This is a genomic window from Nostoc sp. (assembly GCF_036917935.1).
Lineage (GTDB): Bacteria > Cyanobacteriota > Cyanobacteriia > Cyanobacteriales > Nostocaceae > Nostoc.
Map to the genome: position 1 here is coordinate 1 of NZ_JBALEL010000024.1, position 52,742 is coordinate 52,742.

Sequence of the window (52,742 nt, forward strand, 5' to 3'; positions counted from 1 at the left end):
GTGGAGTCATTTCTGGCTACATCTTCAGAGTCGAACAAATCATCTGGCTGTGCTTGGGCTAATACGGAATCTGAAGTTTCTCCAAAACTGAAATCTAAAGAAGTTTCTGATAGTTCATCCACAGTATTATCTGTGGTTTCCATCTGAATATAGGTGGAGTCATTTCTGGCTACATCTTCAGAGTCGAACAAATCATCTGGCTGTGCTTGGGCTAATACGGAATCTGAAGTTTCTCCAAAACTGAAATCTAAAGAAGTTTCTGATAGTTCATCCACAGTATTATCTGTGGTTTCCATCTGAATATAGGTGGAGTCATTTCTGGCTACATCTTCAGAGTCGAACAAATCATCTGGCTGTGCTTGGGCTAATACGGAATCTGAAGTTTCTCCAAAACTGAAATCTAAAGAAGTTTCTGATAGTTCATCCACAGTATTATCTGTGGTTTCCATCTGGATATAGGTGGAGTCATTTCTGGCTACATCTTCAAACAGTTGTTGTAGATTTTCATCGCTGTTTTCATCCAAAGAACCGAATGAATTAAGTTCCAGATCAACAGCAGATATCTCTGGGGGCTGATTAGTAAATTCTGGAACAAAATCTAAAGCTTCTGGTTGTTGCGGCTTGAGAATTTCCTCCCCTGGATGCTGTGCGAACAACAGTGTTTCAGTCGTGGGGGTATCGTTGATTGCAGGGGAAATAGTTGAGCTACTTGGTGCTAACTCATCAAATAAATCATCTCCATAATCTGATGAGAATATCAAATCTAGCTGCTCTTGGTGCTGGAAATTGAGATCAAAATCTTCTTCTATGTCAAAACTGGCTATAGGAGAAGGTAGGGGCTGCTGACCATCGGCAAAAATGTCATCAGCTGGCGCAGTAAATAAACTCTCATCTAACGCCCTTTCCAGATTCTGCTCAATTAAGGAATCGAATTCGTCCCTTTCCAGTGTGGTTTCCTGGCTCCAGAAGTTGCTCAGATCATTTTCTGATTGAGAAAACTCAGGTGCTGTTGGTGGAGATGTATCAAATAAATCACCTATTTCTGGTTCACTTGGCAATAGTTGTGATTGTTCATCGATTTCAGCAAACAAGCTGTCCAAAGACAAGTCTGTTGGCTGGGATAATTCTATATAGTCACTAGGGGTAATTTCTTCTACCCAATTTGCATTTTTAGCTTCTGAGAATAAGTTATCAAAACTGTTTTGTTGGTTGGTAGATAGTTCCACATTAGCGATCGCCTCAGTTTCTGGTTGAGTCACTTCGCCTGTAGGTAATAGTTCATGATGATCATCTACTGTCAGTGTCAATAAATCTTCAACCAAATCATTTTTGTTGACACTATTTTGGACAATCTCCCCCGAAGCCTGGTTTGGATCACTAGGAATATCAATAAATTCTTGTAAAATTTCGGAAGAAGATGAGTCTAAATTTATATCAAGTTCGTTAATATCGCTCAACTCTGGAGTCTTAGCAGATGTTTGTTGATTTTGCGGTTCTGAATTCTCTTTTTCTAGGAAATGGTCGCCAAACAACAGAGATAAATCTTCTGTCGTGGCTGTGGTTGTTGGGTGCTGCGCGTTGCTGATATCTTCATTAAAGGAGAGTAAATCAGATAAATCGTTATGAGCGTCCTCAGCGTCAGTGCTGGTGAAATCAATTCCAAAGTCATCAGTGGCAACAATATCTAAGGTTTCTTCTTGATGCCAGCTTTCATCTAGTTCGGGAGTCTCACCTTCAAATAAATCGGCAAGGGTATTTAACTCAGCTATTCCTACCTCTGGCCCATTGGGGTCAAGATTGTTACTGATTGGATGTGCTTCGTCATGTGTGGTGAAAGTAAGACTGGTATGAGTCGCAGCGGTTAGTGGTGTCCCTTGTAACTGTAGATAGGGGCGAGACGCTTGTGGACTCGCTAACGCTGTGCTATCGCTAGTATCCTTGTCTAGATTCAGTTCTTTAGTTGGCTGGGCTAATGGCTCGGTGTTACCAGACAGAATTGGCTTTGATTCTGTCAATACCGCAGACTGTTCATCAAACAAATCAGGGGTAATTTCTAATAACTCAATTTCTGCAAAGCTCAAAAGTGCTTCTAGTTGCTGACTAATTGCAATTTCGGCTTCTCTACCTTGCAGGACTAATTCTTGAGCTTGTTTGATTTCGGTAATGACAATTTTAGCTAAAGTCAGATAAGTATTTTCGGGATTGCCGATCGCACTGGCTGCTGCTTGACATAAACCACACCACTTAGGCAAATTCCAAGTCTCACCAAGTTTGACTAACTGGTAACAGCATTGCTGGAGGTTTTGCCGAGTTGAAGGTGTTGTGGTTTGCTTAAATAGTTGCAACATTTCCCGCAGTGTTTGCAGCACTTGGGCTTGAAACTCGCCCCAATTATTATTGTCTTTAGCGGTAACTGGCGATAGCGCAGCGTTGGCGAGTTCGCCTCCCTTGCGCGTATCGTAGAGAGCATCTCGCACTGACTGGGGGGGTGCTACCAAGTCTGGAGATTCCTGATGGGTGTCTTCTGCCAAACTGGGAATATCTCGCCGCAGGAACATTTCTGTAAGTGTGGAGACATTCTCTACAGAGGTTGTAAGTTCTGTGGCGTCAGGACTGCTGGCTACTCCACTCTTTGCTTGTCCTACAAGTAGTTCCAGATGCTGATACAGCCATTGAAAGACTGGCTCAGTTTCTGACATCAAAGTATTAGCTGCATCTTCAGAAAGGCCATAAGGCCCACTCAAATTTTCTAACAGCGCTTTGAGGGTATCAGATACACCAAGAAATAAAGACTCTAACTTTTGGTCAATCTGAACCGGATTATCTTTGAGAATTTTGAAACAATCTTCCAGACGGTGGGAGGTATGCTGGATGCTAGTCAATCCAAGCATCGCCGCTCCTCCCTTGATGGAGTGAGCCGCCCGGAAGACCTCACTGATCATTTCCGGGTCGTTCAGGGTACCCTCTAAATTCAGCAAGCCTTGCTCAATGGTATTCAGGTGATCCCTGGCTTCTTCAATAAAGTAACCCAAAATCCGCTGTTGTTGTTCCGGCAGCATAGTTTTTTAGTCAAGAGTCATTAGTCATTAGTTATTAGTCATTGGTCATTAGTCATTGGTCATTAGCAAATAACAACAGACAAAGGACAAATGACAATTTATCTGGTTTCCATAGTTTCCACTCGGAAACGTTCAACGGAGGCGATCAAGTCACGGGATACACCTACTAAGTGTTGTAGGGCACCTGAAACTCGCTGTGCTTCCTGGGAGGTTTCTTGGGCGGTCAGTTCTACTGATTGCATTACATGAGCGACGGCGCGGGAAGTTTCAGTTTGTTCCACAGTATCGCTGGTAATGGAGCGCACAAGAATATCGATCCGATTCGCCACTTGAATAATGTTTTCGAGCGATCGCTTGGCTTCTTCTGCCAATTTTGTCCCTTTAATTACTTGTTGTGTGCCTTCTTCCATTGCGGTCATTACAGAGCCTGTTTCGCTTTGGATTTGCATCACAATTTGTTCAATTTCCTTGAGCGATTTAGCAGATTTATCTGCTAGCTGGCGCACTTCATCTGCGACGATCGCAAACCCGCGTCCCGCTTCTCCCGCCCTTGCGGCTTCAATACTAGCATTCAGTGCCAGCAAGTTTGTTCTCGAAGCAATCTGAGAAATCAACGCCACAATTTTAGAAATTTCTTGGGAAGATTCCGCCAACCGCTTTACTTTTCGGGTGGTTTCGGCAACGGTTTCCCGAATTTCTAAAATCCCCGCCACGGTATTTTCTACTGCTTCTCCTCCCTTGATGGCGATCATGCTAGCATCGCGGGCAACGGTTTCAGCTTCCCGCGCCGCTTCTGCTACCCGCTGAATCGAGTCGGTCATTACTTGTACAGAATTCAGCGTTACTGCCAACTCTTCTGCTTGGCGCAAAGCATCACCAGATAAGGCTCTAGCAAAAGTTTCCGAGTTGGTTGCACCTTTTGTCACATCCTTCGCTGCCACTTTTACCTGTTGAACGATATCCCGCAGGTTTTGAATTGTTAGGTTAAAGGCGTCAGCTACGGCTCCCAGTACGTCGGCTGTGACTTCCGCTTGGACTGTTAAATCGCCTCTAGCAGCTCCTTCCACATCATCCAAGAGACGAATCACCTGACGTTGCAGGTTTTCTTTGGCTTCCTCTTGCTCATCGGCTTTGCGTTGGGCTTCACTTGTGGTTGTGAAAATTACTCGCGCCATTTCATTAAAGCCAGTGGATAAATGCCCCAATTCATCTTCGGAATACACTGTGGCTTGAGCATTGAGATTTCCTTGACGTACAGCCTCAAACTGAGCTTGGAGGTCATCAGTTGTGCGCCGAATTTGTTTAAGCGCCAGATTTCCCATGAAGCCTGCGGTAGCAAAACCTGCAATCCCAGCGGCTAGTGACATTGCCCAACCTGTGTTTCGTACTGATTCTCGTTGTTGGGGTGGCGAAAATGTGGTGGCCACAAAGCTAACTGTGGCTACAACCAGCGCTGAGACAATGCCTACACTTCCAGCAATTAACCATTGTTTCCGTTCGATGGAGGCATTCTCTAATGGTGCTAACCATCCTTGCTCGATGCTGACGTTGGGTTCTAGTTTCGAGATATCTGTTTGGCTAAAGACTGGAACGGCTTCATGAGAACCAGTCATCGAGAATAATTCCTCGTCGCGATCGCTAGCTGCACTACCTAAAAAAGCCTCCGCGCTTTGAAGGCGTCCAGTGTCACTAGTTTCTGCTGGAGCAGAATGCATTCCTGCATTACCGAAGTTAGAATCTCCTTCGATCAGGTCAAACCCTGGAATATTGCCTAAATCGTCAAATTCCTCAAAGTCATCTAAAAACTCGATATTGCTTTTAGAATTTTCTCCATTCAGTATATTGTTTGAGTCTTCATAAGAGTTTAAACCCTCTGAGCCAAAGGCAGACTCAAATGCTTCCATATCAAAATTTTCATCGTCATCAAAGCTATTTTGACCGATGAATTCATCTGATTTAAGCTGCTTTTCTTTCCGAGGTAAATTGCTATTTAAAGATGAGGAATCATCAGATAAATTTGGCTGAAAAGCTGACTCTCCTTCTAAGTCTGTTGGTGTTAACCAATTATGTGCTTCGGTTTCAGGCAAATTATCTCGACTGCCGTATTCCAATTTATTATTTGTTCTTGGCGAATCATTTCTAAGTTCTTCTGCAACAATCAGTAAAGTTTCGTCTCCAAAACGAGATTTTTTATATTCTAAATTTCCCATACTCTGCTCTGGAGGCTTTGGCTCACTCAACAAATCAGGGAAATTATTCTCGCTATTACCAGTTTGTGAATTAGAAGATGAAGAGTTATTATTGTCAATAGTTAAATTTCCGCGATCAGAATTTATCTGATTATCTGAGAATTGACTATTTCCTAATGATTCTTCCTGAATCTCTTCTGAAATACCTTCCTGCCAAAAAGCAGGCAACTCTAATTCTGTGTTCTCCTTCCAGTTGTTATTTGAGTCTTCTTCCTGTGATTCTTCATTCATTGCAAAAGGGTCGTCACCAAAAGCTGTAGAAGAATCTGATATTTTTTCTGTTCCAATACTATCTTCTGTGGGCAGATCAAATGGACTTTTTGAAGGTATATCTTCAACGCCATTCACACTTTCTTGATGCTCTCCAAAAAAGTTCAAATCAAGGTTATCGCTGTCAAAGTCCTCACTAGCGTCCAAATTTTCTAATTCTGGTTCGCTATATGCCAGTACATCAGACATCTCTGAGGAATTTATTTGCTCTTGACTTCCTGATGTATCAACCTCCCCACCGAATGACTGTAAATATTGATTGATATTCTCAATTCCATTATTGGCAAAAGCAATAATTTCTTGATCGTCAGTCAAGCCTAATACCTGTTGATATTCTTCTTTTGCTACATCGTACTGCTGTAAAACATAGTAGATGTGACCCCTTAACAAATGGGAGTTGGGGTCATCTGGTAAATTTTGCACCACTTGGTCAACTAAAGTGGCGGCAACCTCATAATTCCTTTGAACGTAGGCGGTCATCGCCTGTTGATATGTTGGCTCGAAATTATCAATACTTGCTGCCATTTCCTCCTCCAATTTCATCCTGCCCACCTAGCACTCCGTAAAATTGCCATTTGATCGAGCAGTAGTAGACACTGATTGTTTTTAGCACCTAATGACCACTCTCCACGTAAAAAGGGAGCCATAGTGTCTGGAACATTAGCTGGTGGCATCAGATTCTGGACATCCAACCAGTCCATACCACCGATTTCCTCTACTGCTAAACCCACTATTGTGTCTTGCTCTTCAATGGCAATCACCGAAATTTCAGCTCTATCCGTGTTTAATGCACTTGCTTCCCCTAGAAATTGACCCAAATCAGCCACCCAAATAACTCGACCTCGTAAATTTAGAGTACCCAAAAGTAAAGGAGAAGCATTAGGAATCGGGGTGATTCTATCAGGACTTAGTTCAATTACCTCCCGGATGCCAGTTGCTTGTAGTGCAAACTCCTGATGCGAGGGAATGTAAAACCTCAAATGTAACTCACCTTCAGGACTTTCTACTTGTAATTCTGGTCGAAAGTGGTCTTGACCGCTGCCACTTAAAAAGTCCGGTTTGCTGACCATGTTGTTTTTATCCTTATCCTCGCAGCAGTTGTTTGACTGTTCCTACCAACTCGGTTGGTTGAAAGGGTTTGGCTATGTAGGCGTCTGCACCCTGTTTCATCCCCCAATAGCGATCAAATTCTTCGCCTTTGGAAGAACACATCACCACCGGGACATTTTGGGTTTTTGGATCGGATTTCAACCGCCGACAAACTTCGTAGCCGTTCATTCGGGGCATGACAATATCCAATACCACTAAATCGGGAGGTGCTATTTGAATTGCCTCCAATGCTTCTAATCCGTCACTGGCATGGGTAACTGTTAGGCCAGTTGCTTTCAGGAGGTCTGTAATCATCTCCCTTTGGGCAATACTGTCTTCCACAATCAGAACTGTGCTCATAAGTGTCTATTTACCTCCTGATTTAGACGTTCCTAATTGGAACATTCCCTGACTCCTCCGCAAGTATTAACTGTATAAATTAATTCTATGTTCTCACTATTTTCCTGGGTCTTGACGTTTCACTCAGTTAGCTGACTCTGTGATAACATCTTTTAACTCATCTTTTAGTAGATCAACAAATCTTCGATCTCTTTATATGCCCCATAGATGAGAGAGATGACGGAAAAATAATCAATGCCCCATACCCAATGCCTCATACCCAATGCCCTATTTTCATTGGTTGTTGATATATTTCTCCACGAGCATGAGTAACTCAGTGTCTGTAAATGGTTTTGTTAAATAATCTGTTGCCCCAACCATCCTAGCTTTGACTCGATCAATAAACCCATCTTTGGCAGTAAGCATGATAATCGGTGTGAGCCGAAATGCTGTTGAATGTCGCAGCATGGCGCAAACCTCGTACCCCTCTAATTCCGACATAGCAATGTCGCATAAAATTAAATCCGGTTTGAGTTGAAAAACCAGACTGAGTGCCTCTAAAGGATTGGTGAGAGCGATCGCTTCATAACCTTGTGGTTGTAAGATGGAATTTATAGTCTCACCGATGGCGATCGCATCGTCAATACATACTATCCGCCCCCTCTGTTTTCCCTTCAATTCCCAGCTATCTATGTGGGTATCTGGTTTATTTGTCTCTGAATATACTAGCTGTAGCCAACTTTTTTGCACATAAGGATATATTGCCTTAGCGACTGTCAAAATGTCTCGGTTGAGATAGCGAGCCAGTTGACGCAAGGATGTTTTACCATCGGCCCAATGTTGTAGCTTATTCACGGTTGCTTCTGGCAGGGAAGATTGTAGCTGAACTTTGTCAGATAGCACTGGCAATTGTTCTGGAGACTGAATGTGTGGATAGAATTGCTTCCATTCTTGCACCTGCTTTGTAATTTTTGTCACAAATGGAGCAATCTCGAAAGTATTCAATTGCGGGGCAAGTGCCACACCATGATGGAAAATGAAGTTACCTTGGTGTAAACTCAGCAGGTCAAAAAGAGTTTCATGCACCAAGCCCTTAATGATACTACCAGCTATCTTTGGGTTGATGATATTCCGCTCCAAGAGCGCCCAAAGATAGGCATACTCTAGCGCGTCGGTTGGTGGTAGGGAGGCAATTTGTTTGTCGGTGAGTTGCGTCTCAACTCCGTAATGACGTAAATAATCGCTAATTCTGGATAAATTACTCTCGCCTTCTTGGCAATAGATAATTTGACCATTCAAGAAAAAGACGAACCAAGACTGTTGTTTAGGGCGATAAATGCTTGCTCCCTCTCCACCCAGTTTGTTGTTATGGTGAGAGCTATGAGCTTCCACCCATAATTGCCCAGTTCGTTGTCCCAACTCAATTAATTGCAGGATACTGCAAATATCAATTTCATTTAAATTTCCCTGCATTTAGCTAAAAAGTACTCCTTAAGTATTGCTGAATTCTGAATCGTGAATTATGACTTATTCTTTAAGTATTGATTATGGAGTATTGAAAAGATTTTTACTCTGTTCTAATTGTCATTAGGGAATACATTAAGCTATAAACCTTCATCTTTCGTAATACACTTTGACAAAGCTAGTGTTAACACGGAAGTCATCATCACTGTCATCAGTACAAAATATAAAGGCGCGACCTGGTAGCTTCTATTAAGTATCAAGACGAAATCTCGCGTCTATAGTTTTGTCTGTCTTGTTCTCTTAGACCTCGGTTGAGTGAGACAAGTTAACAGAATTATTTAAGGTATATCTCAAAACACGAACTTTGAAGTGCATCAATAAAGGACAAACGGTGTGCTGTATTTAGCAGAAGTACAAAAACAGAAAGGTGGTTTACTTGGTGGTGGTGCGAAAACCGAACTGAAACTGCTAGCTTGTCAGCGAACTGACCAGAATTGGAGTACTGTGTCGGAAGAAGTGATTGCCGCTGAGGACGCAAGCAAATTAAATGATGGTGCTTTGGTACTAGTTGAAGTGAATCCGAATCGTCAAGTGCAGCGGGTTCAAGAAGCAGGGCGTCCACTCGTCAACATTTTGCAGAATTTTTCTCGCCAGTTGGAAAAATTCAAGCTCAAGGAAGATGAGATTGATCAGTGGAAACAGTCACTAACGTTTCAGGCGCAAGAGTTGAATCGCCGTGAAATGGATATGGAAGTACGGTCGGAACAGTTGCAAGAATTGGAGGATGAGGTGCAACACCTGGAGGAGCAAAAACAGGAAGTTGACACCTCGCGCCAGGAAATTGAACGATTGCAAGCAGAAATTGAGCGCAACCGCCAAGAGTTGGAAGGGGCTTGGGAGCATTTACGGGGTGAGCAGCGTCGCCTAGAAGAACGTCAAGCGGATTTTAAGCAAGGGACGGTTTTGGATGAGGAGCAAAGTCGAGTCATGAGTGAGTTACTCGATCGCTTGTCTAATCGGGTTGCTCCCACAGAAAAAGTCAGAGAACACCTGCATCTAGCCTTTGAATTGGTCGAAAAGCAGCAAGCTACTCTTACCCCGCACTGGCAAAAACTGGAGGAGGAAAAAATTGCGATCGCTCAACAGCAAGAAGAAGTTGAGCTATTGTCACAAACCTTTAGCGATCGCCAAAATGCGTGTGAAGAAGCACAAAATTCTCTAGTTCAGCAAACAGCCCAATTGCAGATAAATACAGCAGACTTTACGAGCAAGCAAGAGTATGCTCGGATCATCAAAGAGCAGTTACGAAACGCCGAAGAGTTATATCAACAGATTCACTCTTTAGCTGTAACATCTGGTGATGTAGTTCTCGGTCAGCAAGTTGATGTGGAAGCTTTGGAGAAAAAGCCTTTAGAAGAACTACAAAAAATAGTGCAAGACTTGCAATATAAGGTGGAAATAGACGCTAGCTTTGTTCACGATCAAGAACAAGAACTAAAATATAAACAAGAAGCTATAGAAGAACTCCAAACTAAAATAAATGCTGCATCTGACCATGACCACATTAATCTGGAACTGGAACTAACGGATGAGAAAGACCTCTATCAGATGCTGAATTCCAGTTTGGTGGGACAACGCCGCAATATGCTACAGCATCAGAAGTTTCTTAAGCAACACCAAGCTGTATTGCTACGGCGACAAGGACATACTGTTGTTGATCAACAAGAGGGTAATAAAGTTAATTTAGAACCAATTCTGTTACAAATTGAAACCCAGCGACAACAATATTCACAGGAAATCCAAAAGCTGGAACGTGAGATTGAGCAGATTCGTTCTGGTATTGAGCTAAATCAGGGAATGATTGACAATCAAACTCACGACCTAGATGAAAAGCGCCAAGAACTGAAAGCGATCGAGGAAAACTTGCTATCCTTACGAAGAACAACTGCTGAATGCTGTGGTCGGGTAAATCTTTATCAAGAAGCACTACAACCAATTCAGGATTCTTTAGATGGATTACGGCAAAAGCTGCAAGGAATTGGAGAATCTTTGGATCAATTCCAGGAAACTGGTGATGATCAAGTCCAAGCGATCGCTCAGTTGCGTCATACTCTCCAGAGTTTAATGCCTCAGCCAGAATTACTAGCGTCATGAAGAGTGCTGAGTTAGGAGGGGCGCAAATACGTCCCTCCTAACTATTTCAAACAGATCCAGTCGCCTTCTACTTGAGCGATCGCACTACCAAGAAATGGATCAGTTTGCGATCAGGCTTCAGCCCTAACTTATTTTTTTGGACTAAAGCCCAACTACAGACTTAGTTATTATTCCATAAATAAACTAGATTCTACATGAAAAAACTCTCCCAGCTTACGCGCTTGTTCTGTATTTATCTTCTCTTGTCCATTTAAAATATTATCAACCAAATCTTCTGTTCCTAAAACCGCTACTAAATCATCTCTACTTCTCTCAGATTCTTCTAAAATAAATAACAACATAGATACAGGATTCTTCTGCTGGCTTGGCTGATAATATTCTTGTTCAAACTTTTCAATTAAAGTAATTAATAAGTGATAAAGTTCATCTTCTTCTGGGGTGCGTTCCCGGTGCATTAAATCTTCCACTATCCCTAAAGCTTGCTCATTCTCAGCTTCACTTTTTATCAGCTTGGGAAGATAAGCTGTTAATAATTCCTTGTATTTATCTGGATTAAAAGTAAGGGTCATTCTTCCAGTTCTCCTTATCGTATTCCGCATGGGTGAGGATATACTTAATATAAATTAACTGCCCTTGATAATCTATACTAACAATCAAGCGATATTTATTTCCTTTAATATTGAAAACTGTAAAATTACCAACAGCTTCAGCTTTCGGAAAAACCTGTTGTACTTCAACTAAATTTGACCATTTCGGTTTAGTGGCAACTTTATACCAATTGTTTAATGCTTCCTGACAATCTGCATGGTTTTCTGCATATTCTCTTAATATTCTAAAACTAATAATGTGCATCGTTCCTGATCGCAAAAAGACTTTAAGAGGTTGTTTGAAAAGTGGTCGGCTGTGATATCAGGCACTTATTGATCCCCCCTAGCCCCCCTTAAAAAGGGGGGAAACGGAATCAAAGTCCCCCAATTTATCGGGGGATTTAGGGGGATCTAAGAGTATTTGATACATCACTAAGGACTTTTCAAACATCCTCTAAACAACTATTTCAAACAGATCCAGTCGCCTTCTACTTGAGCGATCGCACCACCAGGAAATGGATCAGTTTGCGATCGGTTAGGCGCTATAATTAAAGCCGTTAATTTTTCGATGTGTTCAAAACTCGCTGCGTCAGTCAGTATTTGCTGCAATACCTGACGCATCACCCGACGTTGCAGTGCCAATGGCGCTTTCTGCAATACCCGACGATTTAACCTCAAGGGAAGAAGAGTAAAGGAATCTTCTTCATCCCCAATGCCCAATGCCCCATGCCCCATGCCCATTTCCATAGCCTTTTCCCGTAACTGCTGGGCAGCTGTTTCTAAATATTCCACTTCTGCTTGTAAAAGTTCTGCTGTTTGGGCTAAGGCTGATTCTACTTGGGGGTTGAAATTATCTCGCAAATATGGTAATAATTCTTGGCGAATGCGGTTGCGGGCATATTGCAAATCTTGATTGGTGGAATCTTCCCAAATTGGTAATTTAAATTCTTGACAAAATTGCTCTGTTTGTATTCGAGTGATTTCTAAAAGTGGACGCACTAACACAATGCCTGTAGTTAGGGGGCGTTGCCAAGTTAGGGCTTGTAAGCCGTCAGCACCAGTACCGCGAATTAAATTGTAGAGGAGAGTTTCGGCGCGATCGCTGGCGGTGTGCCCTGTAACTATATATTGATAATTATTTGCCTGAGCGATCGCACTTAAAGCTTGATAGCGCCAATCGCGTGCAGCAGCTTCACTATTTATCGGTTTGTTCGCTGTTTCTAAATAAAAGGATATACCCCAAGTTTTAGCTAAGTTTTCGACGTGGTGAGCATTAGCTTGGGAATCAGAACGCCAGCGATGATCGCAGTGAGCAATACCTAAATCCCATCCCCATTTGGGTTGTAAATCTAAAAGTAATTTTATTAAACACAGAGAATCTTGTCCGCCGGAAACAGCGATTAATAGTCGCTGGTTGCGCTCAAATAAGTGGCGCGATCGGATGGTGCGATGTATTTTTGCGTGTAGGGGAGTCCATACCATTTTGTTTTTTCGCGCACACAGACAAAGATAATTTTCTATTATATCGGTGTCTACCAACGTGCATCGAAGGTTACAATTTTGCGATTAATTTTCACTTTCCTTGAGTTGCTGCCGAAGGTCGTCGAGCGGAGAGTTTTGCTGCTTGATGTCTAATCCATTACCTTCGATTTCAGTTTCATCAGGGCAAAATTCTAGACGTACTCTAATTTTACCTGTTCGCCATTGTTGACCAGGTATTAAAACACAACATTCAAATCCTTCCCCAAATATTCTTGACCCTGAAGATGTACAGTGTTTTGCCCAAATTTTCTTGACTTCCTTTAATAACTGAAACACTATTTGAGTTTGGGGTAAATTTTCAAACGCTTCTTGGTGAAAATGCACAACATCATCATCAGGATTTAGAGGTTCCCATTCATCATTCATAATCAATTTCCTGTAACTAAATTTATAGTTCCCAATAGATCGGAATTAATTGTTTAGATTTATAGCAGGGAACAGGGAATAGGGAACTCTTAACAGGCTTGAAAGTCTCTTGGTGTCAGTGTTTTCTGATTAGCTGATGTCAACCGCTACCTGGCAACTGCTATAACTTGCAGCCACAACTTGTTTAACTGTCACCACTGAGTTAGGGGAAAGTCATGAAAAGTTCTAAGTATTTAGTGCTGAGTAGTGATAATCAGGCTGAAGATGAGGCGATGAAGATAATTTACTCATAACTGAATCTGTGCTAATTAAAACTTAGTATATGTCTCCCACCCAAGGGTGAAGGACATTATACATCATAAATTTTTGTTGTAATTAGTGCAGGGTAGAGCTAGCGTAAAGTGGGTAATTTGACAATCTTTAATACTCAAACTACTTAGCGTATAGTCATAATCTGTCCGCACGCAAGAAGAACGCAAGACACTTAATATATGGTTCAGAATCTCGAAAGAACACGCCAGAGTGCAAGGTTTCCAGAAACTGCACCGGCTGCTAATCCCGTATTTTTTAGAACTTATAGCCGCCGATCAAAGGCGGGACTAAGGGAAACATGGGATGAGGTATGCGATCGCACTCTACTCGGCTTAGTCGAGTTGGGAAAGTTAACTCAAGAAGAAGCTGCCACACTGGATAAGATGCAGCGCAACTTGAAAGCTATGCCCAGTGGACGCTGGCTATGGGTTGGTGGTACAGACTGGATAACCAAGCCAAAGAACTTTTCCGGGGCTTATAATTGCACCTCTACCAATCTCGAAGACTGGAGTGCCTTCGGATTAATGATGGATTTAGCAATGATGGGATGTGTGCGATTCGTTGGCTAGAAACCAATCTCTATAAGGGTTGGGAGGATTAGCCCCAAGGTAAATCTACCCTAACAGGTAAGAACCTTGAGAACTTGATAGTCATGTTGGTGACATCGAAGTGAACAAATGTCAAAACACTCACAACCATAGAAATATCTAATGGTAAAGTCTGTAAGATATAAGATAAACCGATGAAGTCCAACCCCCTAAGTGCAAGGGTGAAAGCACTTTCCCCACGGTAGCGACTAGCCATCAATCTGTGAAGCGGGAATGAACGGTGGTAAGAAGCCAGCCCAGGCTTCAACTCCAACTAGCAGGAGAGTATGGTTAGCGAAAGCGAATCTATGTCTGAATCATCGTGATCATCTAAAACAGCCTAGTGGACTAACAGGCTGTGCCAAAAGGCAAGGGTAGAGTGACCGGATTTACACCCGTCTGGTCTGCACCACTCCTAACCCCGGTGAACAGTAGGAACCTAAACTCTCAATCAATGACTATCAGGAACGAAGTAACCACATAGTTTCTCTCAGGAAGGTCGATCCCTGAGTAGGTGCTAACCGGATGAAGTATGTGGCGAGATTGAGTCAGAAGCTAACGCCTACGGTAATGCGTAGGATACGCTGACGGACTCACGGGAAACAGATATATGTAAGTACAATTAGCAATGAAGACGACTAAAACGAGTTTCAAGACTACGGCGGTATGGAACAACATCAACTGGAAGAAAATCCAGAGGATGGTGTTTAAGTTGCAAAAGCGCATACATAAAGCTGCTCAACGTGGTGATGTCAAAGCAATGCGACGACTCCAGAAAACCTTGATGAAGTCCTGGTACGCCAAGCTTTTAGCAACGCGACAAGTAACCCAAGACAACCAAGGCAAGAACACGGCAGGGGTGGACGGAGTAAAATCTCTTGGATATGCTCAACGCCTAATACTAGCCAACAATCTAGGAACTACTGGGAAAATAAAACCAACCCGTAGAATCTGGATTCCCAAGCGAGGAACAGACGAAAAGCGACCTCTGGGAATTCCCACAATGGCAGACAGAGCAAATCAGGGACTGACCAAACTAGCCCTAGAACCAGAATGGGAAGCCAAGTTCGAGCCAAATAGTTATGGGTTCAGACCGGGACGGGCAGTACATGATGCCATCGAAGCCATTTACTTAGCAATACATTGTAAAGCTAAGTATGTCCTAGATGCCAACATCTCCAAGTGTTTTGACAACATTGACCATCAGAAGCTACTGAGCAAATTAAACACATACCCATCCATGAGACGGTTAATCCGTAACTGGTTAAAAGCTAGTTTTATGGATGGACGGAACATATTCCCAACAGAAATGGGAACGCCACAAGGTGGAGTTATTTCCCCACTGCTGGCGAATATCGCCCTCCACGGTATGGAAGAGGTCATTAAGGAATATGCTAACTCCCTACCTACTTGCAGGAATCATGGGAGAAAACAAAACCGCAGCGCCCTCAGTTTAATTCGCTACGCAGACGACTTTGTAATTATTCACGAAGATATCAATGTTGTGTTAGGAGCAAAAGCTGTAATTGAAGGCTTCTTAAAAGACATCGGCTTGGAGCTAAAACCAAGTAAGACCAAAATTTGTCACACCTTTGAAGAATATAAAGGGGAAAAACCTGGATTTGACTTTTTAGGTTTTAATATTCGACAATTTCCAGTCAATGATGGGATGAGTGCAAAAGCGCCAAGGTCAGGAAAAATCCTTGGATTCCAAACAATCATCCAACCAAACAAGAAAGCAGTACAGCGCCACTATAAGGTTATATCTGAAATCATAGACTCCCATAAAGCAGCACCGCAAAAAGTGCTTATCCAGAGACTCAATCCCACTATTCAAGGATGGGCGAACTACTACTCATCCACTTGCTCAACTGATACTTTCAGTGATTTAAATCACATGATGTATACCAAACTGACATCATGGGCAAGATACAGGCACCCGAATAAAGGTGCTAAGTGGTTAGTTGAGAAATACTGGACAACAGTAGGTGGGGATAACTGGGTGTTTGGTGACATTAGCCCAGACACAGATGAAAGATATATTCTGTCAAAGCACACATGGATTAAGATTGTCCGCCACACCAAGGTTAAAGGCGATGCTTCACCCTTTAACGGTGATTTCGTCTATTGGGGAGCAAGAACTGGAAAGAGTAAAGAGATTCCCTCTCTACTTGCAAAAATTCTTCACAAGCAGAAAGGTAAATGTGCTTATTGCGGTCTAACGTTTACAACAGAAGACCAAATTGAACTTGACCACATTCTACCAAGCAGCTTGGGCGGAAAAAGAAAGTTCGATAATATTCAAGCATTGCATAGACATTGCCATGACAAAAAGACAGCCACAGGTGGCAGTCTCAGCAGTTCCCATGACAAGGGTATGTTTTCTGAGGAGCCGGATGAGGTGAAAGTCTCATGTCCGGTTCTGGAGACGAGTAGCATTCGTGAGGATGTTGCTTAGTTTAATGGTACTGGAGCCGTCCTAGAACCACAATTTATTAACAAGTTGCCTCCGATTCGTAATCAACTGAATGTGACTGTACAAGGTGAAATTGGCAGCACTCCTGTCGAACAACGACGTGAATATACTGAAACTCATATAGAAGGCAATAACGTCACTATTCACGTTGGAGATAGCCGTGAAGGTTGGGTTGAATCATATCAAATCCTATTAGAACTCTCCACTGATGAACAATTTTCAGCAGAAGTTGAAGTATTAGTTAATATCAGTGATGTCCGAAAAGCAGGAGAAACTCTCAACGGTTTTGGAGGAGTTGCTAATCCTGTAAAATTGCCCGGACTTTATCAGCGTTGTGCATCTATTCTGAATAAAGCTGTAGGACGGCAATTAAATTCAGTTGAATGCTGTCTGTTAATCGATCAAGGTGCTGTAACAATTGTTGCAGGTAATATCCGAAGAAGTGCGGGGATGCGTCAGTTTGATTTTGGCGATGGTCTAGCAGCTACCGCCAAAGATAATTTATGGCAGCAAGATGAAAGTGGCAACTGGCGAATCGATCCAGAGCGCGATGCTCTAAGAATGGCAAATCATACCAGAGTTTTTCACCGCAAGCCGACCTTAGAAGAATGTATTGGTGCTGTCCGCAAACAATATTACAGCGGCGAGGGAGCGATTCAATGGGCTGGTGAAGCCGTAGCGCGATCGAATATTGATTTGCTGTCAACTCCTAACTTAAAAATTGAGTTCTTAAAAGCTTACGAACAAGGAATAGCAAAACAGTGGTTCAAAGAACGTTATCCAAATCTTGATGCTAATGAGCTAGAACATCGTTTGCAGCGATATGCTTTAAATCCATGCGGAGAAATAGTAGGCGCTAACTTCCACTGTGTAAGTGGTGATACTTTACTCATCACTAGAGATGGAATACATAAAATCAAAGATGTTGTCAGAGATGAAATTGAGATTTGGAATAGTCAAAAATGGAGCCAAGTAACACCATTTAAAACTGGTAGCGATCGCAAACTGTATCGAGTTAAATTTGCAGATGGTACTTACTTGGATGCAACCGAATATCATCGCTTCTTTGTGAAAGATAGATTTGATCAAGAATACAAAGAAGTACAAACGAAGGATTTGATGGATGTTAGTAGATATGCCATTCATACTGAGCCTTTTACTATTCAGTATGAAGATGGATTAAACATCGATCCAAGTTATGCCTATACTTTGGGAATAGCTGTAGGAGATGGAACTACAGACCAAAATGGTAATGCCAAAGTTAGACTTTATGAACAGAAAGCAGCTTTATCTTTAATCGGAAGTAAGTCTCCTGAAAGAAACTATGACTACTTCCCGACTTTTACAGATGTAACAGACTTAGGTTTTTCTGGAGAATTTTTAAAGAGTTTAAAAATCAATCCAGACTCACTGAATGTAATTGCTAGTTGGAATCGCCAAGCGATTTTGCACTTTATCGCTGGTTTAGCGGATACAGATGGCACAAATACACATAGCAATGGCATTAGGATTTACATCTCTGATTATGAACGTGCGTATCGAGTGCAGTTATTACTAACTAAATGCGGTATCCGTTCTTCTTTAAATCTTTTAGCTCATAAAGGATCAGTAACTAACTATGGTGTTCGCAGTCAAGATTTGTACTACCTGCAAATCACTGACTGTAGGCAAATCCCTTGCCAGCGTTTGGATGTAAGCAAAGGGTGTGACGCCAAATACAAAGGTAAATGGCAAATAGTTAGAGGTGTGGAAGAATTGCCAGGTTTACACGATACTTATTGCTTCAATGAACCGGAACATCATAAAGGAGTATTTGGTAATACCCTAACTGGCAACTGCAATTTGTCAGAGGTTCACCTGAATCAAATCGATCCACATAACTACAAAGAACAAGAGGAGGCTTTCACTGCTGGGGCGCTATCTGTAGCAGCACTTTTAAATCACAAATTCCTGGAACCACGCTATCAATACAGCCGTGAATTAGACCCGATTGTCGGAGTTTCTTTTACAGGTTTATTTGATTTCTTTGTCCATGCTTTTGGTGTTGATTGGCTGCGCTGGTGGGAAGCAGGAAGACCCGCTACTGCACAAGGATTAGCTTTCAAGCGTCAGGAAGAGAAATATTTAAGTTCTTGGAGAGATATTGTACATCGGGTGGTTTGGGATTATTGCGATCGCCATAATCTCAAGCGTCCAAATCGCTGCACCACAGTCCAACCCAGTGGCACTAAGGCTTTATTAACTAATGCTAGTTCAGGATGGCATCCCCCGAAAGCGCAAAGATTTATTCGCCGGATCACCTTCGGCAAAAATGACCCAGTAGCCTTAGCTTGTATTGACTATGGTTACAACGTCATTCCCTCTCAATCAGACAAAGATGAACAGGGCAATTTGCTTAACGATCCCTTTGATTCACGGGTGAGTGAATGGCTAGTAGAAATCCCTGTTTCTGTAACTTGGGCTGATTTATCAGGGGCTGATGAAATTGATATTTCTAAGTTTTCAGTTTTAGCCCAATTTGATTTTGTCCTCCAGGTTCAGCGTTGGTACGTGACTCACAACACATCAGCTACTTTAGAACTTCGCTCTGATGAAATCGAGACTTTGGGGCAGCGCATCTACGAAACCATCCAGAATGATGAAGGATATATTTCAGCAGCTCTTTTAGCCCGTTTTGACGATTTGCAATCATTCCCACGTTTGCCATTTGAACCAATAGATAAATCAACCTACGATCGCTTGACTCAAGAGGTGAAAGCGCGGCGCAAAACAGATGACTTTTGTGCAGTACTAAGCCGCTACGATTCCGGCGAAATGACAGAGGCTGGCCCTAGTGGTTGTGATTCTGACAAGTGTATGTTTCCCGATCTGCAACCAAGTTCATAAGGCGGAATGACTGGGGATTGGGGACTGTAAAGCAGAGGAGAATAATCAATCCCCAATCCTCAATCCTCAATCCCCCTAACACGTTACGATCAATTAAGAAGTAATAATTTTTTACGGCAGTGCCAGGAGTCTCTTAATGTTCATTAATGAATTGTCACCTATATTCAGAGAATTTACTCAGCATCCAGTCTCATTTGTGGGTGGGTTATTCTCTGGTGTGCTTCGGCTCAATCTTGCAGATGATCCCGTTAAAGGCTGGTTAGATAAACAGATCCGCTCAAATAGTTACACCAGCAGCACAACAGACGGACATAACGGCAAAGCCACTGGCCCTCAGCAGATTTCGATTGACTAAAGACTCCAACCACAGATGGTTGAATTTACTACAAAACAGGGAATCAGTGCTGCCGTCGGCAGCGCTGATTCCTACTTTCTACAATAATTATTTTACTTTTTGGAAGTTACTTAAACGCAATACTAGACTTTTAATCTTATTACAAAGATACTAAAGCCAGGTCTATATAGCGGTTCTCAGTTGAGTAGGTACAAGAACCCCACCCCCAACCCCCTCCCCGCTCTTCGAGAGGGGACTATGATGTATCTCATCTGATTAGGAAACGCTATAAGCATCGAAACATGGAATCCCTAACCTCTCGTATGCACGCGGTACAGTCGCCAATTATTCCTGTGGTTGGGGAACTGATTAAAAACTCTCCTGGAACAATCTCTCTAGGACAAGGTGTTGTTTCTTACAACCCACCACCTGAATCCAGAGAATTTTTAGCCAAATTCCTGGCCGAACCCGCCAATAATTTATACAAATCAGTTGAAGGAATTCCCCCCTTACTGACAGCACTTGCTGAAAAATTGCAAGCTTTCAACGGCATTGAAATCAACCGGGAAAACTGCATCGTTGTGACAGCAGGGAGCAATATGGGATTTATGAATGCCATTCTTGCGATCACTAACCCAGGCGACGAAATTATTCTGAATACGCCCTACTATTTCAACCACGAAATGGCGATGCCTGCGGCGGTAAACTACGCAATGGCTGGCTGTCATGCAGTATTAGTGGCGACAGATGAAAATTACCAACTGCGCCCAGAAGCGATCGCTCAAGCAATTACTCCCAAAACACGGGCTGTGGTGACAATTTCACCAAATAATCCGACTGGAGTCGTGTATTCTGAAGTAGCATTGCGCCAAGTAAATCAAATTTGTGGCGTTCAGCGAAGCTGTGCCGAAGGCACTCGCAATATTTACCACATCAGCGATGAAGCTTATGAATACTTTAGCTATAACGGGGTAAAACACATTTCACCTGGTGCATTTACTAATAGTAGCGAGTACACCATTTCTCTCTTTAGCCTTTCCAAAGCATACGGTTTTGCCAGTTGGCGTATTGGCTACATGGTAATTCCCAAACACTTACTTGTCGCCGTTAAAAAAGTCCAGGATACAATTTTGATTTGTCCGCCAGTCATTTCTCAATATGCAGCTTTAGGGGCATTGCAGGCGAAAGAGGAGTATCTGAAGAGTCATATAGGAGCGATTGCTCAAGTACGCCAACTAGTATTAGACTCCCTTAATCGACTACAAGGCTTATGTAGCATTATCCCCGCCAATGGCGCTTTCTATTTTTTCCTCAAAGTTCATACCCAGATAGATGCTTTTGAATTAGTTAAAAGACTGATTATGGAACATAAAGTAGCAGTTATTCCAGGTACAACCTTTGGCATGGATGACGGATGCTATCTCCGTGTTGCTTATGGGGCGCTGCAAAAAGAGACGGCAAAAGAAGGTATAGAGAGATTAGTGCAAGGTTTGGAAACTATAGTTAGAAATTAGGAGTCATCCAATTCCTGCCTCCTTCAAGAAGGCGTTAAGCTGTGTTAGCGTACCTCGTCCGCAATCCCAAATATAAAATTCAACAGATGTCAATTATTAATAAGTTAATTGAAATTGCAACTGAGCCAAAAATTAATATTCATAATATCACCCCACAAATTCAAGATTTTATTGCCTCAACATCCATTAAAAATGGACAAGTTTTAGTATTTTCTCGACACACTACAACAGCGTTAGCTATCAACGAAAATGAAGTCAGATTATTAGAAGATATAAAAGTGTTCTTGCAAAAATTAGCACCTGAATCAGACAGCTATTTGCATAATGATTTGCATTTAAGGGATGTCCCGGAAGATGAGCCGATTAATGCTCACTCTCATTTAATGGCAATGATGCTGGCCACTAGTGAGATAATTCCCATTGTTGATGGTAAATTAGCTTTGGGAACCTGGCAATCTGTGTTGTTTTTTGAGTTGGATGGCCCGCCCAAAAGAACGGTATTTGTACAAATTTCTGGCGAATAATGCAATTTAAAACCCGCAATCCTCCCAGGAAAACCTAAATCTGAGAGAATTACGAACACGATCAACAAGTGTATCAGTTGAATTTCCCTACAGCAATTAAAAACCTGAAAGAATGTTTTCCAGCATCACCTTCCTTTCCACAAACCAGGACTTTCGTTGTGTCAAAGACAGACGCAGTTATACCAATTTTGGATTTTAGATTTTGGATTTTAGATTAAACATCTTTACCAAAAGTCTGTTCCAGGAATGTCCAACATACTATCTATCTCAATTTGGTATTAGTTATGAAAAATAACGATAATTTTGTATTACGTAATACTTGGTACTATGCTTTGCCTAGCGGTCAAATCAAGCCAGGTATGATGATCAGCCGCATTTTCTTGGGAGAACCAGTCCTGTTAATTCGCGATCGGGATGGCAAAGTGTCTGCGATGACAGACATTTGTCCGCATCGTGGTGTCCCCTTAAGTTGTGGTAAATTCGATGGGCAAGAAGTGGAATGCTGTTACCACGGTTGGCGCTTTAACTCTGGTGGGCGCTGTACTGCGATACCTTCTCTTGTAGAGGAGCAGCAAATGGATTTGAGTCGCTTTGACGTGCAGTCATATAGTGTTCGTGAAGCCCAAGGGAATATCTGGATATATATGACTGATCCCGATAACCCTCAACCGGCTTCTGAGATGGAGATTCCGGTAATTCCAGGGTTTGATGAGCGTTCACACCAGTTCGTAAAGGTCGTGAAATTCCCCTGTTTTATAGATCATGCAGTAGTAGGTTTGATGGACCCGGCTCATTCACCTTATGTTCATCGCGCCTGGTGGTGGCGAAATGAGCAACTGCATGAGGAAGTAAAGCAGTTTGATGCTTCGCCATACGGCTTTACGATGCGACGACACCGATTACCAGCGAATGGGGGTCGATTATACTGGCTGATTGGCGGTGGTGTGCCAGAAACGGAGATTTCCTTTCGCTTACCTGGAGTCAGAATCGAAGAAACCACCATTGGCAATCATCGAGTCGTTAATTTGACAGCAGTTACACCGATTTCAGAGACAGAAACTGAGGTAACTTTTGCTCTTTACTGGACACTTTCTTGGGTGGGCTTTTTCAAGCCACTGTTACATCTGCTGGCACGGACTTTCATTGGCCAAGACCGAACGGTTGTGGAAAAACAGCAGCTTGGTCTGAAATATAATCCTGTGCTGCGGCTGATTAAGGACTCAGATATGCAGGCGCAGTGGTATTACCAGTTAAAGCGAGAGTATGCTCGATCTGTCGCTGAAAGACGAGAATTTGTGAATCCTGTCAAGGGTCAAATACTCCGCTGGCGTGCTTAAATTACCTAAATCGGAGAGAAGGCTCCCGCCATAATCTTCTCTACGAGACGCTGCGCGAATGATTTGGCGGCGAGATGAATCGAGGGGGAAAAACGAAACGTTCTCCGACCATAGCTGGCTACAAGCCAGCGAGGGAGAGGGAACAGTTGAGTTTTTCGCAAATCTATGTTCTGCTTTGCGTTAATGTATGTGACGTAAATATGCTGGTATTCGAGGCCAAACTTGAGGGAGAAGACGGACAGTATCAAGCGCTTGATGAAGCCATTCGTACTGCTCGCTTTGTTCGCAATGCAAGCCTTAGATACTGGATGGACAATAAGGGTGTTGGGCGATACGACCTTAGTAAGTTCTGCGCTGTCCTTGCCGCCAACACAGAGTTTCCTTGGGTGTCCAAGCTTAATTCGATGGCAAGACAAGCTAGTGCTGAAAGGGCGTGGTCTGCCATTGCTCGGTTTTTTGATAACTGCAAAAAAGCTAAACCAGGAAAAAAAGGATTTCCAAAGTTTAAGAAAGAACAGACTCACGGATCTGTAGAATACAAAACCTGTGGGTGGCGACTTTCACCGGAACGCAGGCATATCACTTTCTCGGATGGATTTAAAGCGGGAACCTTCAAGCTCTGGGGAACTCGTGACCTGCATTTCTACCAACTTAAACAGTTTAAAAGAGTGCGGGTTGTGCGTCGTGCAGATGGTTATTATTGCCAATTTTGCATTGACCACGAACGAGTTGAGAAGCGAGAAGCAACGGGTAAAACTATTGGTATCGACGTGGGATTGAACCACTTTTATACAGATAGTAACGGGGAGACGGTTGCTAATCCTAGATATAATCGGCAAAGTGAAAAGTCTTTGAGACGACTGCAACGCCGGATGTCTAAGACTAAAAAGGGTTCTCAAAACAGAATTAAGTTTAGAAATAAACTTGCGCGTAAACACCTCAAAGTAAGTCGCCAGCGTAAAGACTTTGCTGTAAAAACAGCAAGGTGCGTGGTGAGGTCTAACGACCTTGTGGCGTATGAAGATTTGATGGTGCGGAATATGGTCAAGAATCATCGCTTGGCTAAATCTATTAGTGATGTTTCCTGGTCATTGTTCCGTGAATGGGTTGAGTATTTTGGTAAAGTGTTTGGCGTGGTGACAGTTGCAGTGTCACCCCACTTCACCTCACAGAACTGCTCTAATTGTGGGCAAGTTGTGAAGAAATCTCTTAGTACTAGAACCCATTCTTGTCCTCACTGTGGACATATCCAAGACCGTGATTGGAACGCAGCGCGGAACATATTAGAAAAAGGATTGAGTACGGCGGGTCACGTCGGAACTAACGCCTCTGGAGACATCGACCTCTGCATGGGTGGGGAAACTCCTCTAAGTAAGTCGGGTCGTGGAAAGAGGAAACCCAAAGAGCGATCTTTGGAATCCCCCGCTATATCAGGTACGAGGGTTTAGCGGTGGGAGGATGTCAATCCAAAGTAAATTCGGCAAATTCTCTTTGTCCAAACAGCATATTTCGGTCTAAGGCTGACAAGATTTTATTATTGGTGTGTTGGCTATTTAAACTGCGACCAACTAACTGCGCGACATCTGCACGATTGATGCTACCAATAATGTGCGGATCTTCGGTTAAAACGCCATTACCCGTTGCTGGCTCTGACTTTAGTCCACCAGGACGGATGATTGTATAGGTAAGTCCACTGGCAATTAAGTGTTGTTCAGCTTTGTCTTTCTCAGCTAAAACTTTTCCCAGTACCTCTAAAACTTGGGGTGAGGCAGCAACAACACTATTGCCAGCACCAATGGAAGATACAAGAATAAACTTTTGCACTCCAGCTTTAACTGCTGCATCGATCAGATTTCTATTACCAGGGTAATCCGGTCTTTCTACATCTGATGGTAAACCGCCAATTGTACTGATAACGGTGTGAATAGGTTCATCTGTCAGCATTGCACGTTCTACATCGCCAACATTCAAGGCATCTCCCAGAACTACCTCAATACCGATTCCTTCTAGTTCAGTAGCAACTGCTGCTGTTCTCAGGAGGGCTTTTACCTTTAGCTGTTGCGCTGTGAGATATTGAGCAATTTCTCGACCAACACCGCGACTTGCTCCAGCGAGAAAAATATAAGATGCACTTGTCATAATCAGCTTAACTATTTACGCTCAAAGGATTTTATCAGAGGATTGGCAGTATTTAATAATTGCTCAAGCCCCTGAGATGCTTCTGGTTGGTGGCGAACATGAGCGTCAATAAACAAACTAATGATTTCACCCATCAGCAAACGAAAGGTTTCTTGGGGTTGGGTGGCGGGAAAGTCCAACAAGGGTGTATCTAGGGTGGAGTCTAGCTGATCAACTATCGAAAAGTGATTTGCCCCATCCAAAAGTACTAGATAGCTATCATTTCGTCCGCCAGTAATTGCTTCTTGGAATGTACGGATGACTGGGGTGGTAGTATTTCCAGGACTTACACCATAGCGATCGCTGTTGTTCGCAATTACTCCATCGCAGGTTCCTCCCATCAGTAGAAGTGGTAGGGAGTCTGATAAGGGTAAAATAGTACCTGCTTCGTACCCCAATAATAACGTTGCCATAGTGTGTACACCATAGCCGAAAGATGCTGCAATTTGAGGGAAAAAGTGGGGATCAGCATTTTCGATTGCTGCTCTACCACCTGCGGAGTGTCCACCTAAAATTATTCGTTGCAGATCAAGCATTCCAGCTAAAATACCCTCAGACTGTAACTGTTCCACTTTCGCTAGCAGTGTTGGCAAAGCTGAAGCAGTGGGAACAGTACGATAAATTGTTGGTTTCATTTTTTCAAAATCAACTCCTGGAGTCAGACTGATTATTCCTGGTATATTTTCCGCAATCCAGTTAAAGAGAATCACCACTAGTCCACGTTCAGCGAGTTTAACCGCCAACCATTGATATTGTTGAGCATCACAGTTAAAGCCGTTGAAGAAAATCACTACTGGAAAAGGTGCTTTTTCTAAATCAACTGGTAAAGTTTCTCTATTTGTTTGTACTTTACGCCTCGACATCTGTGCTGGATAGAAAATTTTCAGGTGAATGGTATCGTAAGGAGACTGGAAACCCTCGACTTTAGCAGCTTGGAAAAAAGCACGAACTGTCATCTGGTTCTTCCTGATATCATTGAAAATTTTTCTACTGCCCAGGTACAGCTGCTCCTAGCAATCCCAATCTAGCGATCGCAAATAACGGCGTAACTATAATTACAAAAATATTACAATAGCAATTATACCTAACCCAAACGCAGGAAGTATTTTAATAAACAATTGTGCAACTCTAGCAAATAACTTTATCAATGGATTTAATTATGGCTAAAAAATCTCAATCCAATCTAGAACACTACCCAGATGTCAGATTATCTGCCACTACAAGAATTTGGGTAATTACAGTCGCTATTCTCGGAGTTTGCGTCCCACTGTCAGCCATTACTAGAAGCGGTGCTATTCTTCCTTTAGTTGCTATTGGTGGCGCAGCTGTTGGTACAGTTGCTGTTTGGCGTTCTGATCAGCAAAAATCACAAACTAACTATTTGCAACAGCAGCAAATAGAACTGCTAGAGCAGAGATTAGCGAATTTAGAAACAATTGTTAGCAGTGATGACTTGAACTTGCAAATGAAAATTAAACAGATTGAGGCAAGAGATACTTTTGGCGACTCCTCTGATATAAGTACTACACCCAGACAACCAAAACGCAAAGGTTAAAATAATTCGTCATTCCTAATGGGCTACCCCCCGGCGACGCTAACGTAATTCGGAATAATTATACCGCAAGGGTTTCATTGATTTGGAATCGGTGCTTTACTTTCGCCGTGCTGTACTAGGTTAGTTTTGTGTAAGTATTTGTTGACTTAACGTGACGGCAACCTTTGAAATCCGTCTCACATTAAACTTTCCTTTGCGGCTATAACTGTTTCTAGAGAAACAGTTTCTCGTTCTCCATCTCCGTTAGAATTGACTGACATCATCTAATTCTATATACTTCAACTGCATTAGTTGATGAAATGTCTAAGTGCTATCCATCTATCTCTTTCCCGGAAACGTCTGCTAATGGCTGTGTTTTATTAGACTGTTAACATTACTGAATTTTTAATTAATTAAGGTTATAAACTTGAGTAATTGTATTGGTATAGCTTACCGTAGGTATGCAATAGTTTGCCGCAGGAATGCAGATGGATTGGATTAGCTTACTCAAAGCTCAACAAACTGACTTTCTTCAACGTGTGAAAAAACCTAAAACTTATGACTTATCTTTGCTGGAAAGTCAAGTTAAAGGTTGTCACACTGAAGTTATGGCTTTTTGGGGCGAGCCATTGGCTAGACTCCAAGAACTTTCTCGCCAACAAGCAGAAGTTCTGGCGAAAAATCCGCCGCCGACTCCGCCTGAATATCCTGAGCCTCCTGAGTGGACGACACCTTTTCCTAAATACTTCCAACAACAAGCCCAAGATTATCTTTTACGGGAGCATATTGTTGATCGGGTAATGACTGAACGGTTGGGAAAATTAGTAAAAAAGGTGTCACAAGATACCTTACAAAACATGAATTTAGATGATGAGGGAAATTTGGGTGGCGAAAGTAAATTTTCTTATATACTCAAAGATCATCCTCAGCTAAGTGTTCAAGTTTACGTTGCTGATGGAGAAAGTTTTAATGGTATTAAGAAAGACAAAATTAAATGGTCGGTTACTCAAGAAGATTTGAAAAATCACCAAATATTAATTTTTCTGTGTTTATTTTATCCATCTACAGGTAATTTAGGTGACGAAAAGCAAAGTATAATAACAGGGTTTTTACCTACAAATCAACTTGAATTTACTGAACCAAAACTGTATGTAACTCCGAGTAATTTGTTGTACGCAGGGGGGTTGAGTTGGTATTTAGAATCACTTATTGGCAAAAAAGACGCGTCGCCAGTAATTAATGAGAGAGCGATCGCAGATACAATACAGACTCTACCATCAGAACATTGCCTCAAGGATATAGTCGGTGACTGGGAATGCTGGCAGACTTTGCAAGGACACACCAGAGGCATTAATTGCCTAGCTTTCAGTTCCGGGTGTAAGAATGGCAAAGCCTTACCCATATTGGCAAGTGGTAGTCGGGGAGAGACGAAACTCTGGGATTTAAGCAAGGGTGAATTAATAGATACATTATCAGAGTATCCTTGGGTGATATCTGGGCTAGTGGATGAAGTGAATTCTCTAGCTTTTAGTTCAGATGGACAGACTTTAGTGAGTTGCGGTGCAGATTCGACAATTAAGCTTTGGCATGTAGGCGCTTTAGACTTGATAGATATTTTGCACAAACATAATGGGGTAGTGCGGTGTGCTGCCTTCACCCCAGATGGCAGAATGTTAGCTACAGGCGGAGATGACAGAAAAATTCTGTTTTGGGATTTGATGCAACGTCAGGTAGCGATCGCACTTTCTTTAGATGATACAGCTGCTCATTCCCTGGTTTTGAGTCGAGACGGCGAAACTCTGGTGACAGGTAGCTACCGCAAAATTAAAGTTTGGCGCACCTTACCCCCGACGGAGATCAAAAGTTTAAAAGATGCACAACCGCTACATACCCTCATGGGTCATTCTCACATCGTTTGTTCCTTAGCAATCAGTGCAGATGGTAAACTGCTGGTGAGTGGTAGCTGGGATCAAACGATTAAAGTTTGGCAATTGGAGACTGGGGAATTACTTCATACTCTTAAAGGACATAGAGATAGAGTATATGCGATCGCCTTAAGTCCTGATGGACAAATTATTGCTAGCGGTAGTGCTGATAAAACCATCAAGTTGTGGCATTTACAAACTGGGGAATTGCTGGGTACGTTTACAGGTCATGGGAATATAGTCACAGCATTAGCCTTCACAGCTTCCGGTGAAATGTTGGTTAGCGGAAGTTTGGATAAGACAATTAAAATCTGGCAACGCAGTTAATGGTAGCAAATATACCTGGCGATTAGAAATCGCGGCTACGCGGACTCAAGGAATTTTCAACCCACGGAGGTGGGTTTTGTCTGTATAGCCAAGCCAGTGCGTTGGGCGGCTCTGCCGACTTGTTCGCGCAGCGTCTCCCCTTCTCCCAAAGGGAGAGGCTAGCGCCAAGGGAGAAGCAACTGGCGCGCGAATTCCATTCGCCAGGGCTAGGAGTATTTTTACTCTAAACATAATCCCCTTAAAAAGGGTGACTTTGATTCTGGTTCCCCCTTTTTAAGAAGGGTGGATCAATAAATGTCTTAAATCACAGTTAACTACTTTTCAAACAACCTCTTAAAGGCAACCAACTAGGTCTATTTAAATATGTGAAAAAATTTACACCATACTATACGGAACGCTTTACATATACTTCACATAGAAGTATCTCAGTAGATTTCCTTGTATGTGTAAGTTATTATAATCCAAGTAGAAGACCAAAGTTCGGATACTGTTAATTAAGGAAAAAACAATGGTTATTTCACAACGTGGTATTATCACTTATGCTTATGGAGCATCTTACTATCTGGAAATGGCAAAGTCATTGGCGCGTTCTCTGCGTCTTCATTCACCAAATGTTCCGCGTGCTATTGTTACTGACCATCAAAATGATCAAGAGTTACTCGAACTTTATGATTACGTTATAAATCTTAGAAATGAATACGGTTCTAACGTAAAACAAAAGCTTCATGTCTATGATTATTCTCCATTTGAATATACACTTTGTATTGATAGTGATTGCATAGCAGTGAGGGATATTAACTTTATTTTTGATGATTTTAAAGGTAGAAGTTTTAGTGTGGCAGGTAATGTATATCTTCAAGCAGGTGATAAAGATACGTTCATTGATGTAGATGACACACTCAAACGATTTAATCTGACAAAATTACCTAGATTTAATGGAGGTCTCTATTATTTTGAGAAAAACGATACTACTAAGGCCTTTTTTGAAACAGCACTAGAATTTTCAAGGGACTGGAAAAAGTTAGGTATTAGTGAATTTCGTGGTGATGGCCCTAATGATGAACGTATTTTTGGTCTAGCGATGATGCTACACAATCAAAGTATGTTTGAAGATCATGGTCAGATGATGCGAACACCTATCGGTCTTCGTGGTTCTTTTAATATAGATGCTATTACAGGTCAATCTACTTTTCAAAAATACAATCAGGTGGTGTCTCCTGCTCTTGTACACTTTGCCTGCGTTTGGGGAGAGCATCCCGTATATCATCGTGAAGTATCAAAGTTAAAAAACCTAGACAAAGGTGCAGCTAACCAGATAAAGTCTAATATATTTTCTGTAATTCAATATAAGTTTGGCTATCAGATTGCTTTATTAAGGTATATAGCTAAACGTGTACCTAAAAATCCTAAATATATTCAAGCTAGATTGGCAAAACTTTTGAGACAATTGCCTGAGTTGATTAAAACTAAATATAGAATTGAGCCAGTTCAGAGCAAATAAAGTTTGGTAAAACTCTGCATCTCTTTGTGCTTAGTTTAAGAGGTTGTTTGAAAAGTCCTCTTGTCGGTATCAAAACATTTTAGATCCCCCTAAATCCCCCGATAAATTGGGGGACTTTGATTCCGGTTCCCCCCTTTTTAAGGGGAGCCAGCGCGGTCTTGGGGGTTTCCCCCATGAGCGACTGGCGTGGGTTAGGGGGGATCAAAGTGCCTAAAATCACAGCCAAATACTTTTCAAACATCCTCTAAATTACTCAAGGGCTGCCTTAGTTTCTTTCTGCATAGCTTTAATCGTATATAATGTGCTGTCTGCGCTTCAGGCAGCACTCACAAAGTGTATTAGCGATCGCCTTGCATCCTTCACTCCTGACAGCTACTAGAAATTATATTTTTGTGAAACCTACAAAGATTATATCTGTAGGTTTATTCTAGAAACTAGACGGTACAGCGCAAATTCGTGTGTACCATAAAAATTTGTATTGCCGTACTTTTATGGAAAATCAACTAGGATTAGTTCTGAAACTGCTTTTACTCTCGGCTTTGTTATCGGTATTGATTAAGTCTGCAGGGCCAAGTCTATCAATTCCGGCGACAGCAACCAACGCGCTGATTATAGTATTGTTACCGATTGCGATCATAGCGATCGCGCTACTCTGGCGATTCCAAGCACAGAAACAAAATTAACTCAAACTATCTACGCACAAGTTACTAAAATCAGCTAACCTAGCTGAATTACCAGAAAATTGCATCTCGCCAACCGTTGGGAGTCAGCCTGTGAACCTCGGTCAATGGATCGGCTTAATCGCCATACTTCTTTCTTTATACATCCTGTGGCAAATTCGGGAAGTGCTTTTGCTAATGTTTGCCGCAGTTGTGTTAGCCACCACCTTAAATCGGCTAGCGAAACGCTTCCAAAGCTTTGGGATGAAGCGTGGATTCGCCGTCCTCCTAGCAGTAGCTATCTTTTTTGCAGGTATCGCGGGTTTTTTCTGGCTAATTGTGCCGCCATTTGCACAGCAGTTTCAAGAACTAACCAATCAGGTTCCTAAAGGATTTGAGCGCTTTAATGGTTGGCTTGATGCCCTGAGAACTCATATTCCCAACCAGTTAGTTCCTTACATCCCAGATATCAATAGTCTCATCCAACAAGTACAGCCCTTTGTCAATCGGCTACTGGGAAACTCTTTCGCCTTTGTATCTGGCTCTTTGGAAGTTATCCTGAAGATTTTGCTAGTGTTGGTTTTAACAGGAATGCTATTAGCTGACCCCATAGCTTATCGCAAAGTATTTGTGCGGCTTTTTCCCTCATTTTATCGGCGTCGGGTAGATGGAATTTTAGATAAATGTGAAGTCTCTTTGGAGGGATGGATTACAGGCGCTTTCATTGCCATCTGTGTAGTGGGGGTGATGAGTCTGATTGGCTTATCAATTTTGCATGTTAAGGCAGCACTAGCTTTAGCGGTTTTAGCGGGATTTTTTAACTTGATTCCCAATCTGGGGCCAACGATGAGTGTAATCCCAGCAATGGCGATCGCCTTCTTGGATGAACCTTGGAAAGCCGTCGCTGTCTTGATTCTCTACTTTATCATTCAACAGATTGAGAGTAATTTTATCACGCCCGTTGTGATGGCGCATCAAGTCTCATTGCTACCCGCCATAACCTTAATTGCCCAGCTATTTTTCGTGACTTTCTTTGGCTTTTTAGGATTATTTCTAGCGCTACCCCTAACTGTTGTTGCTAAGATTTGGTTGCAAGAAGTGTTAATTAAAGATGTTTTAGATGAATGGGGAATTAATCAGAGAAAAGAGACTGAGTTTGTGATAGTTTCTAAATCTCCTGAAGCAGATGATAATTGGACGGTAGAAAATCCAGATATAAATGAGAATCCCTCGATTGATGATGATATCTTGAAATAAGAAGATTGGTTACTCGATTTTGGATTAATTAATTAGGCGATCGCTTTTGGGTTTTAGAATAGGCGATCGCACTTTTACAAAACTAGTAAATCAGAATATGGGCAAATATCTCGCCCACAGTCGTGTGTCTGATAATACTGATTTACCAAAAATAGAACAATGAGATTCCCGAATTTTTAAAAATTCGGGAATCTCATACTTTTGAGGGGTGCATCCCAGGCTTTATTTTTCAATGAGAAAATAAATGTCATCGGCCTGCTTATAGTTCTGAAATACTTGTCTATTGATGAGCAACAAAAAAAACAAAAAAGTTAGAGATACCGCTCCAGAAATTACAAATGTTTTATTATCTGAAAGAAAAATAATAACTAATCCAGCAGAGACAAAAGCTGCAAGTAATAAGTACTCTATTACCTTCAAATTAAACAACCTTTTTTTATCTGATGGGGAGGATAAATTTTCAATCCTATCGGAAATCTTACTTTGGTTTCTTTGCTCAAGATTAGTTAATTCGGAAGTAGTCATTGCCTCTTACTCAATTCGTTATTGGGTGAAATATAGCAATAAAATCAATAGCAACAAGTAGAACTATTTTCAGGGGGATAGAAGTCAGCATAAGTTCCCTAGAGAGCAACTTCTTTTTGCTTAGACATCTCTTCTATTACCGTTCTTAAAGAATTTCTCCCTTCCCAAAACTTTCTAGCATCTGCTATTAGCTTCCACTTTGCCATTGACTAGTTAGCTTAGAGGTTGTTTGAAAAGTCCTCTTGTCGGTATCAAAACATTTTAGATCCCCCTAAATCCCCCGATAAATTGGGGGACTTTGATTCCGGTTCCCCCCTTTTTAAGGGGAGCCAGCGCGGTCTTCTCCCAAGGGGAGACGCTAAAAGCGATAGCGAAGCGGTAGCGAGTCATCGAGCGTCTGGGGTCTCCCCAAGTGGAGCGACTGGCGTGGGTTAGGGGGGATCAAAGTGCCTAAAATCACAGCCAAATACTTTTCAAACACCCTCTTAGAATGCTTTACAAAAACCAGAAATATTTCTTTCGGTTGGCGTAAAATCATTTAAGTCCAGTAAGTCTACTTAATCCTAACCATACATACATTTGATTAATAATGCAAGGGTTTTTATCAAGTAATTTTACGTATTACAAAAATATTTTTGATATAGGTAGGTAGCTTGCTTGCCCCAAAAAATATATCATTTGGACTTTGCAATAGTTGAATTGTTTTTTGGAATTTTATCTTTATCCTGGGTGTTAAGCTGTCGCGCAGAGATTGGCTACACCTATTTCAAGATGAACTTATACAAGAGTCTCGATAATCTGGGCTCACAAGGAGCAATGAAAATTTCTTTTCCCTATTCCCCATTCACCAGGAAGCGCAAGCACTGATAAGATGCGAACAATTGCAGAAATTAACGAGAAAATCAGCCGCCAACGTGCAGTAGTGTTGACAACTGAAGAATTAAAAGCACGAGTTGTAGAAATCGGTGTTACTAAAGCTGCTAAAGAAGTTGATGTAATTACCACTGGCACTTTTGAGCCGATGGAATCAAGTGGTGCAATTATCAATCTGGGACACACTGACCCCCCGATAAAAATTCGCCGTTGTTGGTTAGATGGCGTGCCAGCATACTCTGGTTTTGGGGCAGTAGATTTATATTTGGGTGCGAGTTCTGCTGTGGAGACTACAGACGGGGAAGAAGTCCGAGAACGCGGCGGCGGTCATGTAATCGAAGATTTGATCGCTGGTAAACCTATACATGTAAAAGCGCAAGGACAAGTAACAGATTGTTACCCCAGAGCAGCTTTTGAAACTACAATTACCAGTGACACAATTAATCAGTTTTATTTATTCAATCCGCGCAATCTTTATCAAAATTTTATTGTTGGTGTCAATGGTGGCGATCGCCCCCTCTTCACCTATCTCGGCCCTTTACAACCGCGTCTGGGGAATGCTGTTTATTCTAACCCCGGTGCTATTTCCCCTTTACTCAACGACCCCGATTTGCAACTCGTTGGTATAGGTACTCGAATTTTTTTAGGAGGTGGTATTGGATATGTCGCCTGGGAAGGCACTCAGCACTTCCCCTTACAAAAGCGTTTAGCTAATCGTACACCGATTGGGCCTTCCGCCACTTTAGCTTTAATTGGTGATGCCAAGCAAATGGATGCTCATTGGGTGCGGGGGTGTTACTTCAAAAGTTATGGCCCCTCATTAATGTTAGGCGTTGGTGTACCACTGCCTGTACTAAATGAACAAGTAGTTGAACACTGTGCAGTGCAAGATCAAGACTTAGTAGCCCCAATAGTGGATTTTTCTATTCCTCGCCGTGTCCGTCCCACCTTTGGTTTAGTGAGTTACGCCCAACTCAAATCTGGGCGGATTACCATCGAGGGCAAAGCGGTACGCTCTGCCCCCTTAGCGAGTTTGTTTTTTTCTAGGCAAGTCGCCCTAGAGTTGAAAAAGTGGATCGAAGCAGGTACGTTTACCCTCACAGAACCAGTTTCTCCAATTCCGATGGAGCGATCTTTTCTACCCCAAGACCGTCGGACGGATTTTTGACGCTGGGGGCTGGGGAGTAAGAATTTTAGATTTTAGATTTTGGATTTTAGATTGAAATTTAATCCAAAATCTAAAATCCAAAATCCAAAATTGAATTGCCCAATCCCCATACCCTACTCTTGAGTCGGTTTCGGTCGCTTGATGGGTTTAGGAGCGGGTGTTTTTGGTATAGGTTTTGACACTACAGAGGGGTCGCTGCTTACGCCTGTTTTCTTGATGGGACGAGGAGTTTCGCCACTGCGTCTAGGGGGGAATGGTTTTCTACCACCAGCACCACCAGCAACACCGCCAGCACGAGGCCCACCTTTGAATGGTGGTCTGCGTTTTTTGGGCAAGTCAGCGATCGCCTGAGCTTTTTCTACTACCAAAACGTCTGCTTCCCGCTTGGCTTGGAAGTCCCAGAATTTTCCCACTGCTTTGGTGGTCAGCACACCCCTCAATTTCAACTTAAAATATTTGGGTTTGTCAGTTGATTTGCGTGGAGCCTGCCTAATTTTGACTACCAAGCTTTTAGCATCAAAAGACTGGTATACTACTTCACCACGAACAGAAAAACCACCATCTGCAACTTCTGATGAGGGTCTGGGGGCAGTTGTATTTAGTTCAGAGTTCTCGGATAAGCCATCATCGAGTGTCTGTAACTCTTGCAACTCCAAATCTGATTCGTCCTCATCTGTTGAGTTTTTAGCCAGATTTTCTGGCTCCCAAACTCCGACGATTTGGATGTGCAAGGTATCATTTTCTTGTCTTGTACGTGGATATACTACCCACAGGTGTTCTTTTTCTAAGTCTAGATGATTCTTGACTAAGCTCATAATCCGACCTAGGAGGACGGCATTGAGTTCTACACCATCTGCGGTCAGCAGCGTACCTTGAGTAAATTGTTCACTACTAGCATGATAGCGACCCCGGACTAATCCGATCGCTCGATACTGCATCGGTTCGCTGGGAGGCGGAATCGGTTGCTGTCGATTAATCAAGTTCCCATTTGAGTCAGTCTCGTTGGGGTTGACAGGCAAATTTTCAACTTCTTTAGAGGACTGGGCTGCTATATGAACATTAGCGGATGCCTCTACGTTAGTTGGGCCCTGGTTAGAGGCAGAAGAATTGGAGGATTCAGGCAACGGCATCAGGTCGGAATTCATAAAAACTCCTTGCGGCGGAGACACATCCCATTGTGGGATTTTACAAAGGCAGCTGGAAAGAGCATTTGTGCGACTGATGAAAGTATATTGGCTTTTTACAAAATCACACTAGGGTACTCTACACAATCCTAAAGGCGCTAAATTTAGTGTATAAACACTAAATGTGTAATTTAAGGCCTTTACACTAGTTTCGGAAGCATATCATAGCGACAATTCTGACGGCTCCTCCTAAAGTCATCACTTACTTTAGCAGTGTAAATAGTTAATTGTTATAAAATTCACAGGCAATTGGCAGTATTCCGCAAAGTTTTGGAAATTTTTAACTTTACGATTTGTGTAAAGGATAATGTCATTAAAATTTAGGAGAAAGACAAAACTGTGTCTCAACCGCGCAATCGTTGGATAGTTCGAGTCGTCTTGGCACTGGCAATTCTTGCTTTTGTGGGTGTTTCGGTGATTCCCATAATTGGAGCATTTAATAATACGCCACCCTCAAACCAGAATACCGCTAGCACCAGAAGCAGTTTATCCTCCGCTGACCAAAAATCAAAACTGGAAGACGAAGTACGGGGTTATGAACAGGTTTTGCAAAGGGAACCAGAAAATCAGAGTGCGCTTAAAGGCTTGTTACAGGCGCGGCTGCAACTACTGAGTCAAAAAGAAAAAAGTGAGGTTAAACCAGCTGATATCCAAGTTGTGATTGAACCCCTAGAAAAGCTAGCCAAGCTGAATCCCGAACAGTCTGAATATTCAGTGTTACTGGCTCAAGCCAAACAGCAAATAGGCGATCGCGAAGGGGCCGCTCAAGCTTATCGCTCGATTTTGTCTACAAAACCAGGCGATTTGAAGGCTTTGCAAGGAATGGTGGCTCTGTTGATCAGTCAGCAACGCCCCGAAGCAGCCATTGGTTTGTTGCGAGAAACCCTCTCTAACGCAGCCCAAGCAAATACAATTCAGCCTGGAAGTGTAGATACAGTTGCCGTGCAGGTGTTGTTAGGTTCTGTTCATGCTTCCCAGAAACGCTACGCTCAAGCTAGCTCTGTTTATGATCAGGCAATTAAGAAAGATCCCAAGGATTTTCGCCCCGTCGTGGCAAAAGCGATGCTCCTGAAACAACAGGGCAAAGACGCAGATGCAAAACCTTTGTTTGATAGTGCCGCAGCTTTAGCACCGGCTCGGTACAGAGACGAAATTAAGAAGGCAGCAACGGTTTCCCCCATTCCTAAATCTGCTCCATCTCCCGCGCCTTCACCGGAAAATAATATTTTGACGCCCAAGTAATAGGGAGTGGGAACTGGGAATTGGGAATTGGGATTGGGAATTGGGACAAAGAGGAATTATTGAATAAGTCTCTTCCTTGTCTCCTTGTCCCCTCACGCTCCTTCAATGGCAGCAACGACACCAAAGACTAGAAACAAGCATCCACCAATAAAGGTGAGTTGACGTTCAGAAATGCGCCCGGCAATCATTTTGCCGCCGATAACTGCGATCGCAGCACAAATGGAATGTCCTAAAATTGCACCTATTGTGACTCCAATTGGATTATTACCTGCGGCTAGGGCAATAGTGGCAATTTGGGTGCGATCGCCCCACTCTGCCATAAATGTCAACGCAAAGGCTTCTATGACAATTGCTAAGGAAGTCTTTTGCTTTGGTAACTGCAAATCTGCTTGTTTCACCGCAGCTTGGGCTTCTTCGACAACTTGTGTATCACAAGCAGCACGAGACATCTTACTAGCGTCATACAGCAGCTTGATACCAAAGGCTATAAATAAAGCTATTTCAGCGTAATGAATATAAACTTTTGGCAACAAAGATACTGCTTGTCCAAATAGCACCGAAAGGATTGTCATCGCGGCTAGAGCAGCTGTCACACCTATAAATACCAGCCGCCGCGGATGGTGCATTGCCAAAATCACAGCAATAAAAAATGTTTTATCGCCTAGTTCTGAAACTGTAATTAATAATAAAGCTGCGGTAAAAGCTGTTAACACTCTCTCAAGCTCCTGAAGAATCGTTTACCGATGTGAAGCTTGATGAGAGCCAAAAGACCTCACCAAGTTTACACTTTTCGGTGTGAACTTAGTGAAGGTCTCGCTTTCAAATATTGATTATTTGCCACCTGAACCAGGCTCATCGCCAGTATGTTGATTCAGATGTACTGGCTTTTTATTTCTAGCCAGCAGCTACTCCCCTTCTATGCAATTCTTAGCATACATCTTTTTCAGGTATCAGTCAAGTTTAGGGAGGAATAGCACTTACTTAACCTAGATTTAGATCCCCGACTTCTTGAAGAAGTCGGGTATCTGGGCAGCAACTTTTGCTATACAGACCGATTCAGTGCTTACTGAGGTAAAAACTCATCATCTATGACTTCTGCTAGCTGGTATGGACAGTTCTGAGGAAAGGATTCCATTAACAAGCCAGTTTCAGCTTTTGCTTGCTTAACCGCTTGTGCATAACACTCAGCAAAAACTATCTCAAGATAGGATTTGAGACTTGGTGAATCATCTAGAGCTTCTTTGACACGTCTACGATGTTCAATTATGCTTCCTTCCCAGCTACCGCTTCTTTTGTCCGGCTGAAACTGCCATTTGAGCAAATGCACCAGAATTATAATCAGATTACTCTTGAGACTCCGGCGCTCACCCCTTCCCATATCGGCAATTTCTTCAATTAGGTTCTCCCATTCAACGTTTGCGTAATCCTGACTTTGCAATTTTTCTACAGTCGTTTCTATCCATTGCAAGTAATCAGCCTCATATAGCGTTTGGGAATGCGCCTCTAGGGAAGACATGGCAGTTTCCATAGGAAATGTTTAGATAATATCTCACATATCTTTACAATTAACATCAGTGCGTGAAAATGTAACGCACCCTACCGACTCAAGTAATTGCCAATTGTCTAACTAATCAACTTTAAGCTTTGCCAATATCTCTAGGCGTTTCAGATAATTCTTCATGTGTTCAGCACTGTGTGTTGGAACACAACCATCATTGTACAGATAAATTGTGTCTGTATTTGAATCACCTTTTAAGAAAGTTTGGCTGCTGTTGCTGAACCTATACCTTTCAATTTAACGCAAATAGGATACTCTTCATACTTAATGTCTTCCCTGGTTTTAAAACCAACTGGCTTGTATTTTCTATTAAGCACTACGTATCTTCCATCAGGTTGTTTTTCAATGCAATAAGGAAGAAATACTGCTCTGAAATCGTTAAGCGCCAGTTCATTTCCTTTGTCTACAACTTTACTAAAGTCAGAGGTGACTTGACACTCCCCGGCGTGAACGCACGGGGATTCTTCTATCTACGAGACGGCTTGCTCTAACAGGATTGCTCCAGCTAAAGTAGAGGTCGATTCTCCAGAAGCGTTGCAAGCGATTGCCGCAAAGGTTCCGGTATGCCCTACCGTACCCAATCCTAAGTTCAGAATGTTTATCCCGGCATTATGATCTCTATCTAGTTTGCAACCGCATTGACAAACGTGTGTACGAGTAGATAGTGACTTTCTCACAATCGAGCCACACTTAGAACATTCTTGACTTGTATATGAAGGATTTACCGCAATAGTAATCCGTTTAAATACCCTTCCAAAATACTCCAACCAAACTCTAAATTGATACCATCCAGCATCATTGATTGATTTTGCCAAACAATGATTTTTGACCATGTTCTTAATCCTCAAATCTTCATAGACTACAACATCGTTTGATGTGATTACGTACCGTGCTAATTTCACAGCATGGTCTTTACGTTGTCTACTTATTTTGAGGTGAACCCGACCTAATCTGGTTCTGGCTTGACGCCTGTTACCAGAACCTTTAACTTTTCTAGAAACAAGCCTTTGTGACCGTTTCATTTTCTGTTCCCCAGTTCTATAGAACCGAGGATTTTCAATCTTTTTACCAAGGGAATCGGTATAGAAGCTTTCTATCCCTACATCTAGTCCAATTGTCTGATGAGTGGGTTTAATCACTTCTGTGCGGTCTATCGATATGCACAGTTGGATATAATAACCATCCGCACGCTTCACTAACCTGACTCGTTTAATTTGGTCGGGCTGATAAAAATTTAGGTCACGAGTACCTTTCATTTTTAGTTTGCCGATTCCATTTTTATCGCTAAAGAAAATAAATTTTCTGTTTTCAGATAACTTCCAGCCAGTTGATTTATACTCTACACTTCTACAATCTTTTTGAAAAGCTGGATACCCCTTTTTACCCGATGTCTTTTTCTTGCAGTTGTCGTAGAAGCGAGATATAGCAGCCCATGCTCGTTCGGCTGCGGCTTGTCTAGCCATTGAGTTTAACTTATCTGCAAAAGGAAACTCTTTCGCCAATAATGTACAATGCCGCGAGAGTTCAACCCAAGATTTAGCAAGACCTTCCATCCACAATCTAATTGCTTTATTCCGAATAAACTGGGTTGTTCGGATAGCTTCATCGATTGCTTGAAATTGTTTTGCCTTGCCGTAGGTTTTGAACTCAAAAATTAACATGGAATTTTCTATTTATCTTAGTCTTATGATAATACGCTCTTCATAAGACTAAGATAAATAGCAACAAAATATAATATAAAGCCGTCCTGGAAGGACGGGGCTTTTACCCAATTTTTCGGTAATAATCACCTCAACTATTACTTACCTGCACATAATGCCATACTCATTCAAAAAAATGAATCTATGAATCATGCACAAGGGTAACGCCACCTCCTGGCTGATTACGCAAGTCCAACCAACTTGGCGCTTAGTTCCCATACGCGATCGGCTTTGTCGTCATCGCGGGCTTGAGGAGAGACTTTTTGCACAAAAGACTTGCCATCTTTCTTCTGACGATTTCCCCAACTCCAATAAACACCGGATTGATTATAGTCAGGATCGGCAACCACCGCAGCCACCCGTTCTCCCGCCAACTCCTGAGACACGTATCCCCCAGTGATGTACTTCTGGAATAATGGGAAGATTTTCTGAAATAGCGGATAGTGGTTTCTAAATAGCGGCGTTTCTGCAACACATCCCGGATAGAGAGAATTGAAGACGATACCGGTGGACTCATGATAGCGCTCATGCAGTTCCCGCATAGTCAGTACGTTACAAACCTTGCTATCTTTGTAAGCTTTGACTGGCTCAAATTTCTTGCCATCAATCATTGCGATCGGCTCTTTAAACCCTTCTGCAAAGCCATTTAGTTCGCCCAAATCGGGACGTGGTGGTATCTTCCCACCCAGTTCGTCTGGATTGTGCGTGACGGTTCCTAAAATTACGAGCCTTGGCTCTAAAGATGACTTCTTCAGATCCTCTAGCATCAGGTTGCACAAGAGGAAATGACCCAGATGATTGGTGGTGACAGTTAACTCGTAACCTTCTGGACTGCGTAATGGCTCCTTGATCAAGGGCATATAAATTGCGGCGTTGCACACTAAAGCGTCTAAGGACTTTCCACTGGCTCGGAAGTTCTTCACAAACTGTCGAACACTTTCCAAGGAGCCAAGGTCAATATGTATGCTGGTATAACTGTTGTAGGGGATTTCCACAGCTTGGGCAGCTTTTTGTGCTTTCGCTAAATCCCGACATGCCAGTACCACATACCATCCCTTTTCAGCAAGAGCTTTTGCAGCATACAAACCCACCCCCGAAGAGGCACCCGTAATTACAACCGTTGGCTTCTGATGTTGTTCCATTGCGTTCGCACTCAATTGACTATCTCTAGGATCTCACACCAGTGAGCCATGATTGTCACCAGGTTTTTCCGGGCTGTATTAAGCTGAACTAACCTCGTACTCCAAGTAATAGGGACTAATCGCCAAAAAGTATATTTTTATACAGAAAAAATACCCAAATAACTATAATTATAATCATATTTTTGGTGTACTGATAGAGTTTAAAATCGTATCAATGCAATCTTGACTTTTTCTGTTTTCAAGTATTTTTTCAGAGATATTCAGATGTATATTATTACTAGGCTGAAAAGTATAAGTAAATTTCCTAGCTGTTTCACAATTTATACGCTGTGGATAAGCTTCTACAATCTGTAACAAAAATTCTGCAAGACAAGCCTCTCGGCTCAATTCAGTGGTTTGTGCTATATCAATCGTGGTTGGGCAAAACTTACGGTGAAATGGCAGAGGTATCAGGCTACTGCAACAATTACATCAAGGAAGTTGGATCTGAGTTGTGGCAAGACCTTTCCATCGCACTTGGAAAAAGAGTAACAAAAAAAAATCTGCATTTAGCCTTAGAAAAACACCTGCAAGACGAGATAGATGATCGCGAAAATCAGATTCAACAAAAGTTCGGTGAAGAATCTAGCTTAGAAATGGTTTCTCCAGACTTTTTTTCAGCAAGCAAGATAGAATTTCCTAGCGGCCCTGTAGCACTGGGTTCTCCTCTTTACATCAATCGCCCGCCCCTGGAAGAACTTGTTTGTAACGAGATTTTATACCCTGGTTGCTTAATCCGGATCAAAGCACCTAGAAAGATGGGAAAAAGTTCCCTGCTGAATCGGATGATTGCTTATGCTAAAGAGCAAGATTATCAAATTGTCTATTTAGACTTTCAAGAAGCTGACCAAGATGTTTTTGCTTCACTGGATAAATTTTTGCGTTGGTTTTGTGTGAATGTCAGTAGGCAGTTAAATCTCCTTTCTTGTCTAGACGATTTTTGGGATACGGAAATGGGCAGCAAGGTAAGCTGTAAAATTTATTTTGAAGCATATCTGTTGCAATACATTCATGATAGTCCTGTAGTTTTGGCTTTGAATGAAGTCCATCGGGTTTTTGAACATCCCAATATTGCCCAAGACTTTCTGCCAATGCTGCGATTTTGGCATGAACAAGCAAAGCAAGATCAGACTTGGCAAAAACTGCGGATGGTAGTGGTTCACACAACAGAAATTTATATTCCGCTCAAGCTCAACCAATCGCCTTTTAATGTAGGGATAACAATTACACTGCCACCATTTACCCTTAAGCAGGTACAGAATTTAGCATTACGTTATGGACTAGATTGTGCAGCAGATTCAGAAGGGGCAAAACGCCTTGCACGCCTACAAGCAATGGTAGGAGGACATCCCTATCTGGTGAGCCTTGCATTTTATCATCTATGTCATGGGGAAATGACGCTGGAGGTGTTGTTAGAAACCGCATCTACACCAGTAGGAATTTACGGTCAGCATTTACGAGAACTGTTGACACTACTGCAAGAAGAACCAGAATTAATGTCAGCTATGCAACAGGTAATTGCAACAGATGAAAAAGTGGAGTTAGACGCGATCGCTGCTTACAAGCTAGAAAGCATGGGTTTGGTTCAATTAAACGGCAATCAAGCTAGCACCATGTGTGAGTTATATCGTCTTTATTTTAGCCAACAGTTTGGAAAGCAAAATAGTTCTAATGCTTCTAGTACTGGATCAAATTAGTTTTGAGGATTTGTATTAATGACTAAAATTCCGACTACAAACTTGCATACCCATCAATATTATGATGAATTTTTTTAACTGTTGCGATACAAATTTTTTGATTTAGATATAGAACGAATTTAAAACCAATTAAATGAGCAATTATCGATACCAAGTGGGTGGAACGCTTACCAGTGATGCTCCTAGCTATGTTGAGCGCAGAGCAGATGTGGAACTTTACGAAGCTTTGAAACAGGGTGAATTTTGCTACGTTCTAAGCTGTAGGCAAATGGGTAAATCCTCACTCATGGTCAAAACAAAGAACCGCTTGCAAAAAGAGGGCTTTAGATGTGCCACCGTTGATATGACTAATATTGGTTGTGAAAATATAACTCCAGAACAGTGGTATAAGGGAGTTGTTGGCGATATTTGGTTGAGTTTTAAACTGTTAGGAAAAGTCAATTTAAAAAGCTGGTGGCAAGAACAAAATGATATTTCTTTGGTTCATAAACTTAGTCGGTTTATTTCGGAAAATTTGTTAGCTCAGTTTCCTAACGAAAGATTATTTATTTTTATTGATGAAATTGATAGTATTCTTAGCCTCGATTTCTCTGTTGATGACTTTTTTAACTTGATTCGGTTCTGTTATAACCAACGAGCAATTGATCCAGAGTATCATCGGATTACATTTGCAATTTTTGGTGTGGCGACACCTTCAGACTTAATTCTAGATCGAAATTATACTACCCCGTTTAATCTTGGTAAAACCATACAAGTAAATGGTTTCACCTTTGAAGAAGCTCAACCACTATCTTTAGGACTAGATATTAAAGACAATCATCCCCAGAAAGTTTTGAAAGAAGTATTAGCTTGGACAGAAGGGCAACCATTTCTGACTCAAAAGCTGTGTCGGCTGTTTGTAAACTTATCTCAAGATGATATGGGTAGAAAGCTCAAAATTCCCCCTGGCACAGAAGAATTTTGGATAGAAAATGTGGTGCGATCGCACATCATCGAGAAATGGGAATCACAAGATGAACCGGAGCATCTCAGGACAATTCGCGATCGCATCCTCAGAAACGAACAAATTGCCGCCAGATTGCTAGGAATTTATCAGCAACTTCTCCAAGGAGCGAAAGTAGCAGCCGACGATAGTCGAGAACAGGTAGAACTGTTGCTCTCTGGTTTAGCGATCAAAAAGCAAGGTTTTCTTGAAATAAAAAACCGAATTTATCAAGAAGTTTTCAATTTAGAATGGGTTGGAAAAAAATTAGCTTACTTGCGCCCCTACTACGAAAACTTCAATGCATGGGTAGCCTCAAAGCAAAAAGATGAATCTCGCTTATTGCGTGGACAAGCCTTGATTGATGCCCAAACTTGGGCAAATGGTAAAAGTTTGAGCAACTTAGATTATCGATTTTTAGCTGCTAGTGAAGAATTAGATCGCCGAGAAGTGCAGCAGGCATTAGAGGCTGAACGGGCTAAAGAAGTTGAAGCACGACTTGCAGAGCAACAAAAAAGGCTGGCTCAACAAAAGAAAGCTGCCACAATAGTGACACTTTTGCTCGTGGGCATGACAATCAAGTTGGTGATTTCTATAATGTGGGGAGTATCGCTTTTACGAAAAATTGATGCTTTAGAATCACAGTTAAAATGTAGCAAGATAGATCATCATGGGAAAGCAATAACTACAAATTCTCGGTTAGATGGATGCTGACTTAATTTTAGATTTTGCGGTATGAATTAAATTTATATTTTTAGAATACTAATCAACTTTACATGAAACACCAAAAACATAACCCCTCTCCGCCACCGGAAAGGGGTTAATCACTGCCGAAACTCAGTAATCTCTAATAAGCGTCCTGCAATTCATAAAAATCAGGCGAGATATAATCCTTCCGCAAAGGCCAACCTACCCAATCTTCCGGCATCAAAATCCGCTTGAGATTTGGGTGTCCTTCGTAGACAATGCCCAACATATCGTAAGACTCGCGCTCTTGCCAATCTGCGGTCTTCCAAATCCAGTACACAGAAGGCACTACGGGGTTTTCCCGTGGTAAGAACACCTTAACTCGTACTTCTTCGGGGCGATCGCTATTATCACCCACTTTAATCAAGTGATACACACTCACCAATTCCTGTCCTGGCCCAAGGTCAACACCACCTTGAAACTGGAGATAATTAAACCCATAAGCATAAAGGGCTGTAGCCGTAGGAAGCAAGAAATCTGCCGCCACCTTAATTATCTCTACACCATTCTTGTCTGGTGCTAAAAACTCATGGTCAAAGCCATTTTCCGTCAACCACTGGGAAACTTTACCGGCTTGTACCAATGATTCTTCTTTGGCTGCTGGTACTGGTTTAGATTCTTCTTCAGCCACGGGTTTGTTCCTCCTTTTGCGCCAATTCTTTCAGCAGTGCAGGTGGTATTGGCATACCGATCGCTTCCGCCAATTCCTTCGGTGGTGCATAGCGAGTTTCTGACTGCAAATACTTACCAGTTAAAATTTCCTCTACTGGCTTCAAATTATGAGTCGTGCTGTAGTAGCGGTGAGTTTGCTTAATTTTATCCCGCTCTTGCATCGATTCATTGGCGATTTTCTTCCGCAGCTTAATGATTGCGTCGATAATTGCTTCTGGACGGGGAGGACAACCAGGTAAGTAGACATCCACAGGAATCAGTTTATCGACTCCGCGCACTGCCGTGGGGGAATCAACACTGAACATCCCGCCAGTAATTGTGCAAGCTCCCATCGCAATTACATACTTCGGCTCTGGCATTTGTTCATAAAGACGCACCAGTTGGGGAGCCATCTTCATCGTAATAGTCCCTGCCGTAATAATTAAATCGGCTTGGCGGGGGCTAGAACGGGGAATTAGTCCAAAACGGTCAAAGTCAAATCGGGAACCAATTAAAGCTGCAAACTCAATAAAGCAGCAAGCAGTACCAAACAGCAACGGCCACAGACTAGAAAGCCGCGCCCAGTCGTAGAGATCATCAACCGTCGTCAAAATGACGTTTTCTGAAAGGTCTTGAGTGATTGTAGTCCGCTCAATGGGGTTGATGATTCGCTCTTTGCCCTGGGTTGTTAAGTTAGAATTCAAGACCATTCCAAAGCTCCTTTACGCCATGCGTAAACTAAAGCGACTACAAGAATTGCAATAAACACTAGCGCTTCAATAAATGCCAATAGCCCCAAACGGTGGAAAGCTACCGCCCAAGGATACAAGAAAACAGTCTCCACATCAAAGACGACGAAGACCAGAGCAAACATATAGTAGCGGATGTTGAACTGAATCCAGGCTCCCCCGATGGGTTCCATACCAGATTCGTAGGTGGTGCGCCGTTCTGGGCTGTAACCACTGGGTCGTAGAAGCTTGGATGCTGAGAGCGCTAAGGCTGGCACTAGGCTACAGATGATGAAGAAGCCTAGAAGGTACTCGTAACCGCTGAGGACAAACACAATGAGTATCTACCGCTTATGGAGTATTTTAAGTAGTGACTGGGGACTGGGGAAGGTGGGGCCCCCTCTGGGGATAAGGGAGATAAGAAGGACAAGGGGGATAAGCAATGCCCAGTACCCAGTACCCAGTAAGCAATCCCAAATTCCCAAGCAATCCCCAAACCGCGTAACTTTCTTTTACATTATATCTGTTTGGTTTTTCTGAAATCTGCGAAACAGACGCACTTCAGGTATTTGATTCGTTTTTGGTAGTGATAGAAAAGTCTAACAATTATGTCATAATTTTTAACGTATATTTAAGAATTCTCCTCTGTGAGGCCTTAGCCATGAGCGAACCAGCTGTTGAGACTCCGGTGTTAGACCGCTACGAGTGTCGCGCCTGCGGTTATGTTTACGAACCTGAGAAGGGAGACGACAAGGATGATATTCCTTCAGGGACAACCTTTGCAGAACTACCCATAAATTGGCGCTGTCCAGTTTGTGCTGCTAAGAAGACCGCTTTTGCCAACATCGGCCCTGCGGGTACTGCATCCGGCTTCAAAGAAAATCTCGGTTACGGTTTGGGTGTCAACAACCTAACGCCAACCCAAAAGAATATCCTAATTTTTGGTGCTTTGGCTCTTGGCTTCTTGTTTTTTATTAGTCTTTACGGCTTACAATGAAAGCTTTTAAGCAATTCAAAATTCAAAATGAAAAACCCAGGATTGTCCAGCATTCTGACTGCCAACTCCTACAGAAATTTAGAAACAATTAAGAAATACTGATGCATTCAATTGTAAAAAGTTGGCAACGAATATTTGCCTTGTTAATAGTAATCCTGATATGCATAGGTTGTAGCAAAATTCCCTCTGTTAGCTACAACCCTTGGAAAGTAATTTCTGTGCCCACAGACTCGAATCTATTGGATATTGCTTTTACTAATAACCCTGAGCATGGCTACTTAGTAGGTAGCAATGCCACCTTATTGGAAACCAATGACGGTGGTAATACCTGGAAACCAATAATACTGCAACTGGATGAGCAAAAGTATCGCTTTGATTCAGTAAGTTTTGCAGGTAAAGAAGGCTGGATTGCCGGAGAGCCTGGACTGTTGCTGCATACTACCGATGAAGGTGGTGCTTGGTCGCGTATTCCCCTGAGTGAAAAGCTACCAGGTAGCCCGATCGCAATTAAGGCACTGGCAGACAAGACAGCTGAAATGGCTACTGATGTCGGAGCCATCTATAAGACCACAGACGGCGGCAAAAACTGGAAAGCGCAGGTGGAATCAGCAGTCGGTGTGGTACGTAACTTGGAACGTTCTGCTGATGGTAAATATGTTGCTGTTTCTGCTAAGGGTAGCTTCTACTCGACTTGGGAACCAGGCCAAGATGCTTGGGTTCCCCATAACCGCAATAGTTCTCGGCGGGTAGAAAATATGGGCTTTGCTGACAATGGCCAATTGTGGTTGCTAGCTAGAGGAGGGCAAATTCAGTTTAGTGACCCAACTAAACCTGAAGAATGGCAAGATGCAAAATATCCAGAGTTATCCACCAGTTGGGGTTTACTGGATTTGGCATATCGCACACCCGATGAAATTTGGATAGGTGGGGGTAGCGGTAATTTACTACGCAGTGGCGACGGTGGCAAAACCTGGGAAAAAGACCGTGCAGTGGAAGAAGTTGCTGCTAATTTGTACAAGATTGTGTTCTTAGAGCCAGAACGGGGATTTATAATTGGCGATCGCGGCGTTTTGCTCAAATATCTACCAAAACCTGAAACAACTTCTCCAGAAGCAGCTTAATGGAAACTGGGGACTAGGGACTAGGGACTAGGTACTAGGTAAGAGTTTCCCAATGCCCAATAACCAATACCCAATGCCCTATTTCTGAGAAGAACGTTGCAACTTGTAACTCTTTCTTAACTTTGTAGGATAATAAACTCTATAACATTCTTTGTGAAGGTAGGAATCTAAATGTCAGGTACCACTGGAGAACGTCCGTTTTCGGACATCATTACTAGCGTTCGTTACTGGGTAATTCACAGCATCACCATCCCAGCTTTGTTTATTGCTGGTTGGCTATTTGTGCAAACTGGACTGGCTTATGATGCTTTTGGCACACCTCGTCCCAATGAGTATTTCACACCAGCGCGGCAAGAAGTGCCCATTGTGAAGAACCGTTTTGAAGCTAAAAAACAAGTTGAACAATTTATCGGAAAATAGTTTGAGATTATGACTAGCGGCAATAACATCAATCAACCAGTTACCTATCCAATTTTTACCGTTAGATGGCTGGCAGTTCACACTTTAGGTGTACCTACTGTATTCTTTTTAGGCGCGATCGCCGCAATGCAATTTATTCACCGTTAGGAGCAATTATGGTAGAAAGATCGCCCAATCCCAATAATCAGCCGGTTGAACTAAACCGGACTTCGCTATACCTGGGACTACTACTAGTTTTCGTTCTGGGTATTCTCTTTTCCAGTTACTTCTTTAACTAATTGGAACTACTGTTGTTAATCTTTGTTTATTGAACATGTGTTGATTTGTTGTTAAGGGAGGAGAAAAGCTGTGTCTGGAAGTGGGAGAATTCCCCTGTGGGTCGTCGCTACGATCGCAGGTTTAGGTATAATTACAGTCTTGGGCATTTTCTTTTATGGTGCCTACGCCGGACTCGGTTCTTCGATTTAACATTAGTTAGTTTGAACCGAACACTATAAGTTAGAATTTTCCAGCATTTGTTGAGAAATCAACGTTAAAAAAACCGCCTGTCTTTATGAGATAGGCGGTATTAATTTTGGTCAGTAGTCATTTGTCCTTTGTCCTACCCCTGCGGGTACTCCTTCGGAGAACTCGTAGAGTAGCCCCTGGCGCGTCTATGTCATTTGTTTTTTGCAAATGACTAATGACTAATGACTACATCAGTATCACTTAATATCGCTGATATCGTCGCTTTCAATGTATAAAAACAGAAATGCGAAGACAATACCTGGTAAAACCCAACCAATTATGGAAATGAAGATGGGAGACAAGTACGAAGTACTAGCCAAGATAGAAGGCAAAAAAGAAACTGCCATAGTAAAGGTTCCTATCAAATCACACTACAATTCAAAATGAGCTTACTGCAAATTCTGCCAGATTTTTGAAATTCTTTCATATTTTTAACACAGGCAATATTGGGACTGGGGAAGGTGGGGCCCCCTCTGGGGATAAGCGGTAATGGGGACTAGGGACAGATTTGCTGAATAATTCCCCCTTGTCTCCCTCATCTCTGAGTTACTCGCTACTCGCGATCACATACCCAGGAGTTCATCTAGCTGCAACTTTGGCAAGTCTGGAGGAATCACAGTTCGCAATATTGTGACTTTGTGACTCTCCTGTTGAGTTGTCAGATCGAGTGCGATCGCTTCTAAGCGAATTTCCAAACAGCCAAAGGGAATGTTTAATTGCGTCATCACTTCCACTTCCCCCCATGCATTAGGTAGTAAATTTGTCAATAAATGGGGCCTATCTAGTAAGCAGCGAGTTTGATAATCTTCAAGCCATAACTTGACAACAACTTGCGGAGGTACTTCAGGCAGTACTACGCGCACTATTACAGACTTGCCAGCAATTAGTTCGCCTTCTGGTATATGCAGGTGTGGAATTGGCAAAGGCCCAGTGGCTGCCGCAATTATAGGTAAGGAAGGGGATGAATCTAACAGTGGTTGCTCCTGCTCCTCTTCTTCAAACGGGTAACTCGTAGCTGCATCGGCTTCCAGTTCACTATATGTATCATCTACGACGATTTCTTGCGCTAACCAAGCTGACGCTATATTTATTTTTATTGGAGGAGGGGGCGGCGGTATTTGTGTTACCAAAGCCGATGAGAGTGTTGGTTCTAATACTTTTTCTAGTTCCGTATTTTCTCCTATCCCCAGATCCGCTTCCTGCGCTGTGTCTATATCTTCCCCAAAGTTCCCCAGTTCGGAAGCTAACCCTTCGACTTCTTCCCATGTACCCTGTCCGTTGCGCGTCTCCGTCAGGAGAAGTTGTGAGCTGCTCCAACCTTCGCTCAGATTATTCTCCATGTTGGCATCTAGGTTTAACGGCAAGTGGACATCAACATTCGCATTTTCTGCACTCAGAGAAAGGGGCGTCTGCTGCGCTGGAACATAGTTATCGTAATCTTGAAGTTGCGGATCATTGATGGATTCAGGCAAAGAGTATCCTTGGCTCTGCATCCACTTCCTGAGCAGGGGAGATGAGTAAAGGTTGCCTGTTGTAATAAATTGTGCATTTGGTTCGGCTTCTACTTCAGTAAAAGATTCTTCCTGGAATTGTGCATTTGGTTCGGCTTCTACTTCAGCAAAATATTCTTCCTGGAATTGTGCATTTGGTTCGGCTTCTACTTCAGCAAAAGATTCTTCCTGGAATTGTGCATCATCTATTACTAATTCAGGTGTATTTTCATCTTCAGCTACAATTGCGTCCAACAGCGGCAAGTCTTCAGCCCCTTGAACTTCCAATGCATCTGGCAAGACATTGTTTTTTACTTCTTCTGCATCACTCGGCAAAGCTTGTAGCCGTTTCAAGTATGGCAAAGTAGTGACGAGTATTGGCATTCGACGTTGCCTGATGACCAACTGCTCCAAGTTGATGGTGGCTATAGTAGCATCCTTTTCTAGAAACTCCTCCTGTGTAGGTGGTTCTGTAACAACATCTGCGGGAATGTTGGCATCACTTTGAATAGGGGGCAGTTTCGGTAATTGAGGTAACGAAATACTTGAATTCTTGAGCTTAGATGTTCGCAGGGTAGCTTCTCGCAGAACTTGCAGGTTAATTTGCGGTGGTAGAGGTGTGTTTGGGGATGGATTGAGTATCTGTGGCTGGTCTGTTTTTGGAACCTTGACCAGATTTAATAGTTTTAAATCGAGCTTAACAGGTGTCTCTGGTTCTGTGAAAGCAGCAGATAAATCTGATCGTGCTATGAGGTCATTTAAGGATGTACTAGGTTTTGCTGCGGCTGTGATTGCCAGTAATTCGGTTACATCTGCTGTAATGGTGAAGGACTGGCTAGCTAACCGGATGACTTCACCAGCATCGGCGAATTTACCATACAAACTGATATCTGCCAAAATTAACTTAGATTCACAGTCAGCAGGAATATTAATTGAGGTATTGATGGTGAAGGGCAACTCTTGGTCTGGTAAGGGTTGCCGTACCTGGGTTAAGATTTCTGACTCTAGGGGCGATCGCAGTTCAATTCCTAGTTCAAGCGCCCGTAGGCTTTTTGGAGATAATGTTTCATCCTGATCTAGATTTGTCTTTTCTTTGAGTTCTATATGCCCGTTGATTATAAGAGCTTGTCCCCAACGAGCAATGTAAGTATCTTGATCTAAAGTTAGCAGTAATGGTGGCGCTAGTTGTGTTGCTGGAGAATCTATAACCTTTTCATCTTTGGACAGCAGTTCAGAGGCGGGTAAAGCTAAATCTATTAAATTTTGTAAAATCTGCTCTGCCGTCTCTCCTTTGAGCCACACAGGACTCACCGGCTCATCAATAACTATATCTTCTTCCGTTTCATCGAGCAGAACAGTAGTAGTAAGGTTGCTGTCTTTAGTAATTGGCAGTTCTGCGGAAACAGCAGCGATCGCATTATCTAAGGTAATTGCGGGTTCTGCTGGAGCAGTATATTCTAAGTTCCCTTCATCTGGCACAACAGTAATTGCCAGTTCTGCC

At 42.4% G+C, this 52,742-nt stretch carries 46 protein-coding genes and 1 pseudogene; 24 read left to right on the forward strand and 23 right to left on the reverse strand.

Annotated features, from left to right (window positions below; all coding sequences use genetic code 11):
• The 5 genes from V7K62_RS10430 to V7K62_RS10450 all read right to left on the reverse strand — a co-directional run.
• Positions 1 to 3,059 (reverse strand): Hpt domain-containing protein (locus V7K62_RS10430; RefSeq protein ID WP_334863863.1); only part of this gene is annotated, 3,059 nt, incomplete at its 3' end.
• 98 nt (positions 3,060 to 3,157) lie between these two features.
• Positions 3,158 to 6,103, reverse strand: coding sequence for a methyl-accepting chemotaxis protein (locus V7K62_RS10435; protein WP_334863864.1), 2,946 nt, complete (start codon positions 6,101 to 6,103; stop codon positions 3,158 to 3,160).
• A 14-nt stretch (positions 6,104 to 6,117) separates the two neighbouring features.
• Positions 6,118 to 6,648 carry a chemotaxis protein CheW gene (locus V7K62_RS10440; RefSeq protein WP_334863865.1) on the reverse strand — a complete coding sequence of 177 codons (531 nt, stop codon included), beginning with the start codon at positions 6,646 to 6,648 and terminating at the stop codon, positions 6,118 to 6,120.
• A gap of 13 nt (positions 6,649 to 6,661) precedes the next feature.
• A complete protein-coding gene (locus V7K62_RS10445; protein ID WP_069073698.1) occupies positions 6,662 to 7,027 on the reverse strand; it encodes a response regulator transcription factor in 366 nt (121 codons plus the stop codon).
• A 273-nt stretch (positions 7,028 to 7,300) separates the two neighbouring features.
• Complete coding sequence (locus tag V7K62_RS10450) at positions 7,301 to 8,479, reverse strand: response regulator (protein ID WP_334863866.1); 1,179 nt, start codon at positions 8,477 to 8,479, stop codon at positions 7,301 to 7,303.
• A gap of 384 nt (positions 8,480 to 8,863) precedes the next feature.
• On the opposite strand from V7K62_RS10450, the gene hmpF reads away from it, so the two are divergent.
• A complete protein-coding gene (gene hmpF, locus V7K62_RS10455) occupies positions 8,864 to 10,624 on the forward strand; it encodes a pilus motility taxis protein HmpF (RefSeq protein WP_334863867.1) in 1,761 nt (586 codons plus the stop codon).
• A 167-nt stretch (positions 10,625 to 10,791) separates the two neighbouring features.
• Here the strand turns inward: hmpF and V7K62_RS10460 are convergent, their stop codons facing one another.
• The 4 genes from V7K62_RS10460 to V7K62_RS10475 all read right to left on the reverse strand — a co-directional run bounded on the left by V7K62_RS10460 (position 10,792) and on the right by V7K62_RS10475 (position 13,119).
• Complete coding sequence (locus V7K62_RS10460) at positions 10,792 to 11,193, reverse strand: helix-turn-helix domain-containing protein (RefSeq protein ID WP_334863868.1); 402 nt, start codon at positions 11,191 to 11,193, stop codon at positions 10,792 to 10,794.
• Positions 11,177 to 11,476 (reverse strand): type II toxin-antitoxin system HigB family toxin, encoded by a 300-nt coding sequence (locus tag V7K62_RS10465; RefSeq protein WP_334863900.1) that lies wholly within the window; start codon positions 11,474 to 11,476, stop codon positions 11,177 to 11,179. Before V7K62_RS10465 ends, V7K62_RS10460 begins: the two co-directional genes overlap by 17 nt.
• A gap of 197 nt (positions 11,477 to 11,673) precedes the next feature.
• Positions 11,674 to 12,693 carry a tRNA lysidine(34) synthetase TilS gene (gene tilS / locus V7K62_RS10470; protein ID WP_334863869.1) on the reverse strand — a complete coding sequence of 340 codons (1,020 nt, stop codon included), beginning with the start codon at positions 12,691 to 12,693 and terminating at the stop codon, positions 11,674 to 11,676.
• Between the two features lie 84 nt (positions 12,694 to 12,777).
• Positions 12,778 to 13,119 carry a KGK domain-containing protein gene (locus V7K62_RS10475; protein ID WP_334863870.1) on the reverse strand — a complete coding sequence of 114 codons (342 nt, stop codon included), beginning with the start codon at positions 13,117 to 13,119 and terminating at the stop codon, positions 12,778 to 12,780.
• Between the two features lie 491 nt (positions 13,120 to 13,610).
• Between V7K62_RS10475 and V7K62_RS10480 the strand changes: the two are divergent.
• A pseudogene (locus V7K62_RS10480) lies at positions 13,611 to 13,982 on the forward strand (ribonucleoside-triphosphate reductase, adenosylcobalamin-dependent); the annotation flags it as partial.
• Positions 13,983 to 14,028: 46 nt separating this feature from the next.
• Here V7K62_RS10480 and V7K62_RS10485 read toward each other — a convergent pair.
• Positions 14,029 to 14,235 (reverse strand): hypothetical protein, encoded by a 207-nt coding sequence (locus tag V7K62_RS10485; RefSeq protein ID WP_334863871.1) that lies wholly within the window; start codon positions 14,233 to 14,235, stop codon positions 14,029 to 14,031.
• Positions 14,236 to 14,646: 411 nt separating this feature from the next.
• On the opposite strand from V7K62_RS10485, the gene ltrA reads away from it, so the two are divergent.
• The 7 genes from ltrA (at position 14,647) to V7K62_RS10520 (ending at position 24,537) form a co-directional block, all read left to right on the forward strand.
• Complete coding sequence (gene ltrA / locus V7K62_RS10490) at positions 14,647 to 16,476, forward strand: group II intron reverse transcriptase/maturase (RefSeq protein ID WP_334863872.1); 1,830 nt, start codon at positions 14,647 to 14,649, stop codon at positions 16,474 to 16,476.
• 36 nt (positions 16,477 to 16,512) lie between these two features.
• On the forward strand, positions 16,513 to 19,380 hold the full coding sequence (gene nrdJ, locus V7K62_RS10495) for a ribonucleoside-triphosphate reductase, adenosylcobalamin-dependent (RefSeq protein WP_334863901.1): 2,868 nt from the start codon (positions 16,513 to 16,515) through the stop codon (positions 19,378 to 19,380).
• 136 nt (positions 19,381 to 19,516) lie between these two features.
• Complete coding sequence (locus V7K62_RS10500; protein WP_334863873.1) at positions 19,517 to 19,735, forward strand: hypothetical protein; 219 nt, start codon at positions 19,517 to 19,519, stop codon at positions 19,733 to 19,735.
• Positions 19,736 to 20,016: 281 nt separating this feature from the next.
• Positions 20,017 to 21,228: a pyridoxal phosphate-dependent aminotransferase gene (locus tag V7K62_RS10505; protein ID WP_334863874.1), complete on the forward strand. Its 1,212-nt coding sequence runs from the start codon at positions 20,017 to 20,019 to the stop codon at positions 21,226 to 21,228.
• A gap of 86 nt (positions 21,229 to 21,314) precedes the next feature.
• A complete protein-coding gene (locus tag V7K62_RS10510) occupies positions 21,315 to 21,752 on the forward strand; it encodes a secondary thiamine-phosphate synthase enzyme YjbQ (RefSeq protein ID WP_334863875.1) in 438 nt (145 codons plus the stop codon).
• Positions 21,753 to 22,036: 284 nt separating this feature from the next.
• Entirely contained in the window at positions 22,037 to 23,089 is a 1,053-nt protein-coding gene (locus V7K62_RS10515) for an aromatic ring-hydroxylating dioxygenase subunit alpha (protein WP_334863876.1), read from the forward strand.
• 200 nt (positions 23,090 to 23,289) lie between these two features.
• Positions 23,290 to 24,537 (forward strand): RNA-guided endonuclease InsQ/TnpB family protein, encoded by a 1,248-nt coding sequence (locus V7K62_RS10520; RefSeq protein ID WP_334863877.1) that lies wholly within the window; start codon positions 23,290 to 23,292, stop codon positions 24,535 to 24,537.
• Positions 24,538 to 24,550: 13 nt separating this feature from the next.
• Here the strand turns inward: V7K62_RS10520 and V7K62_RS10525 are convergent, their stop codons facing one another.
• Positions 24,551 to 25,228 (reverse strand): SDR family oxidoreductase, encoded by a 678-nt coding sequence (locus V7K62_RS10525; RefSeq protein WP_334863878.1) that lies wholly within the window; start codon positions 25,226 to 25,228, stop codon positions 24,551 to 24,553.
• Positions 25,229 to 25,239: 11 nt separating this feature from the next.
• Positions 25,240 to 26,223, reverse strand: a complete 984-nt coding sequence (locus V7K62_RS10530) for an alpha/beta hydrolase family protein (RefSeq protein ID WP_334863879.1) — start codon at positions 26,221 to 26,223, stop codon at positions 25,240 to 25,242.
• A 203-nt stretch (positions 26,224 to 26,426) separates the two neighbouring features.
• Here V7K62_RS10530 and V7K62_RS10535 point away from each other — a divergent pair, with 203 nt between their 5' ends.
• The 5 genes from V7K62_RS10535 (at position 26,427) to V7K62_RS10555 (ending at position 32,470) form a co-directional block, all read left to right on the forward strand.
• Positions 26,427 to 26,822 carry a hypothetical protein gene (locus V7K62_RS10535; RefSeq protein ID WP_334863880.1) on the forward strand — a complete coding sequence of 132 codons (396 nt, stop codon included), beginning with the start codon at positions 26,427 to 26,429 and terminating at the stop codon, positions 26,820 to 26,822.
• Positions 26,823 to 27,283: 461 nt separating this feature from the next.
• Positions 27,284 to 29,053, forward strand: a complete 1,770-nt coding sequence (locus V7K62_RS10540) for a WD40 repeat domain-containing protein (RefSeq protein ID WP_334863881.1) — start codon at positions 27,284 to 27,286, stop codon at positions 29,051 to 29,053.
• A gap of 508 nt (positions 29,054 to 29,561) precedes the next feature.
• Positions 29,562 to 30,554, forward strand: a complete 993-nt coding sequence (locus V7K62_RS10545; RefSeq protein ID WP_334863882.1) for a hypothetical protein — start codon at positions 29,562 to 29,564, stop codon at positions 30,552 to 30,554.
• 491 nt (positions 30,555 to 31,045) lie between these two features.
• Positions 31,046 to 31,237, forward strand: coding sequence for a hypothetical protein (locus tag V7K62_RS10550; RefSeq protein WP_334863883.1), 192 nt, complete (start codon positions 31,046 to 31,048; stop codon positions 31,235 to 31,237).
• A 90-nt stretch (positions 31,238 to 31,327) separates the two neighbouring features.
• Positions 31,328 to 32,470 (forward strand): AI-2E family transporter, encoded by a 1,143-nt coding sequence (locus tag V7K62_RS10555; protein WP_334863884.1) that lies wholly within the window; start codon positions 31,328 to 31,330, stop codon positions 32,468 to 32,470.
• Positions 32,471 to 32,692: 222 nt separating this feature from the next.
• Here V7K62_RS10555 and V7K62_RS10560 read toward each other — a convergent pair whose 3' ends face one another.
• On the reverse strand, positions 32,693 to 32,995 hold the full coding sequence (locus V7K62_RS10560) for a hypothetical protein (RefSeq protein ID WP_334863885.1): 303 nt from the start codon (positions 32,993 to 32,995) through the stop codon (positions 32,693 to 32,695).
• Between the two features lie 871 nt (positions 32,996 to 33,866).
• Here V7K62_RS10560 and V7K62_RS10565 point away from each other — a divergent pair.
• Positions 33,867 to 35,036: a homocysteine biosynthesis protein gene (locus V7K62_RS10565; RefSeq protein WP_334863886.1), complete on the forward strand. Its 1,170-nt coding sequence runs from the start codon at positions 33,867 to 33,869 to the stop codon at positions 35,034 to 35,036.
• 113 nt (positions 35,037 to 35,149) lie between these two features.
• Here the strand turns inward: V7K62_RS10565 and V7K62_RS10570 are convergent, their stop codons facing one another.
• A complete protein-coding gene (locus V7K62_RS10570; protein ID WP_334863887.1) occupies positions 35,150 to 36,181 on the reverse strand; it encodes a hypothetical protein in 1,032 nt (343 codons plus the stop codon).
• A gap of 378 nt (positions 36,182 to 36,559) precedes the next feature.
• On the opposite strand from V7K62_RS10570, the gene V7K62_RS10575 reads away from it, so the two are divergent.
• Entirely contained in the window at positions 36,560 to 37,462 is a 903-nt protein-coding gene (locus V7K62_RS10575; RefSeq protein ID WP_334863888.1) for a tetratricopeptide repeat protein, read from the forward strand.
• Positions 37,463 to 37,554: 92 nt separating this feature from the next.
• Here V7K62_RS10575 and V7K62_RS10580 read toward each other — a convergent pair whose 3' ends face one another.
• The 4 genes from V7K62_RS10580 to V7K62_RS10595 all read right to left on the reverse strand — a co-directional run bounded on the left by V7K62_RS10580 (position 37,555) and on the right by V7K62_RS10595 (position 41,862).
• Positions 37,555 to 38,175, reverse strand: a complete 621-nt coding sequence (locus V7K62_RS10580; RefSeq protein ID WP_334863889.1) for a TMEM165/GDT1 family protein — start codon at positions 38,173 to 38,175, stop codon at positions 37,555 to 37,557.
• A 350-nt stretch (positions 38,176 to 38,525) separates the two neighbouring features.
• Positions 38,526 to 38,990, reverse strand: a complete 465-nt coding sequence (locus tag V7K62_RS10585) for a DUF29 domain-containing protein (RefSeq protein WP_334863890.1) — start codon at positions 38,988 to 38,990, stop codon at positions 38,526 to 38,528.
• A gap of 500 nt (positions 38,991 to 39,490) precedes the next feature.
• Positions 39,491 to 40,681, reverse strand: coding sequence for an RNA-guided endonuclease InsQ/TnpB family protein (locus V7K62_RS10590; RefSeq protein ID WP_334863891.1), 1,191 nt, complete (start codon positions 40,679 to 40,681; stop codon positions 39,491 to 39,493).
• A gap of 221 nt (positions 40,682 to 40,902) precedes the next feature.
• A complete protein-coding gene (locus V7K62_RS10595; protein WP_334863892.1) occupies positions 40,903 to 41,862 on the reverse strand; it encodes a protochlorophyllide reductase in 960 nt (319 codons plus the stop codon).
• 329 nt (positions 41,863 to 42,191) lie between these two features.
• Here V7K62_RS10595 and V7K62_RS10600 point away from each other — a divergent pair, with 329 nt between their 5' ends.
• Together V7K62_RS10600 and V7K62_RS10605 are read left to right on the forward strand one after the other, a co-directional pair.
• Entirely contained in the window at positions 42,192 to 43,598 is a 1,407-nt protein-coding gene (locus V7K62_RS10600; RefSeq protein WP_334863893.1) for an AAA-like domain-containing protein, read from the forward strand.
• Between the two features lie 133 nt (positions 43,599 to 43,731).
• Positions 43,732 to 45,294 (forward strand): AAA-like domain-containing protein, encoded by a 1,563-nt coding sequence (locus V7K62_RS10605; protein ID WP_334863894.1) that lies wholly within the window; start codon positions 43,732 to 43,734, stop codon positions 45,292 to 45,294.
• Between the two features lie 133 nt (positions 45,295 to 45,427).
• Here the strand turns inward: V7K62_RS10605 and V7K62_RS10610 are convergent, their stop codons facing one another.
• The 3 genes from V7K62_RS10610 to ndhC are packed head-to-tail and all read right to left on the reverse strand — an operon-like array spanning position 45,428 to position 47,041.
• Entirely contained in the window at positions 45,428 to 45,958 is a 531-nt protein-coding gene (locus V7K62_RS10610; RefSeq protein ID WP_334863895.1) for an NAD(P)H-quinone oxidoreductase subunit J, read from the reverse strand.
• Positions 45,951 to 46,688, reverse strand: a complete 738-nt coding sequence (ndhK, locus tag V7K62_RS10615; RefSeq protein WP_334863896.1) for a photosynthetic/respiratory NAD(P)H-quinone oxidoreductase subunit K — start codon at positions 46,686 to 46,688, stop codon at positions 45,951 to 45,953. Before ndhK ends, V7K62_RS10610 begins: the two co-directional genes overlap by 8 nt.
• Positions 46,679 to 47,041: a photosynthetic/respiratory NAD(P)H-quinone oxidoreductase subunit C gene (ndhC, locus tag V7K62_RS10620; protein ID WP_094333328.1), complete on the reverse strand. Its 363-nt coding sequence runs from the start codon at positions 47,039 to 47,041 to the stop codon at positions 46,679 to 46,681. The genes ndhK and ndhC overlap by 10 nt, the downstream gene beginning before the upstream one ends.
• Positions 47,042 to 47,367: 326 nt before the next feature.
• Here ndhC and V7K62_RS10625 point away from each other — a divergent pair, with 326 nt between their 5' ends.
• From V7K62_RS10625 to V7K62_RS10650, 6 genes are all read left to right on the forward strand, one after another.
• A complete protein-coding gene (locus tag V7K62_RS10625) occupies positions 47,368 to 47,703 on the forward strand; it encodes a rubredoxin (protein ID WP_334863897.1) in 336 nt (111 codons plus the stop codon).
• A gap of 101 nt (positions 47,704 to 47,804) precedes the next feature.
• Entirely contained in the window at positions 47,805 to 48,824 is a 1,020-nt protein-coding gene (locus V7K62_RS10630) for a photosynthesis system II assembly factor Ycf48 (protein ID WP_334863898.1), read from the forward strand.
• A gap of 171 nt (positions 48,825 to 48,995) precedes the next feature.
• Entirely contained in the window at positions 48,996 to 49,244 is a 249-nt protein-coding gene (psbE, locus tag V7K62_RS10635; RefSeq protein WP_069071322.1) for a cytochrome b559 subunit alpha, read from the forward strand.
• Between the two features lie 9 nt (positions 49,245 to 49,253).
• A complete protein-coding gene (psbF, locus tag V7K62_RS10640; RefSeq protein WP_012411801.1) occupies positions 49,254 to 49,391 on the forward strand; it encodes a cytochrome b559 subunit beta in 138 nt (45 codons plus the stop codon).
• An 8-nt stretch (positions 49,392 to 49,399) separates the two neighbouring features.
• A complete protein-coding gene (locus tag V7K62_RS10645) occupies positions 49,400 to 49,522 on the forward strand; it encodes a photosystem II reaction center protein L (RefSeq protein ID WP_012411802.1) in 123 nt (40 codons plus the stop codon).
• 70 nt (positions 49,523 to 49,592) lie between these two features.
• Positions 49,593 to 49,712, forward strand: coding sequence for a photosystem II reaction center protein J (locus tag V7K62_RS10650; protein WP_012411803.1), 120 nt, complete (start codon positions 49,593 to 49,595; stop codon positions 49,710 to 49,712).
• Positions 49,713 to 49,948: 236 nt separating this feature from the next.
• Here V7K62_RS10650 and V7K62_RS10655 read toward each other — a convergent pair whose 3' ends face one another.
• Positions 49,949 to 50,098 (reverse strand): photosystem I reaction center subunit VIII, encoded by a 150-nt coding sequence (locus tag V7K62_RS10655; protein ID WP_334863899.1) that lies wholly within the window; start codon positions 50,096 to 50,098, stop codon positions 49,949 to 49,951.
• 216 nt (positions 50,099 to 50,314) lie between these two features.
• Positions 50,315 to 52,735, reverse strand: a complete 2,421-nt coding sequence (locus V7K62_RS10660; RefSeq protein WP_334863902.1) for a hypothetical protein — start codon at positions 52,733 to 52,735, stop codon at positions 50,315 to 50,317.
• Positions 52,736 to 52,742: the final 7 nt, after the last annotated feature.

Excerpts from the sequence above, each read along its gene's own strand:
- V7K62_RS10535 (WP_334863880.1), top strand. The coding sequence starts at position 26,427 with ATGGCTAAAAAATCTCAATCCAATCTAGAACACTACCCAGATGTCAGA.
- V7K62_RS10445 (WP_069073698.1), bottom strand. The coding sequence starts at position 7,027 with ATGAGCACAGTTCTGATTGTGGAAGACAGTATTGCCCAAAGGGAGATG.
- V7K62_RS10570 (WP_334863887.1), bottom strand. The coding sequence starts at position 36,181 with ATGAATTCCGACCTGATGCCGTTGCCTGAATCCTCCAATTCTTCTGCC.
- V7K62_RS10460 (WP_334863868.1), bottom strand. The coding sequence starts at position 11,193 with ATGACCCTTACTTTTAATCCAGATAAATACAAGGAATTATTAACAGCT.
- ndhK (WP_334863896.1), bottom strand. The coding sequence starts at position 46,688 with ATGGTCTTGAATTCTAACTTAACAACCCAGGGCAAAGAGCGAATCATC.
- psbF (WP_012411801.1), top strand. The coding sequence starts at position 49,254 with ATGACTAGCGGCAATAACATCAATCAACCAGTTACCTATCCAATTTTT.
- V7K62_RS10605 (WP_334863894.1), top strand. The coding sequence starts at position 43,732 with ATGAGCAATTATCGATACCAAGTGGGTGGAACGCTTACCAGTGATGCT.
- V7K62_RS10520 (WP_334863877.1), top strand. The coding sequence starts at position 23,290 with ATGCTGGTATTCGAGGCCAAACTTGAGGGAGAAGACGGACAGTATCAA.
- V7K62_RS10530 (WP_334863879.1), bottom strand. The coding sequence starts at position 26,223 with ATGACAGTTCGTGCTTTTTTCCAAGCTGCTAAAGTCGAGGGTTTCCAG.
- V7K62_RS10590 (WP_334863891.1), bottom strand. The coding sequence starts at position 40,681 with ATGTTAATTTTTGAGTTCAAAACCTACGGCAAGGCAAAACAATTTCAA.
- V7K62_RS10655 (WP_334863899.1), bottom strand. The coding sequence starts at position 50,098 with ATGGCAGTTTCTTTTTTGCCTTCTATCTTGGCTAGTACTTCGTACTTG.
- V7K62_RS10510 (WP_334863875.1), top strand. The coding sequence starts at position 21,315 with ATGTCAATTATTAATAAGTTAATTGAAATTGCAACTGAGCCAAAAATT.
- V7K62_RS10505 (WP_334863874.1), top strand. The coding sequence starts at position 20,017 with ATGGAATCCCTAACCTCTCGTATGCACGCGGTACAGTCGCCAATTATT.
- V7K62_RS10630 (WP_334863898.1), top strand. The coding sequence starts at position 47,805 with ATGCATTCAATTGTAAAAAGTTGGCAACGAATATTTGCCTTGTTAATA.
- V7K62_RS10485 (WP_334863871.1), bottom strand. The coding sequence starts at position 14,235 with ATGGCTAGTCGCTACCGTGGGGAAAGTGCTTTCACCCTTGCACTTAGG.
- V7K62_RS10560 (WP_334863885.1), bottom strand. The coding sequence starts at position 32,995 with ATGACTACTTCCGAATTAACTAATCTTGAGCAAAGAAACCAAAGTAAG.
- V7K62_RS10545 (WP_334863882.1), top strand. The coding sequence starts at position 29,562 with ATGGTTATTTCACAACGTGGTATTATCACTTATGCTTATGGAGCATCT.
- V7K62_RS10450 (WP_334863866.1), bottom strand. The coding sequence starts at position 8,479 with ATGCAGGGAAATTTAAATGAAATTGATATTTGCAGTATCCTGCAATTA.
- V7K62_RS10465 (WP_334863900.1), bottom strand. The coding sequence starts at position 11,476 with ATGCACATTATTAGTTTTAGAATATTAAGAGAATATGCAGAAAACCAT.
- V7K62_RS10550 (WP_334863883.1), top strand. The coding sequence starts at position 31,046 with ATGGAAAATCAACTAGGATTAGTTCTGAAACTGCTTTTACTCTCGGCT.
- V7K62_RS10565 (WP_334863886.1), top strand. The coding sequence starts at position 33,867 with ATGCGAACAATTGCAGAAATTAACGAGAAAATCAGCCGCCAACGTGCA.
- V7K62_RS10595 (WP_334863892.1), bottom strand. The coding sequence starts at position 41,862 with ATGGAACAACATCAGAAGCCAACGGTTGTAATTACGGGTGCCTCTTCG.
- V7K62_RS10625 (WP_334863897.1), top strand. The coding sequence starts at position 47,368 with ATGAGCGAACCAGCTGTTGAGACTCCGGTGTTAGACCGCTACGAGTGT.
- V7K62_RS10585 (WP_334863890.1), bottom strand. The coding sequence starts at position 38,990 with ATGGAAACTGCCATGTCTTCCCTAGAGGCGCATTCCCAAACGCTATAT.
- V7K62_RS10435 (WP_334863864.1), bottom strand. The coding sequence starts at position 6,103 with ATGGCAGCAAGTATTGATAATTTCGAGCCAACATATCAACAGGCGATG.
- V7K62_RS10645 (WP_012411802.1), top strand. The coding sequence starts at position 49,400 with ATGGTAGAAAGATCGCCCAATCCCAATAATCAGCCGGTTGAACTAAAC.
- psbE (WP_069071322.1), top strand. The coding sequence starts at position 48,996 with ATGTCAGGTACCACTGGAGAACGTCCGTTTTCGGACATCATTACTAGC.
- V7K62_RS10515 (WP_334863876.1), top strand. The coding sequence starts at position 22,037 with ATGAAAAATAACGATAATTTTGTATTACGTAATACTTGGTACTATGCT.
- tilS (WP_334863869.1), bottom strand. The coding sequence starts at position 12,693 with ATGGTATGGACTCCCCTACACGCAAAAATACATCGCACCATCCGATCG.
- V7K62_RS10440 (WP_334863865.1), bottom strand. The coding sequence starts at position 6,648 with ATGGTCAGCAAACCGGACTTTTTAAGTGGCAGCGGTCAAGACCACTTT.
- V7K62_RS10500 (WP_334863873.1), top strand. The coding sequence starts at position 19,517 with ATGTTCATTAATGAATTGTCACCTATATTCAGAGAATTTACTCAGCAT.
- V7K62_RS10475 (WP_334863870.1), bottom strand. The coding sequence starts at position 13,119 with ATGAATGATGAATGGGAACCTCTAAATCCTGATGATGATGTTGTGCAT.
- ltrA (WP_334863872.1), top strand. The coding sequence starts at position 14,647 with ATGAAGACGACTAAAACGAGTTTCAAGACTACGGCGGTATGGAACAAC.
- V7K62_RS10540 (WP_334863881.1), top strand. The coding sequence starts at position 27,284 with ATGCAGATGGATTGGATTAGCTTACTCAAAGCTCAACAAACTGACTTT.
- V7K62_RS10525 (WP_334863878.1), bottom strand. The coding sequence starts at position 25,228 with ATGACAAGTGCATCTTATATTTTTCTCGCTGGAGCAAGTCGCGGTGTT.